Raw genomic sequence first — 57671 nt, 5'->3', positions numbered from 1 at the left:
CTTTTCAAGACTATTTAGGCGAGATTTTTTTGCACTTTGCTGGTTGTCGCATAGACTCTGGGACAACAGCACAAAGAGTTAAATTGCGATGGCTGCCACAGTGCGGGGTTATCGGGCTATTCATTTCGGATAAGGCTCGCTATAACCCTGAGTTGCAGGTCTATGCAGTGCCATTAACGATGACTGAGTGATGATGAAAAATGTTCTGATAAAGCTGACGACGTTCAGCGGGGTGGTTTTACTTTGCGGGTGTTCGAGCGTGATGTCTCACACCGGCGGTAAAGAAGGAACATATCCGGGGACGCGCGCCAGCGCGGCGATGATCTCCGATGACGATACGAACTGGGGCACCAAATCCCTGGTTATCCTGGATATGCCCTTTACAGCAGTGGCGGATACGCTTCTGCTGCCGTGGGATGTATTCCGTAAGGACGATTCCGTGCGCTCACGGGTAGAGAAAAGCGAGCAGGAAAATCTGGCGACAAACGCCGTTATCCCGCCCGCTGAGATGCCGCCGCGCTAGTCCTGCGCGGTTTCCGTTACCCAAAGCTGACGGAAACCGCCCGTCTCTTGCATCCACGCAATAAAGCGCCCGTCCGGGGAAAACACGACCGCATCAGCAGACGGCGGATTGCCGTGATCGGACGTCAAAAACGTCACTTCTCCACTCTTCGCGTCACAGCAGGCGATTCGGTTTTCAAGCACAAATCCCAGCATGTTCCCGGAAGGGTGCCAGTTAAACGCAGACTGAATACCGCTCCCGGTGCGCGTCAACTGGCGCGGCTCGCCGCCCTCAGGAGAGATCAGCCACAGCTGCACAATGCCGTTATCATCCCGCATCAGAAACGCGATTTGCGTCCCCTGGGGGTTACTGCGCACCCAGTGACGCGGCACGTTCACCACACCCGGGTAGGCCCTCTGGTGGGTAAAGGTCAGACGACGCTGCTTCACCCCGGCAGGCGGCGCTGGCAGGGTGTCTGGGGTGCCCTGCAGCGGCGCATCGCCCGCTTGTTTCCAGCCCTGCTCGCCTTCTGGCAGGTTAACAATAAACAGTTCAGGCACTTTTTCGCCCTGCGCGGAGAGGGTGTCGCCGATAAACGCCAGCCTGTTGTTGCCCACCCAGCCCTCTTCGTAGGCGCGGTTGATTTCATCGCTGCCCGGCTGCGGGTTGGGTGTTGTGCGGCTGACCAGCACGCTCCAGAACGTGCCTGAATATTCACGTGGATGATTCCCCTGCGGGTTCACCGGGCCAAACGGTGCCGCCACGCCGACGTTGCGTAAATCGAGCTTCGGATCGCGCTCATGTAAAACATGGTCGTTATAGGTGAAGCTGACGAACCGCCCGTTCGGGCTAAAGACGTGCACGTGGCTGCCGCCGCGCAGCGCGCCTGCGGTATAAGGCGCGGTGATATCCATCGCGTCCAGGTTGCTCACCTGACCGTGATGCACAATCACACCCTGACGATGATGAAAATCGTAGTGCCAGCCAGCATCCGGGTTTTTCGGACCGTGGATAAAGACGTATTTTTCCTGTGCCGGATGAACGGTCACCACGCCGACATGCGCGCCGTCAGTGGCGCGATAGACCACCTCCACCTCACCCGTAACGACGTTGACCTGCTCAATGGTTTCGCCGGTAAATGACGCGCCTGACGGGCGCACGTCGTAGACCAGCCACTGGCTGTCCGGCGTCCAGGTATTGATGTTGGTCAGCTGGTGGTTGCGGGAAGCGAAGGTGATTTGTTTCATGAGGATACCCTGATGCACGGTGAGTGCATCAGGGTAAAACATCCGCAGGGATTAGCCTACTCGTTTCACATCGCCCACCAGCAGGATGTAGGAGAGTGCCCCGATCAGCGCCACGGCAGAGATGTAGACCAGCGCCGGGCCGAAGCCGTAGTCCTGCGCCAGGTAGCCGATGACCAGCGGTACGGTGATCCCGCCCAGTCCGCCGACAAAGTTGAACACACCGCCGGTCAGGCCAATCAGCCGCATCGGCGCAAGGGACGACACCAGCGACCAGGTGATAGAGGCGAAACCGTTACCAAAGAACGCCACCGCCATCAGGGCCATAATCCACACCGGATCGTTGGTGTAGTTGGCACCCATGATGCAGGTTGAGATCAGCAAGCCGCAGATAATCGGCGTTTTACGCGCCACGCCCAGTGAGTATCCTTTTTTCACCAGCTTATCGGCCAGCCAGCCGGAGAGCAGCACGCCGAAAAATGCGGCGAGGAACGGCACGGTAGTCATAAAGCCCGCCTTCAGCGCCGCGATCCCCTTTTCCTGGGTCAGGTAGTTCGGGAACCAGGTGAGGAAGAACCACAGCGTAGAAGTAACCGCGAACTGACCCAGATAAACGCCCACCAGCTTACGGTGGAAGACCAGCTTCCAGTCCGCTTTGGTCAGCGGCTGGCGCGCCTCTTTTTTCACCGGCGCATCACCATCCACCAGACCGCCACCGTCGCGGATGTAGTCCAGCTCGGCCCTGGTGATACTTTTGGTCAGACGCGGCGGCTGGTAGACCTTGAACCAGATGAGCGACCAGATAATGCCAATCCCGCCGGTGACGATGAACACCCAGTGCCAGCTCAGCAGCTCCTGGATCCAGATCAGCAGCGGCGTCAGGAACGCCAGGCCGACAAACTGGCCAGAGGTGTAAAAACCAACGGCGGACGCGCGCTCGTGTTCCGGGAACCAGCTGGTCACCATACGGTTGTTGGTCGGAAACGCGGGCGCTTCGAAAACCCCGGTGATGGCACGCAGGCCAATCAGCGACATCAGCCCGGTGGCGAAGCCCTGGAATAGGGTCGCCACGGACCAGCCTAATATGGCGATAAAGTAGGTCAGACGTGAACCCACGCGGTCAAGAAACCAGCCGCCGGGGATCTGACAGAGCGTATACAGCCAGGCAAACGCCGAGAAGACGTAGCCCATTTCCGCTTTGGTGATGCCAAACTCTTCCTGAATATGGGCCGATGCCACGGCAAGGTTGGCGCGGTCGACATAGCAAATGACCACGGTAATAAAGATCATCATCAGCGTCAGGTAGCGGCGACGCCCGATTTTTGTAGCGGTAACTGGAATATCCATCGCAATCTGTCTCCAGATTTTGGGCATAGCGAAGCCGCTCACCATGCCCTGTAATTTACAGAGGGTTATATTTTTGTATGTATGATTTTTGCCCGGAGGCTTACCGGGTCTACGGGATGGCGATTACCATTCCGCTACGCTGCCGTCCTCATGACGCCACAGCGGGTTTCGCCAGTCCGGCGCATTCTTACTCAGCTCAATGACTTTAGCTTCGTCAATTTCCACGCCAAGGCCCGGCTTCGTAAGCGGTTTAAAGAAACCGCCTTCCATGCAGAAGTCTTCTTTATTTTTCACAAAATCGAGCAGTTCCGCGCCCTTGTTATAGTGAATCCCCATGCTCTGTTCCTGGAACACCGCATTGCGGGAGACGAAGTCGACGTGCAGGCAGGCCGCCAGCGCGATTGGGCCGAGCGGGCAGTGCGGCGCCAGCGCCACATCGTAAGCTTCTGCCATCCCGGCAATTTTGTAGCATTCGGTGATGCCGCCCGCATGAGAAAGGTCCGGCTGTAGGATCGCTATGCCGCCCGCTTCAAGTACGCGTTTAAACTCGAAGCGCGAGAACATACGTTCACCCGCCGCGATAGGAATGTGGGTCTGTTCAGCTAACTTCGGATAGTACTCCGCCTGCTCGGCCAGCACCGGCTCTTCGATAAACAGCGGGCGATACGGCTCAAGCTCTTTAATCAGCACTTTGGCCATCGGTGCGCTGACGCGGCCGTGGAAATCCAGGCCAAACTCAATCTCGTTGCCGAAGGCTTCACGAATTTGCGCCACGGTATTGACCGCCCGGTCTACCGCACGCGAATTGTCGATAACGCCCATCTCTTCGCAGCCGTTGAGCTTGAAGGTGTCAAAGCCGATATTGCGCAACTGCGTGATGCCGTCGATCACTTCCGCAGGGCGGTCGCCGCCCACCCAGCTGTAGGCTTTGATTTTGTCACGCACCAGGCCGCCCATTAATTGCCAGACCGGGGCATTCAGCACTTTGCCCTTGATATCCCACAGCGCCTGGTCGATACCGGCGATGGCGCTCATCAGGATCGGACCGCCACGGTAAAATCCCGCGCGGTACATCACCTGCCACAGGTCGTTAATGCGCGCCGGATCCTGACCAATCAGGTATTCGCCCAGCTCGTGTACTGCCGCTTCAACGGTGCGCGCGCGCCCTTCAATCACCGGTTCGCCCCAGCCTACAACCCCTTCATCGGTTTCGATTTTCAGGAACATCCAGCGCGGGGGTAAACGGTACGTGGTGAGTTTGGTTATTTTCATTTCACTGCCTCTCGATACGCTTTCACAAATGCTGCCGCCTGCTGTGCGGTACGTTCCACGGACTGTCCAGCACGATAAAGATCGCTACCCAACCCTGCGCCCACACAGCCAGCGCTCATCCACTGGCCCAGGTTTTCTGGCGTTACGCCGCCCACGGCAAAGACCGGCACGCTGGCGGGCAATACCGCTTTCAACGCCTTGATGTAGTCCGGTCCAAAAGCCGATGACGGGAAAATTTTGAGCGACTGCGCGCCCGCATCAAGGGCAGTAAAGGCTTCCGTGGCGGTGGCGCAGCCCGGGCAGACCGTCATGCCGTAACCCACCGCGCGGCGGATCACCTCAGGCTGAATATTGGGCGTGACGATAAGCCTGCAGCCCATCTTTGCCAGCCGATCGACCTGCTCAGGCTGTAACACGGTGCCTGCGCCAATCAGCGCCTTATCGCCGAAAACCTCGACCACGGCCGGAATGCTTTTTTCCCAGTCGGGCGAGTTGAGCGGGATTTCTACCGCGTCGAATCCGGCGTCGATAACCGCGCCGACGTGGTCTAACGCCTCATCGGGCGTGATGCCGCGCAAAATCGCGATAAGGGGAAGATCAGTTTGCCACTGCATGAGCGATGCTCCTTATTCCTGCCTGAAATGCCGTGTCGCCGGATACCGTCGAAACATCACGCCCAACGGCGCGAAATGCCTGTTCGTAGCGCGACATTAGCGATGCGCCTGCGACAATCGTAATGGCCTGCTCGTGCGCGATGAACTCACGCATGCTGGCGACCTCTGCGCCAATCAGCAGGCCGGAGAGAAACTCGCTGACCTGCTCGCGCGGGAGAAGTCCCAGCACGTGCGAGGCGCGAACCTCAAAAAGCTGCGGCAACACATCAGGGGAGGCGATCCCACGTTCAAGCCCGGCGGAAAACGCCTCTGACGAGGATTCCTGCTCAGGTAAACCGGCCCCGACCAGCGAATGGTTGAGCAGCAAATGGTGCAGCTCGCCGGTCATTACGGTGCGAAAATCGTGGATTTGCTCAGCGTCAGCCTGGACCCACTTACAGTGCGTGCCGGGCATGACGTAGACAGAAGAAGGAGAGAGAGAGCGCGCGCCAAGCAGCTGCGTCTCTTCGCCGCGCATCACGTTGTGGTTATCGTCGCGAGAGACGCTCAAACCGGGAATAATCCAAATATTGTCGCCAACGGACGTTAACTGCTCGCCAATAGCGGAGAAATGGACGGGAACCGGCAGATAAGGTGCAATTTTCCAGCCTACGTTACTGCCCACCATTCCCGCCATTACCACTGGCGTGGCGCTGTCGCGCCAGTTTTGTGTGACCTCTGCTAACACCGCCTCGGGGGATTTACCGTTCAGGCGCGTCACGCCTGCTTCTGATTGCCTGCTCTCCAGGCACTGCTCGCCCTGATAAAGCCAGGCGCGCAGATTGGTCGATCCCCAGTCAATTGCGATGTAGCGAGATGTCATGTGATTTCCTTCAGCCTTCGTGTCGAGCTGGCAATCATGGTAAGTGCCGCCTGCTCTGCCGCATCGCCGTCCTGATGCCGTATCGCATCGAACAGCGCTTTATGTTCCTGGAGCGTTTTTGGCATGTTGGCCTCATCACCCATCCAGGTACGTTCAAATACCGCTCGCTGTAGCGAGCTGATCGCCACGCTAAGCTGCTGTAATACCGGGTTATGCACCGACTGCAGCACCGCTTCGTGGTAGCGAATGTCCGCCTCGTTGAACGCCTCCCGGTTCTGGTTATTGGCGATCATGTCGTTTAAAGCCGATTCAATCTGGGCCAAATCACCGGAGGTCGCGCGTTCCGCCGCCCAGCGCGCAATTGCCGGCTCCACCAGGTTTCGAACTTCACTCATCGCGCCGATAAGCCGCGGGTCGTAGTCGTTTTCCAGCACCCACTGCAGCACGTCGGTATCGAGGTAGTTCCACTGGTTGCGCGGAGCAACAAACGCGCCGCGATAGCGCTTCATTTCAATCAGCCGCTTCGCCATCAGCGAGCGGAACACTTCCCGGATGATGTTGCGCGAGGTTTCAAACTCCTCGCACAGTTCAGCCTCTGCAGGGAGCGGCGAACCGGGAACGTATTTACCGCCCACAATCTGGGTGCCCAGCGTAATAACGATGCGATCGGTTTTATTGAGAGTCATGGAGAGTCCTTGTGCTCTGTATGTCCATCACTACTTTACCGCGACCGCTGAATTTCGCCTCACTTTTGCAGTACAAACGTGAGGCCATTCGTCTTTTCCGTGGTAACAATGTAGTACAATCAGTTAATGTTGTACTACAATCAAGATCACAAAAAGAACAATTCGATAAATTCAGGGCAAAAAAAAGCCCCGGTTGATAACCGGGGCTGATGATTGTAAATAAGCGTTACTGCAGCACAAACTTCTCGATCGCGTAGGCAACGCCGTCTTCCAGGTTAGATTTGGTGACGAAATCAGCCACCTCTTTCACCGAAGGAATGGCGTTATCCATTGCCACGCCAACGCCCGCGAATTCAATCATCGCGATGTCGTTTTCCTGGTCGCCGAGCGCCATGATTTCTTCCTGCTTAATCCCTAACGCATCAGCAAGTGATTTCACGCCGGTGCCCTTATTGACGCGTTTATCGAGGATTTCGAGGAAGTACGGCGCGCTTTTCAGCACGGTGTACTTCTCTTTTACCTCCGCCGGAATGCGCGCGATGGCTTTATCCAGGATCTCCGGCTCGTCGATCATCATCACCTTCAGGAACTGCGTCGCCGGATCCATTTTCTCGGCTTCACAGAACACCAGCGGAATGGTCGCAACGTAGGATTCATGCACCGTGTAGTAGCTGATATCACGGTTGGCGGTGTAGAGCGTATTGCGATCGAGCGCGTGGAAGTGGGAGCCCACTTCACGGGACAGTTTTTCGAGGAACAGGTAGTCATCATAGCTCAGCGCAGTTTGCGCAACCGTGCTGCCGTCTGCGGCTTTCTGCACCAGCGCGCCGTTATAGGTGATGCAGTAATCGCCCGGCTGATTCATGTGCAGCTCTTTCAGGTAGCTGTGTACGCCCGCATACGGACGCCCCGTGGTCAGAACCACATTCACGCCCTTCGCACGTGCGGCGGCGATCGCGTTTTTAACGGCAGGAGAGATAGTGTGGTCTGGCAGCAGCAGCGTGCCGTCCATATCGATTGCAATGAGTTTGATAGCCATGAGTTCCCCGGGATAAATGAGTGCTACCTCATGCTAACGCGATTAAGCACACAAAAATAGAGCTACATTGCGCAACAGAAACACCCCTTTTACGCTTAACCCGGGGAACGACGACTTACTCGCGGGTGAGAACAATTTTACCGAATGCGCCGCGATCCAGATGTTCAAGGGCCTGTTCAAGCTCGTTAAAACGGTAGCGATGCTCAATCACCGGCTTCAGTCCCGTGACGTCAACAGCACGGACGAAATCCTCCAGCGCCCGGCGGTGTCCCACGCCAATCCCCTGAATGACGGGGGATTTCAGCAGCAGCTCACCAGCAGGCAGCGAAATATCAGTCCCGGCCAGCACGCCAATGACGGAGATACGCCCATGAACGGCAACGGCACGCAGGGAATGCTTCAGGTTTTCCCCACCTACGGTTTCGATAATATGGTCGATGCCGCGATCCTGAGTCAGCGCCAATGCCTCTTCAGCCCAGTCACTCTTCAGGCGGTTAACGCCCTGGCTGGCACCCAGTTTTTTGGCGAGCGCCAGCTTTTCATCGCTCCCGGACGTGACAATAACCTCTGCGCCGTGCGCTTTTGCAATTTGCAGGGCGAAAATCGCCACGCCGCCCGTCCCCTGTACCAGCACCGATTGCCCGGCGCGGATCTGACCCCGCTCCACCAGCGCGAACCAGGCGGTAAGCCCTGCGCAGGGTAACGTGCTGGCCTCTGCGTCATTCAGAGTTTCCGGAGAGGCTACCAGCGCGTTTTCATTTACAACCACATATTCGGCCAGCATGCCCTGGAAATAGCCGCCGGACGTTTTGTAGGGCAAATCACGCGCGTCTGCCTGCGGCTTGCCGTCGATCCACTCCGGGAAGAAGGTTGAAATGACGCGAGCGCCGGGTTTGAAACGCGTGACACCTTCACCTACGCTTTCCACCACGCCCGCCATGTCAGACGCCGGGGTGAACGGGAAGGAAAGCGGAATCGGCATCGTGCCTTCGATAACCATTTTATCCCGGTAGTTGAGCGCAACGGCATTTACCCGCACGCGAACCTCACCGGGGCCTGGCTGTGAAACCGATTCATGAATGAGTTTGAGATTCTCGCGCCCGAGGGCGTTCATTGACCAGCGCTGCATTGTCTCTGTCATTTTTTCCTCCTGCCATCAGATAAGCTTCAGTAATGACAGTCTACCGTTGACTCCTCGTCACCAGTGGCGATAAGTTTTCTCTTCATTGACGCCTGAATGGATACAAACCGTGACCGATACGCTGAAAGATATTCCTGTTTTTGTCGCTGCCGTGGAGGCAGGAAGCTTTGCGCAGGCCGCAGTTCGCCTGCACCTGTCGCGCTCTGCGGTGGGTAAAAGCATTGCTCGACTTGAGGAACGTCTGGGAGTGCGGCTGTTTCAGCGCACCACCCGCAGCCAGCGGCTCACCGATAACGGCGCCCTGTTCTACGAGCGCTGCCTGCGCGCGCTGGAGGAGATCAGGAGCGCGGAATCCCTGCTGGAAACGGGGAAACATCAGATCAACGGTCGGCTTCGTGTTGCCATGCCGGTGCTGTTTGGACGCCAGTGCGTCGCGCCGCTGCTGATTGAACTGGCGCAGGAACACCCTGGGCTTGAGCTTGAAATGTCGTTCAGCGACCGCGTGGTGGATCTGGTCGAGGAAGGCTTCGATATGGCGGTACGTAACGGCACGCTGCAGGACAGCAGCGTGCTGGTAGCCAGAAAGCTGGGAGAACACCGCATGGTCCTGTGCGCCTCGCCCGACTATCTGCAAAAAAGAGGTCATCCAGACGCTGTGGATGATTTATCCCGGCACGCGGCCATTAACTATCTGCGCGCAGGCCGCGTGCTATCCTGGCAGCTTATGGACAGCGACGGAACGCCGCGCACGTTTACGCCGCGGTCATCACTCAATATGGATGATTTGCAGGCCATCTGCGACGCGGCGGTGACCGGGCACGGCATTGCCTGGCTCCCCTGCTGGATGGCCATCAAAGAAATTCATCAGGGAAAGCTTGTCCCGCTCTTTAAGCAGGCGCCGGATGTCCATTTTGACGTCCATGCCGTCTGGCAACAGACGCCGTACCTGCCCCTGAGGGTAAGAATGGCCATAGATGCGCTGGCGAGCCGTTTACCGGCGGCGATGTCGCTGGACATTCCTGCGCCCATAAAAAAGCCGCGCTAAAAGCGCGGCCAGTTTTCATGCGGGATAGCGACTGTTAAATATCGATATTCGCCGCTTTTAGCGCGTTCTCTTCAATGAACGCACGACGTGGTTCTACCGCATCGCCCATCAGGGTGGTGAACAGCTGATCCGCTGCAATCGCGTCTTTAACGGTGACGCGCAGCATGCGACGGCTTTCCGGATCCATGGTGGTTTCCCACAGCTGATCCGGGTTCATTTCGCCCAGACCTTTATAACGCTGGATAGACAGACCACGACGGGATTCTTTCACCAGCCAGTCCAGCGCCTGCTCGAAGCTTGCTACCGGCTGACGACGCTCGCCACGTTCGATGAAGGCATCGTCTTCGATCAGGCCGCGCAGCTTCTCGCCGAGGGTGCAGATGCGGCGGTATTCCGGGCCAGTCACGAATTCGTGCTCCAGCGGGTAGTCGGTGTCGACGCCGTGAGTACGCACGCGAACAATCGGCTCAAACTGCTGTGCCGCATTCTGTTGAACGTCGAACTTCCACTGGCTGCCGTGCTGCTCTTTCTCGTTCAGCTCGCTCACCAGGGTATTCACCCAGCGGGTCACGGCCTGCTCGTTGCTCAGATCGGCTTCGGTCAGGGTTGGCTGATAGACCAGCTCCTTCAGCAGCGCTTTTGGATAGCGGCGTTCCATACGGCCAATCATTTTCTGCGTGGCGTTGAACTCGGAGACCAGACGCTCCAGCGGCTCGCCTGCCAGTGCCGGCGCGCTGGAGTTCGCGTGCAGGGTCGCGCCATCAAGGGCGATCGCGATTTGGTACTGATCCATCGCATCGTCATCTTTAATGTACTGTTCCTGCTTGCCTTTCTTCACCTTGTACAGCGGCGGCTGCGCAATGTAGACGTGGCCGCGCTCAACGATTTCAGGCATCTGACGATAGAAGAAGGTCAACAGCAGCGTACGGATGTGCGAGCCGTCGACGTCCGCATCGGTCATGATGATGATGCTGTGATAGCGCAGCTTGTCCGGGTTGTACTCGTCGCGGCCAATGCCGCAGCCGAGCGCGGTGATGAGCGTCGCCACTTCCTGAGAAGAGAGCATCTTGTCGAAGCGCGCTTTCTCAACGTTGAGGATTTTACCCTTCAGCGGCAGGATCGCCTGGTTCTTACGGTTACGGCCCTGCTTCGCAGAACCGCCCGCGGAGTCCCCTTCCACGAGGTACAGTTCGGACAGCGCCGGGTCACGTTCCTGACAGTCAGCCAGCTTGCCCGGCAGGCCTGCCAGGTCCAGCGCGCCTTTACGACGGGTCATTTCACGGGCTTTACGCGCCGCTTCACGGGCACGTGCCGCATCGATAATTTTGCCCACCACGATTTTCGCGTCGTTCGGGTTTTCCAGCAGGTATTCGCTCAGCAGTTCGTTCATCTGCTGCTCAACCGCCGATTTCACCTCAGAAGAAACCAGCTTGTCTTTGGTCTGTGAGGAGAACTTCGGATCCGGCACCTTCACGGAAACCACGGCAATCAGGCCTTCACGGGCATCGTCACCGGTGGCGCTGACTTTCGCTTTTTTGCTGTAGCCTTCTTTGTCCATGTAGGCGTTCAGGGTACGGGTCATCGCCGCGCGGAAGCCCGCAAGGTGAGTACCGCCGTCGCGCTGCGGAATGTTGTTGGTGAAGCAGTAGATGTTTTCCTGGAAACCGTCGTTCCACTGCAGCGCCACTTCCACGCCGATACCGTCTTTTTCGGTGGAGAAATAGAAGATATTCGGGTGAATTGGCGTTTTGTTCTTGTTCAGATACTCAACAAACGCCTTGATACCGCCTTCGTAGTGGAAGTGGTCTTCTTTATTGTCGCGTTTGTCGCGCAGGCGAATAGAGACGCCGGAGTTCAGGAACGACAGTTCACGCAGGCGCTTCGCCAGGATGTCGTACTCGAACTCGGTGACGTTGGTGAAGGTTTCAAGGCTCGGCCAGAAACGCACCATGGTACCGGTTTTATCGGTATCACCGGTAACGGCCAGCGGGGCTTCAGGCACGCCGTGCTGATAGATCTGACGGTGAATTTTGCCTTCGCGCTGAATAACCAGCTCCAGCTTTTGCGACAGGGCGTTTACTACGGAAACGCCTACGCCGTGCAGGCCGCCGGAAACCTTATAGGAGTTATCGTCGAACTTACCGCCTGCGTGCAGTACGGTCATGATCACTTCCGCAGCCGATACGCCCTCTTCCGGGTGAATACCGGTTGGAATGCCACGGCCGTCATCGGTAACGGAGACGGAGTTGTCCGCATGGATGGTGACCACGATGTCTTTACAGTGACCCGCGAGCGCTTCGTCGATAGCGTTATCTACCACCTCGAATACCATGTGGTGCAGACCGGTGCCGTCATCCGTGTCGCCGATATACATACCCGGGCGCTTACGCACCGCATCCAGCCCTTTCAGGACTTTGATACTGGAGGAGTCATAAGAATTCGACATCAACGTTTCTCGCTCATTTCAACTTGGGTTAATCCGTTATTTTACCCTTTTCCACGGTAAACATCTTCGAATTTTCGTCCGACATGTCCATAACGTGTTCAGCGCTAATGGCGCTGACGAAAACCTGCGACTGCGTGGCTTTTAAGCGGCTGGCAAGCAGCCCGCGCCGCGCGTCGTCAAGTTCCGAGGCAAAATCATCTATCAGGTACAGGCAGCGTCGTCCGCTCTCGCGGGTGAGGAACTCCCCCTGCGCCAGGCGTAGCGCGCACATCAGGAGCTTGAGCTGCCCGCGCGACAGCGTGTCTTCCACCGGCGCACCGTCGGCACGAATGCGGAAATCCGCCTTGTGCGGGCCGTGCGCGGTGTAGGTCAACATCCGATCGCGCTCGAAGCTTCTCTCTAACACCTCGGCATAATCCGTCTCTTTCTCCCAGCCACGCTGGAAGGAGAAGGTGAGAGAGAACTCGGGTAAAAACTGTTTGCAAGTGTCGGCCATATCTTCGGCGATACCCGCGCTGTATTCGGCACGCCAGCGGCTGATCTGTTCCGCAAGAGGGATGAGTTCCATGTCCCACGGACGCAGCTGGGCGTAGCGCGTGACCTGGCGCAACGCGGCGTTACGCTGTTTAAGCAAACGCTTCAGGTTGCTCCAGGCGTTAAAGAAACCGGCTTCATTGTGAAAGCATCCCCAGTCGAGGAACGCTCTTCTGTATTTGGGGCCGCCGTTGAGTAAAGTAAACCCCTCGGGCGTAATCAGCTGCATTGGCATCAGCAACGCCAGCTCCGCCACCTTGTGGCCGTCGGTGCCGTCGATGCGCACCTTGCTGTCGCCCAGCTTGTCTTTGGTCAGGCCGATGGCGGTTTCCCGCTCTGCGCCCTGCAAACGCCCGTGCAGAACAAAGGATTCCTGCTCGTGGCGAATGACGCGACCAATCTGCAAACTGCGAAACGCCCGGCCATGGCCGAGCGTATAGATGGCTTCCAGCACGCTGGTTTTGCCGCTGCCGTTCGCGCCAACCAGGAAGTTAAAGCCGGGGGATAAAGCGAGATCCGCGCTTTCGATATTGCGAAAGTCGCGGATCAACAGACGGGTGAGCGACATTACAGTCTCATTGGCATGACAACATAAGCCGCGCTTTGGCTGGCCGCATCTTCAATCTGTACGCTCGAAACGGAGTCGGTCAGCAGAATGCGCACATTCTCGCATTTCAGTGCATTGAGCACATCCAGCACGTAGCTGACGTTGAAGCCGATTTCCATCTCAGCCCCGGCGTAGGTGACGTCCAGAATCTCTTCTGCCTCTTCCTGCTCCGGGTTGTTGGCGGTGATTTTGATCTGGTTTTCACTCACGTACAGGCGTACGCCGCGGAATTTCTCGTTCGAGAGAATGGCCGCGCGGGCAAACGCCTGCTTGAGGCTATCGCAGCCCGCTTCCAGCGTTTTGTCCGGGTTCTTCGGCAATACGCGGCGATAATCCGGGAAACGGCCATCAACCAGCTTCGAAGTGAAGACAAAATCGCCCACGTGGGCACGGATATTATTGCTGCCAATCTGCACCCGCAGCGGCGTGTCACCGCCGTCGAGCATACGCATCAGTTCAATCACGCCTTTACGCGGCACGATCACCGAATGGTTCGGCAGCGAGTCGCCAATCGGCATGGAACAGACCGCCAGACGGTGGCCGTCTGTGGCCACGGTACGCAGCTCTTCACCTTCGGTTTCGAACAGCATGCCGTTTAAGTAGTAACGAACATCCTGATGCGCCATGGAGAACTGCGTGGCTTCAATCAGACGCTTCATCGTCGCCTGCGGAAGAGTGAATTCAACTTCACTCTGCCAGTCGTCCAGGTTCGGGAAGTCCGCAGCGGGTAGCGTGGAAAGGGAGAAACGGCTGCGGCCAGAGCGCACCAGCATGCGGTCGCCCTCCAGCTGCACGGCGATTTCAGCGCCTTCCGGCAACCCGCGGCAAATATCAAAGAATTTACGTGCCGGAACCGTGGTCGCGCCCGCGTCGTGCGGCTGCGTCAACGTAACGCGCGCGATCATTTCCATTTCCAGATCTGTACCGGTCAGCGACAGCGTACCGTCCGCGACCTGAAGCAGCAGGTTTCCGAGAATAGGCAGCGTTGGGCGGCCGCCTAATGGGCCACTCACCTGTTGCAGCGGTTTTAATAAATGTTCACGTTCAACGGTAAATTTCATAGCGTCACGATGATAATGTTCTGATTAGATTGGAAAAATCTTCTTTTATGTCGTGGCTTTCTTCGCGTAACTGCTCAATCTTGCGACAAGCGTGCAGCACGGTCGTATGGTCACGGCCACCAAACGCATCGCCGATTTCCGGCAGACTGTGGTTGGTTAACTCCTTTGCCAGCGCCATCGCCATCTGACGCGGACGCGCCACCGAGCGGGAACGACGTTTAGACAGTAAATCTGCCACTTTGATCTTGTAGTACTCAGCCACCGTCTTTTGAATATTGTCGATGGTGACCAGTTTTTCCTGCAATGCCAATAAATCGCGCAGTGCTTCACGCACAAAATCGATGGTGATCGCACGACCGGTGAAGTTGGCATTGGCAATAACGCGGTTCAGCGCCCCTTCCAGCTCACGCACGTTGGAGCGCAGGCGCTTGGCGATGAAGAACGCCACTTCACCCGGCAGGCGGATGTCGTTCTCATCGGCTTTCTTCATCAGGATCGCGACGCGGGTTTCCAGCTCCGGTGGCTCGATCGCCACGGTCAGGCCCCAGCCGAAGCGGGATTTCAGACGATCTTCAACGCCATTGATCTCTTTAGGATAACGATCCGAGGTCAAAATGATCTGCTGATTACCTTCCAGCAGGGCGTTGAAGGTGTGGAAAAACTCTTCCTGCGATCGTTCTTTATTGGCAAAGAACTGGATGTCATCGATCAGCAGCGCGTCAACGGAACGGTAGTAGCGTTTAAACTCTTCGATTGCATTGTTTTGCAGGGCTTTTACCATGTCCTGAACGAAGCGCTCGGAGTGCATATACACCACTTTCGCGTTGGGCTTGCGCGCCATAATGCCGTTACCCACCGCATGCAGCAGGTGGGTTTTACCGAGACCCGTGCCGCCATACAGGAACAGCGGGTTGTAAGCACCGCCGGGGTTATCGGCAACCTGACGGGCTGCCGCGCGCGCCAGTTGGTTGGACTTACCTTCAACGAAGTTATCGAACGTGTGTTTCACGTTAACGTTAGAGCGGTAGGTTGGCTCTGCGGGGGCAGGGACGTTATCCCAGCCCTGACGAGCAGGTGCAACGCGAGGCGCCGGAGCCGGAACAGCCTGAGCGGGCGCGGCTACATTTACGGTTTCACGAACGGTTTGGGTGACCGGCTTTGTGCCCACTTCAAAACGCAGCTGTGGGACATCTGACCCGCAAAAATCGTTCAGCAGGCCATTGATGTTATTGAGGTACTTGTCTCTTACCCAATCGAGCACAAAACGGTTTGGCGCATACAAAGCCAGCGTGTTATCGCTCAGCTCCGCCTGCAACGGGCGGATCCACATACTGAATTCTGTGGCTGGTAACTCATCCTGCAATCGGGCAAGACACTGCTGCCAAAGCGAAAGTGACACGGCGGACTCCACTCGAACAATAAAAGAAAACTATTGAATATTCATGATTGTTGGCGCACATCGACATGACCCTGTGTAAAGGGGGACGTGCGAATTGCTATCTGCAATTTATCCTGACCAGGATCCTGGGATCCCGATCGGGACCGCGGATCATAGCGTAAACTGAGCCAGAGATCTTCTGTTTCTCACAGATTCTTCCCGATTTATCCACAGGAAGATCCGAAACGGGGTAAGTGTAAACGATCCTGGCGCGAGTGCCCCGCGATTTAGCCCGCATATTGGAAAATTTAATGAGCAGCGACAATTTATTGCTTAAATGATCTAACGAAGATCCGGGACGATCCTTGCGCTTTGTTGGCGAGGCCGTATAATCCTCGACCCGGCGCGTGATGCTCATCTTCCTGCGTCGTCCGTTGCTCATTTTCCACGCGAAATCGTGCGGAAATACGCGGGAAATAAGGAAAGAGAATTGACTCCGGAGTGTACAATTATTACAATCCGGCCTCTTTAATCACCCACGGCTTCGGCGTCCGTCATTCGAAACTCGGTCGGGCATCCGCAAAAGTCATGAATTTTTTCAAGTTTAGGTAGAAATCGCCATGAAACGCACTTTTCAACCGTCTGTACTGAAGCGCAACCGTTCTCACGGCTTCCGTGCTCGTATGGCTACTAAAAATGGTCGTCAGGTTCTGGCACGTCGTCGTGCTAAAGGCCGCGCTCGTCTGACCGTTTCCAAGTAATAAAGCTAACCCCTGAGTGGTTAAGCTAGCATTTCCCAGGGAGTTACGTTTGTTAACTCCCACTCATTTCACTTTCGTCTTCCAGCAGCCACAACGGGCTGGCACGCCGCAAATCACCATCCTCGGCCGCCAAAATTCGCTGGGGCATCCCCGCATCGGTCTCACAGTCGCTAAGAAAAACGTTAAGCGTGCGCATGAACGCAACCGGATTAAACGTCTGACGCGTGAAAGCTTCCGTTTACGTCAGCACGAACTGCCTTCTATGGATTTCGTGGTGGTGGCTAAAAAGGGGGTTGCCGACCTCGATAACCGTGCTCTCTCGGAAGCGTTGGAAAAATTATGGCGCCGCCACTGTCGCCTGGCTCACGGGTCCTGATAGCCCTCATTCGGGTCTATCAACGCCTGATTAGTCCGCTACTCGGGCCGCACTGCCGTTTCACACCAACATGCTCAAGCTACGGAATTGAGGCATTGCGCAGGTTTGGAGTGATAAAAGGCAGTTGGTTGACGGTGAAACGCGTATTAAAATGCCACCCTTTACACCCCGGTGGAGACGACCCCGTCCCCCCAGGACCTTTTGATACCAGAGAACACTAACGATGGATTCGCAACGCAATCTTCTTATCATCGCTTTGTTGTTCGTGTCTTTCATGATCTGGCAGGCATGGGAGCAGGATAAAAATCCTCAACCCCAGCAGCAGACCACGCAGACCACGACCACCGCAGCGGGTAGCGCCGCCGACCAGGGCGTACCGGCCAGTGGCCAGGGGAAACAGATTACGGTTAAGACCGATGTGCTTGAGCTGACTATCAACACCCGTGGTGGTGATGTTGAGCAGGCGCTGCTGTTGACCTACCCGAAAGAGCTGAAGTCTAACGAACCGTTCCAGTTACTGGAAACCACACCGGAGTTCCTGTATCAGGCGCAGAGCGGCCTGACCGGTCGTGATGGCCCGGACAATCCGGCTAACGGTGCGCGTCCACTGTATAACGTCGAGAACGACACCTTTGTACTGGCCGATGGCCAGAACGAACTCGTTATCCCGATGACCTACACCGACGCGGCAGGCAACACCTTCACCAAAACCTTCACCCTGAAACGCGGTGAGTATGCGGTGAACGTGGGCTACAGCGTACAGAACGCCGGTGCGAAACCGCTGGAACTGTCTACCTTCGGTCAGCTGAAGCAGTCCATCAATCTGCCGTCACACCGTGACACCGGAAGCAGCAACTTTGCGCTGCATACCTTCCGTGGCGCGGCGTACTCCACGCCTGATGCGAAGTACGAGAAATACAAATTCGACACCATTGCCGATAACGAAAACCTGAACGTCAGCTCCAAAGGCGGTTGGGTCGCAATGCTGCAGCAGTATTTCGCGACCGCGTGGATCCCGAATAACGACGGTACGAATAACTTCTACACCGCGAACCTGGGCAACGGTATTGCAGCCATCGGCTACAAATCACAGCCTGTTCTGGTTCAGCCGGGTCAAACCGGTAAGCTGGCAAGCACCCTGTGGGTCGGCCCGGAAATCCAGGACAAAATGGCTGCCGTCGCGCCGCACCTGGATCTGACCGTTGATTACGGCTGGTTGTGGTTCATCTCTCAGCCGCTGTTTAAGCTGCTGAAGTTCATCCACAGCTTCCTGGGTAACTGGGGCTTCTCCATCATCGTTATCACCTTCATCGTTCGTGGCATCATGTACCCGCTGACCAAAGCGCAGTACACCTCCATGGCGAAGATGCGCATGCTGCAGCCGAAGATTCAGGCGATGCGTGAGCGTCTGGGCGATGATAAACAGCGTCAGAGCCAGGAAATGATGGCCCTGTATAAGGCAGAGAAAGTGAACCCACTGGGTGGTTGCTTCCCGCTGCTGATTCAGATGCCAATCTTCCTTGCGCTGTACTACATGCTGATGGGTTCCGTTGAGCTGCGCCACGCGCCGTTCGCTCTTTGGATCCATGACCTGTCCGCACAGGACCCGTACTACATCCTGCCGATCCTGATGGGCGTGACGATGTTCTTCATCCAGAAGATGTCGCCAACCACCGTGACCGACCCGATGCAGCAGAAGATCATGACCTTTATGCCGGTCATCTTCACCGTGTTCTTCCTGTGGTTCCCGTCAGGTCTGGTGCTGTACTATATCGTCAGCAACCTGGTGACCATCATCCAGCAGCAGCTGATTTACCGTGGTCTGGAAAAACGTGGCCTGCATAGCCGCGAAAAGAAAAAGTCCTGATTCGGTAAGATAACGCTAAAATAAGGGCGGTCGATTGACCGCCTTTTTTATTTGTATTGAACGAGACCAACCATGAGCCATAACGACACTATCGTCGCCCAGGCAACCCCACCGGGACGCGGTGGTGTAGGCATTCTGCGCATCTCCGGCCTGAAGGCACGCGAGGTGGCCGAAGCGGTGCTGGGTAAACTGCCAAAGCCGCGCTACGCTGATTACCTGCCGTTTAAAGATGCCGACGGCACGGCGCTGGACCAGGGCATTGCGCTGTGGTTCCCCGGCCCGAACTCCTTTACCGGCGAAGACGTGCTGGAACTTCAAGGCCACGGCGGCCCGGTTATCCTCGACCTGCTGTTAAAACGTATTCTGACCCTGCCGGGCCTGCGCATTGCGAAGCCGGGCGAATTCTCCGAGCGTGCCTTCCTGAACGACAAACTCGACCTGGCACAGGCCGAGGCGATTGCAGACCTGATCGACGCCAGCTCTGAACAGGCGGCCCGCTCCGCCCTGAACTCGCTGCAGGGCGCGTTTTCCGCACGTGTGAATCACCTTGTGGAAGCACTTACTCACCTGCGCATCTACGTGGAAGCGGCTATCGACTTCCCGGACGAGGAGATCGATTTCCTCTCTGACGGTAAAATCGAAGCCCAGCTCAACCAGGTGATGAGCGATCTCGACGCCGTTCGCGCCGAAGCGCGTCAGGGCAGCCTGCTGCGTGAAGGGATGAAGGTCGTCATTGCTGGTCGCCCTAACGCCGGGAAATCGAGCCTGCTGAACGCCCTGGCGGGCCGTGAAGCGGCAATCGTAACCGACATAGCCGGTACCACCCGCGACGTGCTGCGCGAGCACATCCACATCGACGGCATGCCGCTGCACATTATCGATACCGCGGGCCTGCGCGATGCCAGCGATGAAGTCGAGCGTATCGGTATTGAACGCGCCTGGCAGGAGATTGAGCAGGCCGACCGAGTGCTGTTTATGGTAGATGGCACCACGACCGACGCCGTTGACCCGGCGGAGATCTGGCCGGACTTTATCGCCCGTCTGCCGGCCAAGCTGCCTATCACCGTGGTGCGTAACAAAGCGGACGTTACCGGCGAAACGCTGGGCATCAGCGATGTGAATGGTCACTCACTTATTCGCCTTTCGGCACGTACAGGGGAAGGCGTGGAAGCCCTGCGTAACCATCTCAAGCAGAGCATGGGCTTTGACACCAGCATGGAAGGCGGCTTCCTGGCGCGTCGCCGTCACCTGCAGGCGCTGGAAGAGGCGGCACGCCATCTTGACCAGGGTAAAGCGCAGCTGATTGGTGCGTGGGCGGGTGAACTGCTGGCGGAAGAACTGCGTCTGGCGCAGCAGAATCTGAGCGAGATCACCGGGGAGTTCACGTCGGACGATCTGTTGGGCAGGATTTTCTCGAGCTTCTGTATTGGTAAGTAATTCCCGCTAATCCATGGTGATTTCCTCCCAGGAAATCACCATTGTCCAAATGGCAACTCGCTTAATCCCTTTTCACCCCCTATCCTGCATGCCTGCATCTATGGGGGGTTTATGGCGCGTTTTCTGTTTTGTAGTTTCGCATTAGTTCTGCTTTATCCGTCGGGTATTGATATGTATCTGGTGGGATTACCGCACATCGCTCGCGATCTGGGTGCCAGCGAAGCGCAGCTGCATATCGCGTTTTCGGCCTACCTCGCAGGAATGGCGTCGTCGATGGTCTTTGCCGGGAAGATCGCGGATAAGGCTGGCCGTCAGCCCGTCGCAATTACCGGAGCCATCATCTTTGCCCTGGCCTCTCTTCTCTGCTCACAGGCACAGAACAGTACCTTGTTCCTGGCAGGACGGTTCATCCAGGGCATTGGTGCCGGCGGCTGTTACGTGGTGGCGTTTGCCATTTTGCGCGATACCTTAAGCGCCCAGCGCCGTGCTAAAGTGCTCTCCATGCTGAACGGGATAACCTGCATCATTCCGGTGCTGGCACCGGTTGTAGGCTATCTGATCATGCTGAAATTCCCGTGGCAGAGCCTGTTCTGGACCATGGCTGCAATGGGCGCCCTGGTCTTTGTGCTGTCGATCGCCGTACTGAAAGAAACCCACCCGGGCTCGCAGAACACCGGCCATACCGCAACCATTCATCCGGCAGAGAAACTTCTCAATCGCTTTTTCCTCAGCCGTCTGGCCGTAACCACGTTAAGCGTGGCGGTGATCCTGACGTATGTAAACGTTTCCCCGGTGTTGCTGATGGAAACCATGGGTTTCGATCGCGGTGAGTATTCCACGGTGATGGCATTAACCGCTATGGTCAGTATGGCCGTCTCATTTTCTACCCCCTTCGCGCTGAATCTCTTCCGCCAGCGCACGCTGATGCTGACCTCACAGGTTTTATTCCTTGCCGCAGGCGCGATCCTGGCAACCACCAGCTCGCATGCGCTGATGCTGGTGGGCATTACGCTCATCTGTGCCGGGTTCTCGGTTGGCTTTGGCGTGGCGATGAGTCAGGCGCTCGGCCCGTTCTCGCTGCGGGCAGGCGTGGCAAGCTCGGTCCTGGGGATCGCGCAGGTCTGCGGTTCGTCTCTGTGGATATGGCTGGCGGCAGTCATCGGACTTAACGCGCTCAATATGCTGATCGGGATTCTGATTGGCTGTAGCATAGTCTGCATCACCTTACTTATGGTCATCCAGCCCGCGGCACAGTATGAAGAAGCCCATCAGCAGTCTCGATCTTAACCTGTTGCTTTGCCTGCAGCTTTTGCTGCAGGAGCGCAGCGTCACCAAAGCCGCAAAGCGGATGAACGTGACGCCGTCGGCGGTGAGTAAATCGCTGGCCAGGCTGCGCGACTGGTTTGACGACCCTCTGTTTGTCAAAACGCCGTTAGGGCTGCTACCTACGCCGCTGACGGTCAGCCTGGAGCAGGATTTGGCCGACTGGATGCAGATTGGCAACCAGATCCTCGATAAATCTCACCATGATTCGCCTGGCGGGCTGACGTTTGTGCTGGCCGCCGAAACGCCGCTGATGCTCATCCGCTTTAACGCCCTGCTTGAGCAGGTGAACCAGCGTTATCCGCAGGCGACGGTGAAGGTGCGTCACTGGGATTACGACTCGCTGGACGCCATTACGCGCGGGGAAGTGGACGTTGGCTTCACCGGTCGCGAAACCCACCCGCGCTCGCGTGAACTGCTGAAACTGATGCCGTGGTTTATCGACTACGAAATCCTGTTTAGCGACCGTCCATACGTCTATTTGCGTGAGGACCACCCCGCTCTGCAGGAGGAGTGGAATCTGGAGACCTTCCTGCGCTATCCCCATATCAGTATCTTCTGGGAACGGAGCGACACCTGGGCGCTGGATGAGGTGCTAAAAGAGATGGGGCGGGAGAGAAACATTGCCATGTGTTTGCCGGGCTTTGAGCAGTCGATGTTTATGGCGGCGCAGCCCGGCCATAACTATATCGCCACGGCTCCCCACTACTGCCGCCACTACAATGAACTCCACCAGCGGAAGCTGATCGCGCTTCCTATTCCCATTGACGAAGCGCAGGCTGAAAAGCTGACCGTTCCCTTCACGCTGATCTGGCATAAACGGAACAGCCATAATCCGAAAATCCTCTGGCTGCGGGAGACCATCAAGGCGTTGTACGGTGGCAGCGATCCAATTTTTGCCTAAGAAAATGTAAAGTTCGGCCTTCAGGCTTCTCTTACTCCGATTTACTGATTAAAACAGGAGCCAAGTTAAGCGATAATCATGTAACCGTTTAACCGATTACGACCATTATCAAGGAGCGAAAAATGGCAACGCACTTTGCAAGAGGGATACTTACAGAAGGACGTCTCGTATCGGCCAGACTCTCTTCAGCCTGTCACAGTGAGGCGCTCAAACTCCCCGAACACCGCAGGACGCGGTTTTTAGCCTCGAGAGCACTTCTCGCAGAACTGCTGTTTATGCTGTACGGCACCAGCGAACTGCCGGAGATCGTCACACAACCAGAAGGCCGCCCGGTCTTTGCTGACCCGGAACTCCCCCGTTTTTCCATTGCCTATACGGGCAATATCATTGGCGTGGCGCTGACCACCGAAGGGGATTGCGGGCTGGATATGGAGCTTCAGCGTGCTACGCGGAGCTTCCACGGTGCTAACGCGCATAACGACTACCCGCTCTCCAGCAATGAAAAGCTGTGGGTACGCAATCAAAACGATCCTGTTGAAGCCAGAGCCCAACTCATTACCCTGCGTCAGAGCATTCGTAAGCTCTGTGGATGTGCGTCTGACGATGCCAGTCTGTTGCAACTGCTGCCAGGATCAGGACGCCTGCGCGCCACGAGAGCCACGCTGGTTGAAGCGCTCAGCGATGCTGAGGACGTGTTGATCTGGTCCATTGCCGTCACCCCGGCCATCGAACGCATGAAAATCTGGGAATTTGACAGCCAACAGGGATGGCGTAGCCTTCCTGATGTGCCCGAGCGCGCCAACGAGCCCGCCGCGCGTCTGATGCGTTTAACCAGTTTACCGGCAGAAAAAGCATTTACCCATAGCTGATCCAATCAGGGTCATCATGATGAAACAGGAGTAATCATGTCTGATACGTTGAAAGTAGTTACGTTACTGGGAAGCCTGCGCAAAGGTTCATTTAACGGAATGGTTGCCCGCACGCTGCCGCAGCTGGCCCCGGCAGGTATGGAAATTAGCGCCCTGCCATCTATTGGCGATATCCCGCTGTATGATGCAGATGTCCAGCAGGAAGAGGGGTTCCCGCAGAGCGTGGAGGCGATAGCCGAGCAGATCCGCCAGGCCGACGGTGTGGTCATTGTCACGCCGGAGTATAACTACTCGGTTCCGGGTGGCCTGAAGAACGCGATTGACTGGTTATCCCGTTTACCGGAGCAGCCGCTGTCTGGCAAACCGGTGCTGATCCAGACCAGCTCAATGGGCGCGATTGGTGGCGCACGCTGCCAGTATCACCTGCGTCAGATCCTGGTGTTCCTGGATGCGATGGTGATGAACAAGCCGGAATTTATGGGCGGTGTGATTCAAAACAAGGTCGACCCGCAGACGGGTGAAGTGGTGGATCAGAGCACGCGTGACCATCTCTCTGGCCAGCTGACCGCGTTTGGGGATTATATTAAGCGGGTGAAGGCGTAAGATAATTGCGGCCTGATGCCCTCACCCTGACCCGCTCCCACGGGGAGAGGGAACAAACACTAAAGCCCTTTTCGAAGAAAAGGGCTTACTGTTTATTTGGCGTCAATAAATACAATCTTCAACACAAACAGCAGCGCAACGATAATCACGCACGGGCTGAGTTCGCGGAAGCGGCCGGTACCGATCTTCATTACGCAGTAAGAGATAAAGCCCAGCGCGATACCTTCGGTGATCGAGAAGCTGAACGGCATCATCACGGCGGTAATAAAGGCCGGCACCGCTTCGGTTAAATCTTCCCACTTCACGCGCGCCAGGCTCGACGTCATCAGCACGCCCACGTAAATCAGCGCGCCGGCAGCCGCATACGGTGGAACCATACCCGCCAGCGGAGAGAGGAAGATCACCAGCAGGAACAGGATACCCACCACCACCGCCGTCAGGCCGGTACGGCCACCCACGGACACGCCGGAAGAGGATTCAATGTAAGCGGTAACAGACGAGGTGCCGATGAAAGAGCCGGCGACGGACGAGATGCTGTCCACATACAGCGCCTGCTTCATGCGCGGGAATTTGCCTTTCTCGTCAGCCAGACCCGCTTTGTCCGTCACGCCGATCAGCGTACCGGAGGAGTCAAACAGGTTGACCAGCATGAAGGAGAAGATCACGCCCGCCAGGCCCAGGTTCAGGGAACCCGCCAGGTCAACGTGACCAACAACGGTAGAGACGCTCGGTGGCGCCGAGACGATTCCCTTGTAGTGAACGTCGCCAAGCATCCAGCCCAGAAGCGTCGTCACAATGATAGAAACCAGCACCGCAGCGTGGATGTTGCGCGACGCCAGGATCGCGATGATGAAGAAGCCCAGCACGCCCAGCAGCACACTGTGCGAGGTCAGGTTACCGATGCTCACCAGCGTTTCCGGGTTCGCCACGATCACACCGGCGTTTTTCAGACCCATCATGCCGATGAACAGACCGATACCGCTGGTGATACCCACGCGCAGGCTCACCGGGATATTGGCAATCATCCAGTAGCGGACGCGGAAGATGGTCAGCAGCAGCAGGCCGACCGCACCCCAGAAGATAGCGCCCATACCAACCTGCCACGGCAGGCCCATCGCCTGAACCACCACGAACGCGAAGAACGCATTCAGGCCCATAGCGGGTGCCAGCGCCACGGGCAGGTTAGCGAAAACGCCCATCAGGATGCTGCCAAGGGCCGCGATCAGACAGGTGGTAACAAAGACGGCGCTGGTGTCCATGCCAGCCACGCCCAGAATTTGCGGGTTCACAAAAACGATATAGACCATCGTCAGGAAGGTGGTGAAACCGGCGATCACTTCGGTGCGTGCCGTTGTGCCGTGCTCGCGCAGTTTGAATACGCGCTCAAGCAGACCCTGACCAGATGTCTGGGTTGTGTGTTGTTGACTCATCATCAATTTCCGAACAAGGAGGGAAAATTCGTCGCTATCCTATACCAAAATGCGACAATAGTGGCGGTTACGGGATACTTTTTTCATTGATTATGCTTATACGGCAACGATTGCGTCTCGTAAATGTGTCGTACGTAAACGTTAAACTTGTTAAAAGGGAAGGGCATGTCCGGAATTGAAGCGGTATTTTTCGACTGTGACGGTACGCTGGTCGACAGTGAGGTCATTTGTTCCCGCGCGTATGTCGCCATGTTCCAGGAATTTGGCATTACGCTCGATCTCGAAGAGGTGTTCAAACGCTTTAAGGGCGTGAAGCTGTACGAGATCATCGACATCATTAACGAAGAGCACGGGGTGGATCTGGCGAAAGCGGAGCTGGAACCGGTGTACCGCGCCGAGGTCGCACGCCTCTTTGACTCAGAACTGGAAGTTATTGCCGGGGCTAACGCGCTGCTGGATGCGATGACGGTGCCAATCTGCGTAGTTTCCAACGGTCCGGTCAGCAAAATGCAGCATTCACTGGGCAAGCTTGAAATGCTGCACCACTTTCCGGAAAAACTGTTCAGCGGCTACGATATCCAGCGCTGGAAGCCCGATCCGGCGCTGATGTTCCACGCGGCGAAAGCGATGAACGTCAACGTGGAGAACTGCATTCTGGTGGATGACTCGCCTGCGGGCACCCAGTCGGGGATTGATGCGGGGATGGAGGTGTTTTACTTCTGTGCCGATCCGCACAACAAGCCGATCGATCATCCAAAAGTGACGACCTTTACCGATCTGGCGCAATTGCCAGAGTTGTGGAAGGCACGCGGGTGGGATATTACGCGTTAAGCTAACGTAGGGCGGGTAAGCGCCAGCGCCACCCGCCACAACCATCACTCTTTCGGATCTTTACCCGCCAGCAGCTTGTCCAGCTCGTCGCCGCCCACGTGACGGAAGTCCTGACCCTTCACGAAGTAGAAAATATATTCGCAAATGTTCTGGCAGCGGTCGCCGATACGCTCGATAGAGCGCGCGCAGAACAGGGCCGTCAGCACGCTTGGGATGGTACGGGAATCTTCCATCATGTAGGTCATCAGCTGACGCACAATGCCTTCATACTCCTGGTCGACTTTCTTGTCTTCACGGTAGATACGCACCGCTTCGTCCAGATCCATACGCGCAAAGGCATCCAGCACGTCGTGCAGCATCTGCACAGTGTGGCGGCCCAGCGACTCCAGGCTCACCAGCAGCGGCTGATGCTGCTGGGAAAACTTCTCCAGCGCGGTGCGGCAGATTTTATCCGCCACGTCACCAATACGTTCCAGCTCGGCGATGGTTTTAATGATCGCCATTACCAGACGCAGGTCGCTCGCGGTCGGCTGACGCTTGGCGATAATACGCACGCAGGCTTCGTCGATCGCCACTTCCATCATGTTGACGTTATGGTCGCCTTCGATGACGCGCTTCGCCAGCTCGCTGTCCTGGTTATGCATTGCCGTAATCGCATCAGAAAGCTGCTGCTCGACCATGCCACCCATGGTCATCACCTGCGTGCGAATACTTTCCAGCTCTGCGTTGAACTGGCCTGAAATGTGTTTATTAAGATTGAGGTTGTCCATGGTTTCTCCACATGCACTAAGGCAAATCAACCGTAGCGGCCAGTAATATAATCTTCGGTTTGTTTCTTCGCGGGCCGGGTGAACAGCGCGTCCGTATCGCTGAACTCAATCAACTCGCCCAGGTACATAAACGCCGTGTGATCTGAGCAACGCGCAGCCTGCTGCATGTTGTGGGTCACGATAACCACGGTGTAATCCTGCTTCAGCTCGGTGATCAGCTCTTCAATACGGCCGGTTGAGATCGGGTCCAGCGCTGAACATGGTTCATCCAGCAGCAACACTTCCGGGCGAATGGCGATACCGCGCGCAATGCACAGACGCTGCTGTTGACCACCGGAGAGAGAGTACCCGCTCTGATGAAGTTTATCTTTGGTTTCGTTCCATAATGCGGCCTTGGTCAATGCCCACTGCACGCGCTCGTCCATGTCCGCCCGGGAGAGCTTCTCAAACAGGCGAACGCCAAACGCGATGTTGTCATAGATGGACATCGGGAACGGCGTCGGTTTCTGGAACACCATGCCCACTTTGGCACGCAGCAGGGCGATATCCTGGGCTTGGGTCAGAATGTTTTCGCCATCCAGGATAATTTCACCTTCAGCGCGCTGCTCCGGATAGAGCGAATACATTTTGTTAAAGGTACGCAGCAGCGTGGACTTGCCACAGCCAGACGGACCGATGAATGCCGTGACCTGGTTCTTCGCGATATCCAGGTTGATGTTCTTCAGGGCATGGAATTTGCCGTAGTAGAAGTTCAAATCACGAACCTGAATCTTACCCGGGGCAGTATCAACCATACTCATTGACTCATTTCCTCATTCGACGCCGCGAGCTGCCGCGCCGTAAAAAATTAACCGTGTTTCTTCTTCGCGAAAATGACGCGCGCCAGAATGTTCAGCAACAGTACGCAAAGGGTGATGATCAGCACCCCGGCCCAGGCCAGCTGCTGCCATTCCGCGAATGGGCTCATCGCAAATTTAAAGATCGTCACCGGCAGGTTGGCGATCGGCTGCATCATGTCCGTGCTCCAGAACTGGTTGGAGAGGGCAGTAAACAGCAGCGGTGCCGTTTCACCAGCAATACGGGCGATAGCCAGCAGGATACCGGTCATGATCCCGGAGACCGACGCTTTGAGGGTGATCGCAGAAATCATTTTCCATTTCGGCGTACCCAGCGCGTAAGCTGCTTCACGCAGGCTATCCGGCACCAGTTTCAGCATGTTTTCGGTGGTACGAATGACGATAGGCACCTGCAGCAGCGCCAGCGCAATTACGCCTGCCCAGCCGGAGAAGTGTTCCATTTGCGCGACTACAATGGTGTAAACAAACAGGCCCACGACAATCGACGGAGCGGAAAGCAGGATGTCGTTAATGAAGCGAATCACCTCTGCCAGCCAGGATTTACGCCCGTACTCGGCCAGGTAGATGCCGGCCATGATGCCCAGCGGCGTACCGAAAACGGTCGCCCACAGGATCAGCAGGCCGCTGCCCGCCAGGGCGTTCGCCAGACCACCACCTGCCGTATTTGGCGGCGGCGTCATCTCGGTGAACAGCGCCAGAGACATTCCATCAATACCACGGGTGATGGTGGACATCAGGATCCAGATCAGCCAGAACAGGCCGAATGCCATCGTTGCCATGGAAAGCGTCAGCGCAATGCGGTTTTTAAAACGACGCTTCGCCTGCATTTTGCGGCGGGATTCGGCAAGCTGAGCGGTGCTTTGCATTTCGAGAGTTGCCATCAGCGTGCCCCCTCATTTTTCGCGAGACGCAGGATCATCAGCTTGGAAATCGCCAGAACAATGAAGGTGATAACGAACAGAATCAGACCTAGTTCCATCAGCGCTGCGACGTGAAGCCCGGATTCCGCTTCGGCAAATTCGTTTGCCAGCGCGGAGGTAATACTGTTACCCGGCATATAGAGCGAGACGCTGTCGAGCTGGTAGGTGTTACCGATGATAAAGGTGACCGCCATAGTTTCACCCAGCGCGCGACCTAAGCCCAGCATTACGCCGCCGATCACCCCATTTTTGGTGAACGGAAGGACAATGCGCCAGATAACTTCCCAGGTGGTACAGCCGATGCCGTAGGCCGACTCTTTCATCATCACCGGGGTTTGTTCGAAGACATCGCGCATTACCGCCGCAATGTACGGAATAATCATGATGGCGAGGATCACACCTGCCGCCAGAATACCGATACCGAATGCCGGGCCAGAGAACAGGGCTCCCACAAACGGAACAGCGGAGAGAACATTACCTACCGGCTCCTGGAAGTACGTGGCAAACAGCGGCGCAAAGATAAACAGGCCCCACATGCCGTATACGATACTTGGGATGGCCGCCAGCAGTTCGATGGCAATACCCAGCGGGCGACGCAGCCAGCCCGGCGCCAGCTCCGTCAGGAACAGCGCAATACCGAAGCTTACCGGAACCGCAATCAGCAGGGCGATGAACGAGGTCACCAGCGTACCGTAAATCGGCACCAGCGCACCGTAGATATCGTTCGGCGCGTCCCACTCTTTGGTCCACAGGAAGGAGAAACCGAATTTCTGAATGCTCGGCCAGGAGGAGAAAATCAGAGACACGATAATGCCGCCCAGCAGCAATAGCACAATCAGCGCAGCCAGTTTGACCAGCGCGCCGAAAATCATGTCACCTTTTTTACCCGGAGGGTTAAATGCAGGCTTGGTTGCAGCCATAAATCACTCTTCTGTTAAACGCGTTTACGAAATCGGCGGGTAAGCGCAAGCGCCACCCGCCATTTTCGTCAGAATGCTAAATTAATACAATGCCTTACCGCTGCTGTCTTTCACGTTGGTTTTCCATGCAGCACGAATCTGCTCAACCACGCTGTCTGGCAGGCTGGCGTAATCCAGGTCGTTAGCCTGTTTGCCGCCGTTTTTGTATGCCCAGTCAAAGAACTTCAGCACTTCAGTACCTTGCTCTGGTTTCTTCTGATCTTTGTGAATCAGAATGAACGTTGTAGAAGTGATTGGCCACGCGTTGTCGCCTTTCTGGTTAGTCAGATCCTGTGCGAAGGATTTGCTCCAGTCAGCGCCTTTCGCTGCGTTAGCGAAGTTCTCTTCAGTTGGGCTAACCGGTTTGCCGTCAGCAGAAACCAGTTTGGTGTAAGCCAGGTTGTTCTGCTTAGCGTAAGCGTATTCTACGTAACCGATAGAGCCAGGCAGACGCTGTACGAAGGCAGCGATGCCGTCGTTACCTTTACCGCCCAGACCGGTTGGCCAGTTAACGGTAGAGCCGGAGCCGACTTTCGATTTCCACTCTTCGTTCACTTTTGCCAGGTAGCTGGTGAACACGAAGGAGGTACCAGAGCCGTCAGCGCGGCGAACCACAGCGATGTTCTGCGAAGGCAGCTTAACGCCAGGGTTCAGCTTAGTGATGGCTTCGTCATCCCATTTTTTGATTTTGCCCAGGTAGATGTCGCCCAGGGTTTTGCCGTCCAGCACCAGCTCGCCTGATTTCAGGCCAGGGATGTTAACGGCCAGCACAACGCCGCCGATCACGGTCGGGAACTGGAACAGGCCTTCCTGATTCAGTTTTTCATCAGACAGCGGAGCGTCGGATGCGCCGAAATCAACGGTATTCGCGGTAATTTGTTTTACGCCACCGGAGGAGCCGATACCCTGATAGTTAACCTTGTTACCGGTTTCTTTCTGGTAGGTATCCGCCCATTTGGCATACACCGGCGCAGGGAAGGTTGCACCAGCGCCAGTCAGGCTTGCTGCTGCAAAAGCAGAGAAAGCGCTCAGAGATAAGGTCGCGGCGACAACAGTTGCGACAGTGGTACGCATAACTTTCATAATGTCTCCTGCAAGGATTTCGTAAATCATTGTTTAAGTGGCTACGATGAGCAAAATAGGACAAACAGGTGACAGATAAATGTACGAATTATGACAGTTTTATGACAATGCATGCATGCACGTTAACCTCATGAATAAAAACATGATTTTATTTTGCGCAATGCAGCGTTATGAAAGGAAGTGTGGTTCAGAATGGAAAAAATGACAATGACTGTAATATGTAACAGGGGCGGAAACATTTCGCCCCTGTGTTTACTCAGTTGGCGATCTCCAGCGTGATGGTGGCGTAGGCGTCAAAGGTCCCCGGCCTGGGCTGAGCGCCTGTCGCACTGGCTGGCGCCGCGGAAAACGTCAGCGAGTTGGTTTCTGCCCCCTGATTGTTCGGCCCCCTGTCCATACTCATGCTGCCGCCGTTCACAGTCACCACGCGGTCGGCCTTGTCATAAATGACAATCCCGACATCATCATTACCGTTCACTTTCATTATTGTGGCGCTGGAGTCAACCGGATCGGCATGAAATGAGGAGTAGACGATATTTTCATCCCTTATTCCGGTGCACTGGACGAGGATGGTTTTTGTCACCTTGTGGCTGGAAACGGGCGTGCCCTGCACCGCAGAAAACGCCGTGGCAGGGATTTTACCAAAATCGATTTCCAGCGACTGCCCCGCCGCAATCTCACAGTTTTGCGGCGCGACGATATCACCCGAAATACGAATTTCGGCCAGCTTGTCGGTACTTGCTAAAGAGGATTGCTCGTCTATTCCGCCGTACAGATCCGCGACGATGGTGCCCGGTACCGTCACTTTGCCGATAAAAGGTTTGTTAACCAGAAACGACAGCTTGATCTCCGATCCGGTATCCAGCGTCGCCTGGTCGCCTTCTACTCCGTTCGCTGCGCAATACATGCCTGAGATTACGCGGTTTTGCTCCGCAGAAAAGGGAACCGGGAGAAAGTTACGTCCCAATACATGAATCGAGGTGGCAATACTCAAGTTGTCATTCAGTCTATAGTAGGTATAACCGTTACTCGTCGTATCTGCGTTCAGAGGCGAAGTGGCCGTATAGTAAATCTCCCGAAAGGTGGTGCTATAGCGCGTCAGGCAATTACATTCAACTTTATAGGTCGTGGGGGACGTTAAGGTCTCCAGATCTCTTATCTCCATACCTGCTTTATTTTTGTCAGCCGGTATTTGCTGATTATTCACATTCAGATTGTAGAGATAGGTTCCACCTACTGCATGGCAGATCCCATCCCCCGCAAGCGCAGCCTTGCTCCATGTACTGAATAAAAGCGTCATTACAACAAACAGCCTTTTCGAACCGAATTTCATTGCGCTATCCCTGTTGGCAAACTGCCGTTGTCTGAACCAGCTCGACACCTGTCGGCTTGTTGATGTGGTAATTCACCGTGCAGCGACTGGCATTTCCCTTTCCCCAGTTCAGTAAAAACGTACCTTCTTCCGGCATGCCGGAAAGGTAGACATCGCCGTTATCCCCGACAATGCCGGTCACGCTGCCGGACTCAAGCTCCGCGGACGCCATCGTGCCAAAGGGGACGGGTTGTCCATTCGCCTGACGAACGTTAAACAAGATGCGATAGCCAACGTGCGTAACAAATTCAGCCTTCACCACGGCGCCACGAGTGGGCACCAGGGTAAGGACGCTGTTATCAAGTTCGACGTTGGCTTTGGCGAAGTAATCGCTGTCGAAAGCGACACGGTTTTCATCGTAGGGGTTGAGCTGCGTCTGGACAGTAAAGCCCCGCCAGTCAGTGGCGATGCCACCAGCGTTTTCCAGCTCAAGACCGGCGGCTCCGGGGGCTTTAATCAGCGCGACGGTCTCACCCAGCTCCTGGGAAAAAGTGATCCCTTCGCTGTGTGCCAGAATGCCGCCTTTCACACCATAGTTAAGGCGCTCTGATTCCCGGCTATAGTCATAGCTGGCATTCACCGATCCGTATGTTCCGTCATACCCAAGTCCTGCACTGCCGTTGCTCTCTCGTTCATCAGCATCCCAGGATTGCTGAATGTTATAAGAGAGGTTATGTCCTTCAAGCGCCGTACCGTTTACGCCTATCTGATGCATCCCTTTACCGTGGTTATTTTGCGTCGCGCTATACGAGACGTAGCTGTTGCTGAGCCAGCCCGATAGCGGAACCGATACGGAAAACATGAAGATCTGCTCGCTTTCTGATGAGGTGCTATCGGCATCCTGGCGGCCGCTGGAAGTGGTGGCAGAATCCGAATAGTTCCAGGAGAGGTTCCAGGAGATAGAATGCCAGCTGTTGCTGTAGCCGAATTGCACCAGTCGTTCGACAACGTCCGTCTTCCAGTACTGCTGGCGGCTCAACGTCAGATAGAGGTTGCCCATACCTTCGCCGAAGGTTTGGGTCCACGTACCTTCCAGCCTGCTGCGCCGGTTACCGGTTACCCAGAAATCGCTTTGGTTATTCTGGCGTGAAGCCCACTCATTCAGCGTGTAGTACCCTTCCGTCGAGTACCGATAACCCACCAGCCGGAGCGTCGTGTCGGTATCATCAAAGCGTTTTGAATAGAGGAAACGATAAGACTGCCCCTGTTCATTGTCGTTCTCGTCGAACCAGGCGGCTGCGTGAGTGGCGTCAAAGGAGAGCGCGCCCAGCGACCCCATATCCTTGCCGACTCCGAGCGCAGCGGCGCGATAATCCTGCGCCAGCTGCATGCCGCCGTACAGCGTTAATCCCCACGGCATACCGCGCAGCAGCTGAGCCTGAAACACCTCCGGTGTGAAAGATTGTTGGTCGCGCAACTCACCAGCGCTGATATCCACATCGGTCTGTCCCTCGCGCTTCAGTATGGCTAACGACGCATAGGGCTGCGTGAAGCGTTGTTCGCTGCCGTCCTCTTCTTTGATGGTGACATCCAGATCACCGCCTGAGTGGGTAGTATTGAGATCGGTCAGCGAAAAGGCGCCCGGCGGAACTGCGGACTGATAAATGACATACCCATTCTGCCTGACGATGACGGTGGCGTTACTTTTTGCCACGCCGCGAACCACCGGAGCAAACCCGTTCTGGCTGGCGGGAAGCATGTCGTTATCAGTATAGAGCCGCACGCCGCGAAGCTGCGTGCTGTCAAACACATCGCTGGCGGTAAACGTATCTCCAATCATCACCTGGCTACGAAGCGCGGCAATATTCCGCTCGGCGTAGGTGCTTATAGTGTCATAGGCTGACTGCCCGTTGCTGATATTGAGGATGCTGTAGTTGCGAAGGCGCCATGCCCCCACGTTTATCCCGTTGCGCAGGTTGAGGTAGTAAAACGCCTCGTCATCACCGTCATCGTCGCGAAGCGTTTCAGAGCCTGAAAAATCATAATTCACCATCAATGCGTTAATGCCTTCATCCCAGCGGGAAGGGCTTATCGCATCATGGGCAGCGGCATCAATATAAATCTGCGGGATGGTCAGATTGAGGGCCAGCTCATCCGTATTAAACGTCGAGGTCGCCCCCTCTATCACCGCCGCAGGACGGATACACTGCTTCTCGTCGATCTCTGCCAGCGCCTTTACCGCTTCAACTTTTACGCCAAAGGAGGCCAGGACGCTTTTCGCATCCACAAAACAGGGGGTGATTTCCGCCTCTGCATTATCCTGAACAAACGTCACGACGCGTTGTTCAATACGCTTACCGTTAACAAAAATATCGACCTTGTAATCCCCGGCAGGCAGGCTGTTTGCCCGGTTGAACTGGCTGATGTCCACATCAACGGGACGATCGATCTCCAGCAAGGCGGGATTAAACAGATCCTTTGCCGCAGACATTTTCGCAGCAGAAAAGAATATCCCTGAGATCATCAGGAATTTTATGAGCGGTGAGGAGGCCATTTGCCAGGATATCCCGATGATCAGAGGGTAAGCGCAATAGCGTTACTGATGCCGCCGTAGTCATTGACGTAGCGCCAGACCATGTTATGACCGGACGTTCCCGCAGGCAGCGGAAGACGCAGGGTTTCAAACGGGCGGATAATATTCAAAGGCACATCCTTCCCGTCGACCGTCACATTCATCACGTTGACGTGAATGGCGTTGGGATTATGCACAACCAAAAAACCGCCTTCGGTATGCCAGGTGACTTTCGGCGCGGCGGCTTCCGGGGTGACCTTGAGCGCAGCCGGACGCCAGAAGAGTTTGATGCGCGTTTTGATGGCGATTTCCAGCTGGTTTGGGCTGTTGCCCGAAGGCGGAATATTTTTTACGTTCAGCCAAAAGACGGATTCGCGATCGTCAGGCAGTGCCCCTTTAACTTTCATAATCCGCAGAATTTTTTCCTGCTGCGGCTCAAGCCGGGAAACCGGAGGAATAACGGTAAAAGGTGGTGTAGCGCGATCGCGACTTTCGAAGGGATCAACCCATGTCTGAATCAAATAGGGCAGCGTATTATCATTGTTACGAACCGAAATGGTCGCATCGGATTTATCACTGGAATATATAATACGCGTTCCACCAATAATGATGCCCGCGGTTGAAAAACATGAAAAAAAGACCAGCCACAGCGTCATGAGTACGCCGAATAACACTCTTATCACGAAATAATCCTTTATATAAAGAGCCTGGCAGAAAAAGGGCAACCATCAGGCTCAACAGAGTGTGCGGGGTGATATTATTTCAAATATTCAATAGTAAATTGAGAATCAGCGTTAGCCGTACCCGGCGTGACCGTAGCCAGGGTCTGCACATATTTCGCTTTAAACCCTAAATCGGCTTTGCCTGCGGTGATGGGGCTATAAGCAGAATTGCCGTACAGCGGGACGGCGGTATCGTCTTTCAGGTTGTACAATTTAATCGCCACACCCGTTGCTGCGACAGCGGTATCCCCGCCGGTGAAGGTACCGTCGGTCCCCGTTTCACCCGCGACAGGCGTACCGATGGCAAGATAGCCCTTGCCGATAGTGTCCTTATCTTCCGTACCATCAAAGCGAACGGCAGCCTGAGTGTATGTGGTTGGGCATTTATCCAGTCGGATATGAAAATCTTTTACCGATGCCGTAGAGTCAATACCCGTGAAAGCGGTTTTACCCACCTTACCGATATTCACCGTCTGTCCAGCCGTATCTGAAGTGACTTCACATGTGGTATCCACCACTTCGCCACGGAAGTGTACAATACCGTCAGATGCGATAACCTGATTAGCTAAAAACAGTGAAGAAAGCGCCAAAATCCCTGTAAAAATATTACGTTTCATAGTACTCCGCCATTAAATTAATAAATCCATCCATTACATTCATGATTTAAATAAATCATGGAACTTGCGTTCAGGCGACATAATACAAATAAAATTAAATTCAGCAAGAAATAAAATTATATTATTAAAGGAGTTATTATTTAAGGAGGAATAATAGAATAAACAAATAAAACACTCGGCCTGATTTAATATTATTTCGTATGTATTTAAACTTTACAACAAATGTGTACGAGAAGAAAAAGCAGGTTTTATTTTTCAGATTATATTTATGAGGAAATAAAAAAGCCTTAGCATAGTGCTAAGGCTTTAAGGAAAATAAGCGGACTATTATTCCACCGTTACCGATTTCGCCAGGTTACGCGGCTGGTCAACGTCGGTGCCTTTGATCAGCGCCACGTGATAAGCCAGCAGCTGCAGCGGAACGGTGTAGAAGATCGGCGCAATCACCTCTTCTACATGCGGCATCTCGATGATGTGCATATTGTCATTGCTGACAAAACCAGCATCCTTGTCGGCAAAGACGTACAGTACACCGCCGCGGGCGCGTACTTCTTCGATGTTGGATTTCAGTTTTTCCAGCAGTTCGTTGTTAGGTGCCACAACGATAACCGGCATATCCGCATCAATCAGCGCCAGCGGGCCGTGTTTCAGCTCGCCTGCCGCGTAGGCTTCAGCGTGGATGTAGGAGATCTCTTTCAGCTTCAGCGCGCCTTCCAGCGCAATAGGGTACTGATCGCCACGCCCCAGGAACAGCGCGTGATGTTTGTCAGAGAAATCTTCCGCCAGGGCTTCAATGCGTTTGTCCTGAGACAGCATCTGCTCAATACGGCTCGGCAGCGCCTGGAGACCGTGAACGATGTCGTGCTCAACGGAAGCATCTTCGCCTTTCAGACGCGCCAGCTTCGCCACCAGCATCAGCAAAACGGTCAGCTGAGTGGTAAAGGCTTTCGTGGAGGCCACGCCGATTTCGGTACCCGCGTTGGTCATCAGCGCCAGATCGGATTCACGCACCAGCGAGGAGCCGGGGACGTTACAGATGGCCAGCGAGCCCAGGTAACCCAGCTCTTTAGAGAGACGCAGCGCGGCCAGCGTGTCCGCCGTTTCGCCAGACTGGGAAAGGGTGATCATCAGGCTGTTACGACGCACCGCGGATTTGCGATAGCGGAATTCAGACGCGATTTCCACATCGCACGGCACGCCCGCCAGGGATTCAAACCAGTAGCGAGAGACCATACCGGAGTTGTAGGAGGTGCCGCAGGCCACGATCTGAATATGCTCAACCTTGCCGAGCAGTTCGTTAGCGTTTGCGCCCAGCTCGCTCAGATCCACTTCACCGTGGCTGATGCGCCCGGTCAGGGTGTTTTTGATGGCGTTTGGCTGCTCGTAAATCTCTTTCTGCATGTAGTGACGGTACGCGCCTTTGTCGCCCGCGTCGTACTGCAGATTAGATTCGATCTCCTGACGTTTCACCTGCTCGCCCTTGGTATCGAATACGGTCACGCTGCGGCGAGTCACTTCCGCGATATCACCCTCTTCGAGGAAGATAAAGCGACGGGTAACCGGCAGGAGCGCCAGCTGATCGGAGGCGATAAAGTTTTCACCCATGCCCAGACCGATAACCATCGGGCTACCGGAACGCGCAGCCAGCAGCGTGGACGGATCGCGGGAATCCATGATCACCGTACCGTACGCACCGCGCAGCTGAGGAATGGCGCGCAGTACCGCTTCACGCAGCGTGCCGCCCTGCTCCAGCTCCCAGTGCACCAGGTGAGCAATCACTTCGGTGTCAGTTTCAGAGACGAAGGTGTAGCCGCGCGCTTTCAGTTCTTCGCGCAGCGGTTCGTGGTTTTCGATAATGCCGTTGTGCACGACCACGATGTGTTCAGACACATGCGGGTGAGCGTTGCCTTCTGAAGGTTCGCCGTGCGTCGCCCAGCGGGTATGCGCAATACCGGTACCACCGTGCAGCGGATGCTCTTCCGCGGCCTGAGCCAGCATTTGCACTTTACCGAGACGACGCAGACGGGTCATATGACCTTCTGCATCCACCACTGCCAGACCGGCAGAGTCGTAGCCACGGTATTCCAGACGACGTAAACCTTCGAGAAGGATTTCAGCAATATCACGCTGCGCAACTGCGCCAACAATTCCACACATAATTTTAGATTCCGAATTTAGGCATGATGCCTGCGTTGTCGCTGACCTGTATTTGCCCTTTTCGGGCGCCCCGAGCCTTGTAGAGAGTGGGGTTATTTTTATGGGTACTGCTTGTGGGGGGAGGATTATATTATCCCCTCACCCCGGCCCTCTCCCCAAAGGGGCGAGGGAGAAAAACACCGCCCCCAATAATCCCCTCTCCCCTGTGGGGAGAGGGTTAGGGTGAGGGGTAAATCCGTTAATTTTTCTTCACCGGGCGTTTCCACCCCTGCTTGCTGACCTGCGGTACGCGGCTTAACACCAGCTCGTTCTCAGCCACATCGCGTGTAACGGTTGTTCCGGCAGCAATGGTCACGCCATTGCCCACGGTAACAGGTGCCACCAGCTGCGTATCGGAGCCAACGAACACATCATCACCGATGATGGTTTTAAACTTATTCGCGCCGTCGTAGTTACAGGTAATGGTTCCTGCACCAATATTCACGTTATTACCAATTTCCGCGTCGCCCAGATAGGTCAGATGACCGGCTTTCGAGCCTTTACCCAGACGCGCTTTTTTCATTTCCACGAAGTTACCCACGTGAGCGCCTTCCAGCAGTTCGGCACCCGGACGCAGGCGTGCAAACGGGCCGATGGTACAGGCCGCGTCCAGACGAGCATCTTCCACCACGCTGTACGGGCTAATTTCGCAGTCGTCACCGATAACGCTGTTTTTAATCACGCAGCCAGCACCAATTTTGACGCGGTTGCCCAGCGTGACGTTGCCTTCAATGATAACGTTAGTATCAATCTCAACGTCGCGCCCGTGTGACAAGGTACCGCGCAGATCGAAACGCGCCGGATCGCGCAGCATTACGCCTGCCAGCAGCAGTTTTTCGGCCTGCTCGGACTGATAAATACGCTCAAGACGGGAAAGCTGCAGGCGGTTGTTCACGCCGTCCGTTTCGCTGATACGCGCCGGATGAACGGCAGCAATTTCACGCCCTTCGTGATACGCCATCGCAATGATATCGGTGATGTAGTATTCACCCTGCGCATTGTTGTTGTTGAGCTGAGACAGCCAGCGCTTCATGTCCGCGCCGTTGGCAATCAGGATACCGGTGTTAATTTCCGGGATCTGGCGCTGTTCTTCGCTGGCATCTTTGTGTTCTACGATGCCGGTCACCTTGCCGTTTTCGCGGGTGATGCGGCCATAGCCGCTCGGGTCATCCAGTACGACGGTGAGAAGGCCAATACCGCCCTGGGGTTTGGCTTCACGCAGGCGGGTCAGGGTTTCAACGGAGATCAGCGGAACATCGCCGTACAGCATCAGAATGTCTTCGTCATCGGCAAAGAACGGAGCCGCCTGCTGCATCGCATGGCCAGTTCCCAGCTGTTCAGCCTGAAGCACCCAGTTGAGCTTGTCGTCACACAGCGTCTTTTTCAGTAAATCGCCGCCGTGGCCGTAGACCAGGTGAACCTGACGGGCACCCAGTTCATTCGCTGCATCAATGACATGCTGCACCATTGGCTTTCCTGCCAGCGTGTGGAGCACTTTAGGCAGATCGGAATACATGCGGGTACCTTTGCCAGCGGCAAGGATCACCACGCTCATCGCACTGTTTGACATACGCATCCTGACGGTAGTTTGAGTGAGAAGTAAAAACGTTTGATGCCTAAAATTCTACATCTTTTTCATCATGAATTAAGGATGAAAAAAAAAGCCAGTCTGGTATCCAGACTGGCTTTTGTGCTTTTCAAGCCGGTGTTACATCGCTTTTTTGGTCAACTCGATAACGCGCAGTTTCGCGATCGCTTTGGCCAGCTCCGCAGACGCCTGAGCGTAATCCACGTCACCATGAGAGCTGCTAATGTGCTCTTCAGCCTTACGCTTCGATTCCAGGGCTCGCGCTTCGTCGAGATCCTGGCCACGAATAGCGGTATCGGCCAGAACGGTCACACTGCCAGGCTGCACTTCAAGAATGCCGCCGGACAGATAGATAAACTCTTCGTGACCGAACTGTTTAACGATGCGGATCATACCAGGCTTAATGGCGGTGAGCAGCGGTGCGTGACCCGGGAAAATACCCAGTTCACCTTCACTGCCCGTTACCTGGATTTTCTCGACCAGACCAGAGAACATTTGTTGCTCTGCGCTGACGACGTCCAGGTGGTAAGTCATTGCCATATCACCCTCCGATTAAGGCGTTAAAGTTTTTTGGCTTTTTCCACGGCTTCTTCGATGGAACCAACCATGTAGAACGCCTGCTCTGGCAGGTGATCGTATTCGCCTTCCATGATGCCTTTAAAGCCACGGATGGTGTCTTTCAGGGAAACGTATTTACCCGGAGAACCGGTGAATACTTCCGCAACGAAGAACGGCTGGGACAGGAAGCGCTGGATCTTACGCGCACGTGCTACCACCAGTTTGTCTTCTTCAGACAGTTCATCCATACCCAGGATGGCGATGATGTCTTTCAGTTCCTGGTAACGCTGCAGCAGGGACTGTACGCCACGCGCGGTGTCGTAGTGTTCCTGACCCACAACCAGTGGATCCAGCTGACGGCTGGTGGAGTCCAGCGGGTCAACGGCCGGGTAGATACCCAGAGACGCGATCTGACGGCTCAGTACCACGGTTGCATCTAAGTGCGCAAAGGTGGTTGCTGGAGATGGGTCAGTCAAGTCATCCGCAGGTACGTATACCGCCTGAACGGAGGTGATAGAACCGGTTTTGGTAGAGGTGATACGTTCCTGAAGAACACCCATCTCTTCCGCAAGCGTAGGCTGATAACCTACCGCTGAAGGCATACGACCCAGCAGTGCAGATACTTCGGTACCGGCCAGGGTGTAACGATAGATGTTATCAACGAACAGCAGAACGTCACGGCCTTCGTCACGGAATTTCTCAGCCATCGTCAGACCAGTCAGCGCAACGCGCAGACGGTTTCCTGGTGGCTCGTTCATCTGGCCGTAAACCAGGGATACTTTGTCCAGAACGTTGGAGTCGGTCATTTCGTGGTAGAAGTCGTTACCCTCACGAGTACGTTCACCTACGCCCGCAAACACGGAGTAACCGGAGTGCTCGATCGCGATGTTACGGATCAGCTCCATCATGTTTACGGTTTTACCTACACCCGCACCACCGAACAGACCAACTTTACCGCCCTTCGCAAACGGACACATCAGGTCGATAACTTTGATGCCGGTTTCCAGCAGTTCCTGAGAGCTGGACAGCTCTTCGTAGGAAGGTGCCGCGCGGTGGATAGCCCAACGCTCTTCTTCACCGATGTCGCCTTTCATGTCGATTGGCTGACCCAATACGTTCATGATACGACCCAGTGTTGCTTTACCTACCGGGACTTCGATCGGGTGCTCAAGGTCTTTAACTTCCAGACCACGACGCAGACCGTCGGAAGAACCCATGGCGATGGTACGCACGATACCGCCGCCGAGCTGCTGCTGAACTTCCAGCACCAGGCTCTCGTTACCATTCTGTACCTCAAGCGCGTCGTACACGCGTGGTACGGCGTCCTGAGGGAACTCGACGTCCACCACGGCGCCGATTACCTGGACAATCTTTCCAGTAGCCATCTTGAATCCTCTACGTAATTCGTAAACCTGGTTAAACCGCGGCGGCCCCCGAGACGATCTCGGTGAGTTCCTGAGTAATGCTGGCCTGACGAGCTTTGTTGTAAACCAACTGCAGCTCTTTAATCAGGCTGCCGCCATTATCGGTCGCGGCTTTCATCGCCACCATTCGTGCGGCCTGCTCGCTGGCCAGGTTTTCTACAACGCCCTGATAAACCTGAGATTCAACGTAACGACGCAGCAGGGTATCCAGCAGCGGTTTCGGATCGGGTTCATACAGGTAATCCCAGGCTTTCTGCTTCAGCTCGTCATCTTCTGATGCCGGTAACGGCAGCATCTGAGTGAGCGTTGGAACCTGAGACATGGTGTTAATGAATTTGTTGCTGACAACGTACAGTCTGTCCAGACGGCCTTCATCGTAGGCCTGCAACATCACTTTAACCGGGCCGATCAGTTCGGACAGGGACGGGTTATCACCCATACCGGTCACCTGAGCGACAATGTTGCCACCAACGGAGTTAAAGAAAGAGACGCCTTTAGAGCCAATCAGTGCCAGATCGCACTGAACGCCTTTATCAGACCAGCCTTTCATATCCGCCAGCAGTTTTTTGAACAGGTTAATGTTCAAGCCGCCACACAGACCACGGTCAGTCGACACCACCAGGTAGCCCACGCGCTTAACGTCGCGTTCTTCCAGGTAAGGGTGCTTATATTCCAGATTACCGTTTGCAAGGTGACCAATCACTTTGCGCATGGTCTCTGCATAAGGACGGCTGGCCGCCATGCGATCCTGCGATTTACGCATTTTGGAAGCGGCGACCATCTCCATCGCTTTAGTGATCTTTTGCGTGTTCTGGACGCTTGCGATCTTACTACGTATCTCTTTTGCGCCGGCCATGAGCTTCTCCTCAATGCCAGGCGGCTTGCCCTGAGACAAGCCGCCGGACGATTACCAGGATTGGGTTGCTTTGAAGGAATCGAGGATAGCTTTCAGCTTGCCTTCGATTTCGTCGTTATAGCCACCGGTCTGGTTGATCTCTTGCATCAGCGGAGCGTGATCACGGTCGACGTAAGCCAGCAGAGCGGCTTCAAAGCTACCGATTTTCGCCAGTTCCACATCTTCGAGGTAACCGCGTTCAGCCGCGAACAGTACCAGGCCCTGCTGAGCAACAGACATTGGAGCGTACTGTTTCTGCTTCAGCAGCTCGGTCACTTTCTGACCGTGGCTCAGCTGTTTACGGGTTGCTTCGTCCAGATCGGATGCGAACTGAGAGAACGCAGCCAGTTCACGATACTGTGCCAGCGCGGTACGGATACCACCGGACAGTTTCTTGATGATCTTGGTCTGAGCAGCACCACCCACACGGGATACAGAGATACCCGGGTTAACCGCCGGACGAATACCGGAGTTGAACAGGTTGGTTTCCAGGAAGATCTGACCATCGGTAATGGAGATTACGTTGGTCGGAACGAACGCAGAAACGTCACCCGCCTGGGTTTCAATGATCGGCAGCGCGGTCAGAGAACCTGTTTTGCCCTTCACTTCACCTTTGGTGAAGTTCTCGACGTATTCCGCGTTAACGCGGGAAGCACGCTCCAGCAGACGAGAGTGGAGGTAGAATACGTCGCCCGGGAATGCTTCACGTCCTGGTGGACGACGGAGCAGCAGGGAAACCTGACGATAAGCAACAGCCTGTTTAGACAGGTCATCGTATACGATCAGCGCATCTTCACCGCGGTCACGGAAGTATTCGCCCATTGCGCAACCGGCGTATGGCGCCAGGTATTGCAGTGCAGCAGATTCAGACGCGGTTGCTACCACAACGATGGTGTTAGACAGTGCGCCGTGCTCTTCCAGTTTACGAACCACGTTAGAAATGGTGGACGCTTTCTGGCCGATAGCCACGTACACACATTTGATGCCGGAGTCACGCTGGTTGATGATGGCGTCGATTGCCATCGCGGTTTTACCGGTCTGACGGTCACCGATGATCAGTTCACGCTGACCACGACCGATTGGGATCATGGCGTCAACGGACTTATAACCAGTCTGCACTGGCTGATCAACGGACTGACGGTCGATAACGCCTGGTGCGATAACTTCGATTGGGGAGAAGCCATCGTGCTCAACCGGACCTTTACCGTCGATTGGCGCACCCAGGGTGTTAACAACGCGACCCAGCAGGCCACGGCCAACCGGCACTTCCAGAATACGGCCAGTACACTTAACCTTCATGCCTTCGGCGAGGTCAGCGTATGGACCCATCACAACTGCACCTACGGAGTCGCGCTCCAGGTTCAGTGCGATAGCGTAACGGTTACCCGGCAGGGAAATCATCTCACCCTGCATACAATCGGCCAGGCCGTGGATGCGGATAACACCGTCACTTACAGAAACAATAGTACCTTCGTTGTGAGCTTCACTCACAACATTGAACTGAGCAATGCGCTGCTTGATCAGTTCGCTGATTTCGGTGGAATTCAGTTGCATGCTCCAGTCCCCTTAAGACTGCAAGACGTCTGCAAGGCGCTCAAGACGGCCGCGTACGCTGCCATCAATGACCATATCACCCGAGCGGATGATTACGCCTGCCATTACAGACTTATCGATTTTGCAATTCAGCTTAACTTTGCGTGACAGACGTTTTTCCATCGCGGCGGTGATTTTCGCAAGCTGTTCGTCACTCAGTTCAGTCGCGGAAGTCACTTCGACTTCTGCAGTTGCTTCACTAAGGGCACGTAAGTGCTCAAACTGCTCGAGAACATCCGGGAGCACACGGAGACGACCATTTTCTGCCATGACCTTAATCAGGTTCTGGCCGTTGGCATCCAGTTGCTCTCCGCACACGGCGATAAACGACGCGGCGAGGGTTTCAGGCGCTAACGCACCGGAAAGCAACTCGGCCATTTGTTCGTTTTTCGTCACCTCAGCGGCAAACGCCAGCATATTCTGCCAGCGATCGACATTTTGGTGTTCGACAGCAAAGTCAAAAGCTGCTTTGGCGTAGGGGCGAGCTACCGTAACAAATTCAGACATCAGCCCCTCCCTCCTTACAGTTCAGCGACAAGTTTGTCCACGATGTCGCTGTTAGCAGCTTCATCCACGGAACGTTCGATGATCTTCTCGGCGCCAGCAACAGCCAGAATCGCAACCTGCTTACGCAGTTCTTCACGAGCACGTTTACGCTCAGCTTCAATTTCAGCCTGAGCCTGTGTCACGATCTTAGTACGTTCCTGTTCTGCTTCAGCTTTGGCTTCGTCCAGGATCTGAGAACGGCGCTTGTTAGCCTGTTCAATGATTACCTGAGCTTCAGCTTTCGCTTTTTTCAGCTGGTCTGTCGCGTTGGCCTGTGCAAGGTCCAAATCTTTCTTAGCGCGTTCTGCGGAAGCCAGACCGTCAGCAATTTCTTTCTGACGTTTTTCGATGGCAGCCATTAAAGGCGGCCATACATACTTCATGCAGAACCAGACAAAGAGAATAAACGCGATGGCCTGGCCGAGGATTGTTGCGTTCATGTTCACAGCACAATACCTCTTAAATTTCTGTGGCTTGGGGTTTTAAAACAACTACTACGCGACAGCAAACATCACGTACAGACCCAGACCTACAGCGATCATTGGGATAGCATCCACCAGACCCATAACGATAAAGAACTGAGTACGCAGCAGAGGAATCAGATCAGGTTGACGCGCTGCGCCTTCCAGGAATTTACCTCCGAGGATGCCGATACCGATCGCAGCACCGATAGCCGCCAGACCCATCATCACAGCGGCAGCCATGTACAGCAGATCCATATTCAGGTTTTCCATGACAGTCTCCAGTTTGTTTCAATTAAAACGTAGTAGTGTTGGTAAAAAATCAGTGCTCTTCAGACGCCATCGACAGATAGACGATCGTCAGAACCATGAAGATAAAGGCTTGCAGCGTAATGATCAGGATGTGGAAAATGGCCCATGGCACATTCAGAACCCACTGTGACCACCACGGCAGAAGACCCGCGATCAGAATGAAAATCAGCTCACCCGCATACATGTTGCCGAACAGTCGCAGACCCAGTGAAACAGGTTTGGACAGCAGGCTAACGCCTTCCAGGATCAGGTTGACCGGAATAAACGCCCAGTGGTTGAACGGCTGCAAGGTAAGCTCTTTCACAAAGCCGCTTACGCCTTTCATTTTGATGCTGTAGAAAAGAATCAGGATAAACACGCCCAGCGCCATAGACAGGGTGATGTTCACGTCCGCAGACGGTACAACACGCAGCGCAGGCAGGCCGAAGATGTGCTCGCCGATGAACGGCAGCAGGTCAATTGGCAGCAGGTCCATCAGGTTCATCAGGAAGACCCAAACGAACACGGTCAGGGCCAGCGGAGCAATCAGCTTGCTCTTACCATGGTACATGTCTTTCACGCTGCCATGGACGAAGCCGATGATCATCTCAACGAACGTCTGGAATTTCCCTGGAACACCGCTGGTCGCTTTTTTAGCAACGCTGCGGAACATGGCCAGGAACAGAAGACCCAAAACCACCGAGAAGAACATGGAGTCGATGTTGATCGTCCAGAAGGTGGCCGGGGGGTTATGTGGATCCACCAGCGAGAATGTACGCAGGTCCAGCTGAAGGTTATTCAGATGGTGACCTATGTAATCCTGCGGCGTCATATTTTCTGAAGCCATGATGCCTTTTACCCTTTGTTATTGATTACAGCTGGAGCCAGAACTTGTACCACCAGCACCAAAACCCACGTTGCTATCAGCGGCATGAATACCACTTTCAAAACCGCCAGCGCCATCACCAGTAGAGCAAAGGTCAGCAACACCTTACACACTTCGCCGAGGGCGAAGGACCAGGCCACGCGGCCTTTGGCGGGTGTATGCGCCTGATGACGCCAGGCAAAAATCATAAACAACACGTTTGGCAGCACGACCGCCAAACCCCCGCACACGGCGGAGATGCCCCAGAAGGGGTCTTTGAGGCTAAACAGCAGTCCACTTGCTATCACAGCCAGAAACTGAATGAACAGAAGCTTACGAGCAACGTTTCTACTCAAGAGCGACACAGACATCACGTTTTTACTCCTGCTCCCTTCGAGGTATGCCGCGTGTCGTATAAAACGTCCTTTAAGGCTCAGAGTCAAGCATCAAAAAGCGGACAAATTATACGGTGCGTACCCGTGATTTCAAACATTAAGTAGCGAAAAGGTGAATAAATGTTTAAATATTTTTCCCCAGCGCTATTTTTTAACTTTCGTAGAAAGCACCGACCTTCGAGCAAAACTGCAAACAGCGCGAAAACGTTGACTACAAAGCGTGCACGAGATCACAAAACACACATTTGCGATAAGGTTGTATTTATCAAAGCCGTAAATCGCCCAGGATTATCCTTCTGAAATTAAACACAAAATATCGCAACTATTTTCAAAACAGCCCCGTACACAATAAAAACCTTTTATTGACATTCTTAATAAATAATTAACATTGCGTTCTGGTTACAGCCTTCCACTTTTAGCAGGCTGATATTTTCATAGTTGACTATCTTCGCGATGAATAATCGACTTGAGGTTAACCGCAAGAAAATCCCTGGTAAAAAAGCGGTTAAACGCTCTCTGGTTAATCCCGGTTAGTTGTGCTGTTTTTTAACATACTCAGAACAGCACAAATTCCACATTTTTTATTATTTTTTTAAAAATTGTTTGGCTTAATTATCACCAGATGACGTTCACCGTCGAGCTGCGGAACGTTTAATTTCTCGATGGTTTCAACGCTAAAACCGTCCGGAAGCTGTTCAATTTCATCACCGGGCAGCTGTCCTTTCAGCGCATAAAAACGGCCATCTTCTGCCGGCAGATGCTTACACCAGCTCACCATGTCATTGAGCGAAGCAAACGCACGGCTGATAACGCCGTCAAACGGCGGCTCTGCCGGAAACTCTTCTACCCTGCTCTGTACGGGCGTGATGTTATCGAGCTTCAGTTCATGCTGAACCTGGCGTAAAAAGCGCACGCGCTTGCCCAGGCTGTCCAGCAGCGTGAAATGGCTCTCGGGTCGGACAATCGACAGCGGAACGCCCGGCAAACCCGGCCCCGTCCCCACGTCGATAAAACGTCCACCTTTCAGGTACGGCGCCACCACGATACTATCGAGAATATGGCGAACCAGCATCTCGTTGGGATCGCGCACAGACGTCAGGTTGTACGCTTTATTCCATTTGTTCAGCATATCGACATACGCCACCAGCTGGTTTTTCTGGTGATCGGTGAGCGAAATACCTGCCTGATCCAGCAGACGAGAGAGTTTGTTGAGCACGGTGAATACCTGTTGAGAGTTTTTTTGCCCGGTGGCGCTGCCGCTTACCGGGCCTACGAATAAGTAGGGCGGGCCAGCGAAGCGCCACCCGCCAAAAGCAATGTCAATTACGCGCTACGGCGCAGCATGCCCTGCTTTTTCAGCCACACCAGCAGGATCGAAATCGCCGCCGGCGTAACGCCCGAGATACGGGAGGCCTGGCCAATCGATACCGGTTTGTGATCGTTCAGCTTAGCGATCACTTCGTTGGAAAGGCCCGTCACCTGACGGTAGTCCAGCATTTCCGGCAGCAGCGTGTTTTCGTTGCGCTGCTGTTTTTCGATCTCATCCTGCTGACGCGCGATGTAGCCTTCGTACTTCACCTGAATTTCGACCTGCTCGGCAGCTTCAGCGTCTTCAAGGCCCGGTGCGAACGCGGTCAGTTTGACCAGATTCTCGTAGGTGACTTCAGGACGACGCAGCAGATCTTCGCCGCTGGCTTCACGCGACAGCGGCGCTGTTAAGTGAGCGTTCACTTCGGCAGCGGTTTCCGCCTGTGGGTTTACCCACGTAGTTTTCAGGCGCTGACGTTCCTGTTCAATACGTTCCAGCTTCTCGTTGAAGCGCGCCCAGCGTTCGTCATCCACCAGACCCAGCTCGCGGCCTATCTCGGTCAGACGCAGGTCGGCGTTGTCCTCGCGCAGCATCAGACGATATTCCGCGCGAGAGGTAAACATACGGTACGGTTCTTTGGTGCCCAGCGTGCAGAGATCGTCGACCAAAACGCCCAGATAGGCCTGAGAACGCGCCGGCGCCCAGCCCTCTTTCTCCGCAGAGAAGCGGGCAGCGTTCAGACCGGCAAGCAAACCCTGCGCTGCGGCTTCTTCGTAGCCGGTGGTGCCGTTAATCTGCCCCGCGAAGAACAGGCCGTGGATGAATTTGCTCTCCAGCGTCGGCTTCAGGTCACGTGGGTCGAAGAAATCGTACTCAATTGCGTAGCCAGGGCGAACGATTTTCGCATTCTCCATCCCCTGCATTGAGCGAACAATTTGCATTTGCACGTCGAACGGCAGGCTGGTGGAGATGCCGTTCGGGTAAATTTCGTTCGAGGTCAGCCCTTCCGGCTCCAGGAAGATCTGGTGCTGGTTACGATCGGCAAAGCGCATCACTTTGTCTTCGATCGACGGGCAGTAACGTGGGCCGATCCCTTCGATCACGCCAGCGTACATTGGGCTGCGATCGAGGTTATTGCGGATCACGTCATGGGTTTTTTCGTTGGTATGCGTGATGTAGCACGGCACCTGCTGCGGGTGTTGCGCCGCGTTGCCCATGAACGAGAAGACCGGCATCGGGTTATCGCCGTGCTGTTGGGCCAGTACGCTGAAATCAATGGTGCGCGCATCGATACGCGGCGGCGTGCCGGTTTTCAGACGGCTGACGCGCAGCGGCAGTTCACGCAGACGACGAGACAGCGGAATGGACGGCGGATCGCCAGCACGGCCACCGCTGTAGTTGTCCAGACCAATATGGATTTTGCCGTCCAGGAATGTCCCAACCGTCAGCACCACGGCTTTGGCGCGGAACTTGAGGCCCATCTGGGTCACGGCGCCCACGACGCGATCGTTCTCAACGATAAGATCTTCTACCGCCTGCTGGAAGATCATCAGGTTCGGCTGGTTCTCCAGCGCGGTGCGCACGGCCTGGCGGTAAAGCACGCGGTCTGCCTGCGCACGAGTGGCGCGAACAGCAGGGCCTTTACTCGCGTTTAGTATCCTAAACTGAATGCCCGCATGATCGATCGCTTTCGCCATCAGGCCGCCAAGTGCATCCACTTCTTTTACCAGGTGTCCTTTCCCAATGCCGCCAATCGCCGGATTACAGGACATTTGTCCCAGCGTGTCGATATTGTGTGTCAAAAGCAGGGTCTGCTGACCCATTCGCGCTGCGGCCATTGCGGCCTCAGTGCCTGCATGACCCCCGCCAATGATGATGACGTCAAAAGGATCCTGATAAAACATGGTGGTCTGCCTCGCGTAAAGCGGTATGAAAATGGATTGAAGCCCGGGCCGTGGATTCTACTCAACTTTAGTCTTTCGAGAAAGCATTGGGATCCTGGGCTATTAAAAAGAAGATCTTTTTATTTAGAGATCTGTTCTATTGTGATCTCTTATTAGGATAGCGGACACGTGTGGATAAGTCCGATCCTGCAAATAAGATCATGCAGTTAGGAAGGATCGTTTGCTGTGAATGATCGGTGATCCAGGACCGTATAAGCTGGGATCAGATCGCGACTTTATACACAGGCCAAAAACGACGCTAGGGTTGTTCTTTGGATAACTACGGGTTAATACGAGCTTTTAACCAGAGTTATCCACATCTGTTCGCGCGATCTTTAATCGTTTTTGAGTAAATTTTTCCATTCCGCGAGCCAGATCTCGGCTGGATCTTCCGGAATGTCATGATCGAGGATGTTGATCTTGAGCGTTTCACCCAGCTGTTTTGCTCCGCAAGCGGTAACAGCGGCTTCGACCTTCTCTATTGCCCCGCAAAAGGTGTCATATTCACGACTGCCGATCCCCACTGCGCCAAAACGGACGTTTGACAGGTCGGGCTGCTGTTCCAGCAGTTCGTCATATAAAGGTTGCAGGTTATCCGGCAGATCGCCCGCGCCGTGCGTGGAGGTGATCAGCAGCCAGACCCCGTCAGCCGGGAGATCTTCAAGCAGCGGCCCGTGCAGCGTTTGTGTAGAAAAGCCTGCATCTTCCAGCTTCTCAGCCAGATGTTCCGCTACGTATTCCGCACCGCCAAGAGTGCTGCCGCTGATAAGGGTAATGTCCGCCATTGATCGCTCGCTCAGATAAAGAGGGGATCATTGTACGCTGTGAACGAGCTGGGATCTACCTGTGGAAAATGTGGGAATGAATTTGCCCGATCACGGGCGGATGGTACGCATGATCGGGTTTTGCAGGGAGATCAGTGTCTCGGTGGACTGAATTTCATCGATTGTTTGGATCTTGTTGATAAGTACCTGCTGGAGGGCATCGATGGAGCGGCACATCACCTTAATAAAGATGCTGTAGTGCCCGGTGGTGTAGTACGCCTCGGTGACTTCATCGAGCGCGTTCAGCTTTGCCAGCGCGGAGGGGTAATCTTTTGCGCTTTTAAGAATAATGCCGATGAAGCAGCAGACGTCGTAACCCAGCTGCTTCGGGCTGACGTCGATGCGCGCACCGGTAATGATCCCTGCCTGCTTCATCTTCTCTACGCGAACGTGAATGGTTCCCGGGCTGACGCCAAACTGTTTCGCCAGTTCGGCGTAGGCTGTACGGGCATTGGCCATTAAGGCCTCAAGGATGCCGCGGTCCAGATTGTCGATCTGATAATTTTCCATAGCTTTTTCTTATGAAGATTAATGAATACGGCTATTCTAGCGTCTTATTTTAACGAATCAAAAGTGAAGGTGGCTTTTTGTTGATGGGTTATTGAATTAAGTGTCGGTTCTGTTGCTTAATCATTATCAACAGGACGCAGGAGTATAAATAATGAAAACCGCTTACATCGCAAAACAACGCCAGATCAGTTTCGTAAAATCCCATTTTTCCCGCCAGCTTGAAGAGAAGCTTGGTCTTATTGAAGTTCAGGCGCCGATTCTTAGCCGCGTGGGTGACGGGACGCAGGATAACCTGTCTGGTTGCGAAAAAGCGGTACAGGTAAAAGTGAAAACACTGCCAGACGTCCAGTTCGAAGTGGTGCATTCCCTGGCGAAATGGAAGCGTCAAACCCTGGGACAACACGACTTCAGCGCGGGCGAAGGGCTCTACACGCACATGAAAGCCCTTCGCCCCGATGAAGACCGCCTCTCCCCGATTCACTCTGTCTACGTTGACCAGTGGGACTGGGAGCGCGTAATGGGTGACGGCGAGCGTCATGTCGGTACGCTGAAATCCACCGTTGAGGCGATCTACGCGGGGATCAAAGCGACCGAAGCTGCCGTGAGCAAAGAGTTTGGTCTGGTACCGTTCCTGCCGGATACGATGCACTTTGTCCACAGCCAGGAACTGCTGAGCCGCTTCCCGGATCTGGATGCCAAAGGCCGCGAGCGGGCGATCGCCAAAGAGCTGGGCGCGGTATTTCTGATTGGCATCGGCGGCAAACTGTCTGATGGCAAACGTCACGACGTTCGTGCGCCGGATTATGATGACTGGAGCACCGCGGGCGAAAGCGAATATGCCGGTCTGAACGGCGATATTCTGGTCTGGAACCCGGTTCTGGAAGATGCGTTTGAGCTCTCTTCGATGGGGATCCGCGTGGATGCAGAGGCGCTGAAGCGCCAGCTGGCGGTGACCGGTGATGAAGATCGCCTTAAATTAGAGTGGCATCAGGCGCTGCTGCGCGGTGAAATGCCGCAGACCATCGGCGGCGGTATCGGGCAGTCCCGTCTGACCATGCTGCTGCTGCAACTGTCTCACATTGGTCAGGTGCAGTGTGGGGTCTGGCCGCAGCAGGTACGTGAAAGCGTCGGTTCTCTTCTTTAATTAACGCCGCCAGCGTCTGAGCAGGCGGCTACGCAACCCGGTATCAAAGCGCCAGATATGATCGAAGATGCGCATGATGCCGGGTTTTCCATGTGCGGACATCGCCACGGCATGAAAACGGTGCTGGTGCACGCGCTTCAGCTCCTTCACTTTATTTACCACATCTTCCGGCAGCCGCTGGGCAATGAAATCGGAAATCACCACCGCGTCAGCGTCGTACCAGTCGCCGCCCTGCATCCGTTCTACAATGCTGCGAAAACAGCTGGCCAGATCGGTGCCGCCGCGAAAACGCTGGCTTAAAAAGCGGATGGCCTGCTCAATGCCCTGCTGGTTCGTCAGCTCGTAGCCCACGACTTCGCTGGAGAAGAGCATGATAAAGCAGCGACGGCGGTCAGCGAGCGCCACGCGCATCAGCGCCAGACAGAACGCCTTCGCACACTGCTCGTTAAAGCCGCCCATTGAGCCAGACGTATCCACGCAGACAATAAACGGCCCGCGCGGCTGCTCATCAAAGTCCTGATGCACGACCGGGCGCTGGCTGAGCTTCTCTCGCCAGGCTTCGCCGTGCAGCCGATAGGTGAGAAGCTGTTTTTCCACCAGCCGACGGTAAAACTCATACTCCAGTTCGGTCATTCCCAGCGTGCTTAGCTCGGTCGGCAGCAGGCGCAGGATGTCATCGCTTTGCTGGAGTCCGTCGACCTGCTCCGGCACGGTAGCCGGTTCGCGTACAAGGGTGCGGAAGGTTTCCATCGGGGCATCTTTCTTTGGGACCGATTTGGCCTCTCGCGAGCGGCCGAGCTGTTCCGCGAGCTTCATCAGCTCCGGCTGCTGGGTAAGAAAGTCGCCGTACTTCACGATCAGCTGATAATCCCCGCGCCGCAGCTGCCCGGCGCTCATATCCCAGAGGCGACCAGCGGCGTTTTCATTTTCTACCAGCACCTCTTCGAGCTGACCACTCAGCGTCATGCGTTCCTGGACTTCGCTGAGCAGCTGTTCCCGCTCTTCATCCAGAAGCTGTTGGTTCAGCGTGGTAGCCTGGACGACCAGGCTCAGGCGCCAGCGCTGTAAAAAGAGCGTGTGCAGCGCCGGGGTAAAGGTGGCGTTTTCTGTGACCAGCGTTCTGGCCTGGCTGGCAAACGGAGAGTGGACTTTATCGAGCAGGGTAAGGGTTTGCGGGATCTGGACGATAAACTGTGGCGTCGATAGCCGCTGACACTGCTGATAGGCCGCGACTTCCTCCGTCAGTTCGGGCGGGACTTCTGTCTCCTTAAACCGCTGCCGCAGATTGTCGCGCCAGCGCGGGAGATCGTCCGTCATCGCTTTTTTGAGTTTCGGGAATTTTTCAAAGAAGGCCGCCAGCTGCGGGGATGCCAGAAGGGTAATCACCACCTCCTCGATCAACCCTTCCTCGCTGACGGCCAGCATCATATTGAGCGTGTCCAGCGTTAGCATTGACGCGCCTGTTTGATCTGCGCGCTGACGTCCTGCAGGCTGGCTTCAATGCGACCTAGCCAGTCGCTATGAATAAAGAGGCATTTTTGCTGCTCGCTGAAGCGGGTGTGCTGCTGATGCCATTCGGTATCCAGCGCTTCCAGCTGCTGTTTTATCTCTTCCGGCACGCTGTCCGAGGCGGTGCCGGGAAGCGCAAGACGCGATCCCTGAAGGCTCACGTCGCGGATCACCAGGTGCTGACTGCTGTCCACTTCCATATTCAGCGGCTGCGCGAAACCGATGCCGTTGAGCTTTCCGCGGATCTCCCCGCCCTTATCCAGCCACTGCGCCAGCGGCTCGCGCTCAATCGTAATGTGCACCACCTGCATATCATGCAGCTTGAGGGGCTGCTGGAGCAGCAGTGTCAGCGTCGTGCCGGTCAGATCTGCGGGTAGCTCGTAATGCGGTTTGCGGGCGAACATGCCGCCCAGTCGGTTCACTTTTAGCGCGGTTTTATCGCTTTGCTGCTGCTGGAGCTGAATGCGCCGTTGGGCAATCGCCCCCAGCTGGTTGAGCATCGCCTGCTGCCCCCAGGCGTGCCCGGTCATCAAAACGTCCAGCTGCTGCTGCATCAGGTTCATGCCTTCTGCGTCGTGCCAGAGGCAGTCTTTTAGCAGGATCAGATCGATAGGGGCGACCGCGTCGCGACCGCTGAACAACGCGCTGGCCTGGAGCAGACGGATCGCTTTTTTCCAGCGACGATCCGAGACGTACGGGGCGGAAGGCAGGGAATCAAGCTGCTGGCGCAGCATGAAGATCAGCTCAAAGACGGCGTCGGGCAGCTTAATTTTGCCGATCTCGTCCTGCCACTGATGGTACTCCTCGTCCGTCACCTGCAGTGAAGGTGCCACCGGGTTTTCGTTTTCGTCCTGCTGGCTCACCAGCATTGAACGGAAGTTTGATTTATCCTGGACTTTATCCAGCCACAGGCGGATCAGCATACGGTCATACAGCGCTTCCAGGCTGCTGTCGGCTTCGGGCAGTTCGTTTGACGCAGCCACCAGCAGGCGCATGGGGATCTTCTCTTCGCTCGCGCCGTTACGGAAGCGGCGTTCGTTGATTGCCGTCAGCAGGGTATTCAGAATGGCCGGGCCGGCTTTCCAGATCTCATCAAGAAAGACGATTTCCGCTTCCGGGAGATAGCCCGCCGTCAGACGCTCATAGCGCCCTTCATCTTTCAGGGCCTGAATAGAAAGCGGGCCGAAAACTTCTTCTGGCGTGGAGAAGCGCGTCATCAAATATTCAAATGCGCGAGCGTTCTGGAAAGCGAACTTTAGGCGGCGTGCAATCAAACTTTTGGCAATGCCCGGCGGTCCCAGCAGAAATACGCTTTCACCGCTCAATGCCGCCAGCAGGCAAAGGCGAATGGCGTGGCTACGCTCGTAAAGGCCTTTCTCCAGCGCGCTGCTGAGGCGGGAAATTCTTTCTGCTAATAAATGTGAGTGAGCCATAATAGTTTTGCATCCTTTCGCCGTTGTGGCGGCCAATTGAAGCGAGTATAGACGTTTCAGTCAGGGCTGGTAATAGGCTGAAGTGCGGCGCAATTTTCTTTGCGCTACATTAATGCGGTTGCATTTAGGGGTACGATTTTGCAATGAATCGTGCATACTGTGCGCTTTTTGTGGACCAAGGGACAGGAACACATTTGTTATTTAAACGAAAAGACTAGTCTATGAGCACTGATAATAAGCAATCATTACCCGCAATAACGCTTGCGGCGATCGGGGTTGTCTACGGTGATATCGGCACCAGCCCACTTTATACGCTTCGTGAATGTTTGTCCGGCCAGTTTGGCTTTGGTGTTGAGCGCGATGCCGTGTTTGGCTTCCTGTCCCTCATCTTCTGGCTGCTGATCCTGGTCGTTTCCGTTAAATATCTCTCCTTCGTTATGCGTGCAGATAATGCGGGCGAAGGCGGGATCCTGACCCTGATGTCCCTTGCCGGTCGCAATACCTCGGCCAGAATGACGTCTGTGCTGGTGATTATCGGCCTGATAGGTGGCAGCTTCTTCTACGGGGAAGTGGTGATAACACCGGCTATCTCGGTGCTCTCGGCGATTGAAGGGCTGGAGATTATTGCCCCGCAGCTTGATGCCTGGGTTGTCCCGCTGGCAATCATCGTGTTGACGCTGCTGTTCATGATCCAGAAACACGGTACCGGGCTGGTGGGCAAACTGTTTGCGCCGATTATGCTGGCCTGGTTCCTGATCCTGGCGGCGCTCGGTTTGCGCAGCATTATTGCGAACCCGGACGTGCTGCATGCGCTGAACCCTTACTGGGCGGTGCATTTCTTCCTTGAATACAAAGTGGTTTCCTTCGTGGCGCTGGGTGCGGTCGTGCTCTCCATCACCGGTGTGGAGGCGCTCTATGCTGACATGGGGCATTTCGGGAAGCTGCCTATCCGCGTGGCATGGTTTATTGTGGTGCTCCCGTCGCTGGTGCTGAACTACTTCGGTCAGGGCGCGCTGTTGCTCAAGAACCCGGAAGCGATTAAGAACCCATTCTTCCTGCTGGCACCTGACTGGGCGCTGGTGCCTATGCTGATCCTCGCAACGCTGGCGACCGTGATTGCCTCTCAGGCGGTGATTTCCGGGGTGTTCTCTCTGACCCGTCAGGCCGTTCGTCTGGGATATCTCTCGCCAATGCGCATCATCCATACCTCAGAGATGGAGTCGGGCCAGATCTACATCCCGTTCGTTAACTGGCTGCTCTATTTTGCTGTTGTGATCGTGATTGTTAGCTTCGAACACTCCAGTAATCTGGCGGCGGCCTACGGTATTGCCGTGACCGGTACGATGGTGCTGACGTCACTTCTCTCCACCACGGTGGCGTACCGCAACTGGCACTGGAATAAGTTCCTCGTGGGGATGATTCTGGTGGGCTTCCTGTGCATTGACGTGCCGCTGTTCTCTGCGAACCTCGACAAAATAGTCTCCGGTGGCTGGCTGCCGCTGACGCTGGGCCTGTTGATGTTCATTGTCATGACCACATGGAAAAGCGAGCGCTTCCGCCTGCTGCGCCGCATGCATGAGCACGGTAATTCTCTGGAGGCGATGATCGCGTCGCTTGAGAAATCCCCGCCGGTGCGCGTGCCGGGTACCGCGGTTTACATGTCTCGTGCCCTGAATGTAATCCCGTTTGCGCTGATGCATAACCTTAAGCACAACAAAGTGCTGCACGAGCGCGTTATCCTGCTGACGCTGCGCACCGAAGATGCGCCGTACGTTCACAACGTGCGCCGCGTACAGATTGAGCAGCTGTCCCCGACCTTCTGGCGCGTGGTGGCGAGCTACGGCTGGCGCGAAACGCCGAACGTGGAAGAGGTGTTCCACCGCTGCGGTCTGGAAGGGTTAAGCTGCCGGATGATGGAGACGTCGTTCTTTATGTCGCACGAGTCGCTGATCATCGGCAAGCGCCCTTGGTACCTGCGTCTGCGCGGTAAGCTGTATCTGATCCTGCAGCGTAACGCCCTGCGCGCGCCTGACCAGTTTGAGATCCCGCCTAACCGCGTCATTGAGCTGGGGACGCAGGTCGAGATTTAAGTCTCCGTGCGGCCTGATGCCCTCACCCCGTCCCTCTCCCACAGGGCTGAGGAATCCCCACAAAATAATACCTGCACGGACAACCCCCTCTCCCTTGAGGGAGAGG

General features: G+C 55.2%; 53 protein-coding genes. 14 read left to right on the top strand and 39 right to left on the bottom strand.

Annotation, left to right across the window (positions count from 1 at the left end):
* Nucleotides 1-190 precede the first annotated feature (190 nt).
* Nucleotides 191-523 carry a YceK/YidQ family lipoprotein gene (locus IM299_RS17095; RefSeq protein ID WP_014881914.1) on the top strand — a complete coding sequence of 111 codons (333 nt, stop codon included), beginning with the start codon at nucleotides 191-193 and terminating at the stop codon, nucleotides 521-523.
* On the opposite strand, the gene IM299_RS17090 is transcribed toward IM299_RS17095, so the two are convergent.
* The 8 genes from IM299_RS17090 to IM299_RS17055 all read right to left on the bottom strand — a co-directional run bounded on the left by IM299_RS17090 (nucleotide 520) and on the right by IM299_RS17055 (nucleotide 8707).
* Complete coding sequence (locus IM299_RS17090; RefSeq protein ID WP_193357846.1) at nucleotides 520-1749, bottom strand: DUF3748 domain-containing protein; 1230 nt, start codon at nucleotides 1747-1749, stop codon at nucleotides 520-522. The genes IM299_RS17095 and IM299_RS17090 overlap by 4 nt on opposite strands.
* A 51-nt stretch (nucleotides 1750-1800) precedes the next feature.
* A complete protein-coding gene (locus tag IM299_RS17085; protein ID WP_080350606.1) occupies nucleotides 1801-3138 on the bottom strand; it encodes an MFS transporter in 1338 nt (445 codons plus the stop codon).
* 78 nt (nucleotides 3139-3216) lie between these two features.
* Complete coding sequence (gene dgoD / locus IM299_RS17080; protein WP_028014940.1) at nucleotides 3217-4365, bottom strand: galactonate dehydratase; 1149 nt, start codon at nucleotides 4363-4365, stop codon at nucleotides 3217-3219.
* A complete protein-coding gene (locus IM299_RS17075) occupies nucleotides 4362-4979 on the bottom strand; it encodes a 2-dehydro-3-deoxy-6-phosphogalactonate aldolase (RefSeq protein WP_041911729.1) in 618 nt (205 codons plus the stop codon). Before IM299_RS17075 ends, dgoD begins: the two co-directional genes overlap by 4 nt.
* Entirely contained in the window at nucleotides 4963-5841 is an 879-nt protein-coding gene (locus IM299_RS17070) for a 2-dehydro-3-deoxygalactonokinase (protein ID WP_193357845.1), read from the bottom strand. Before IM299_RS17070 ends, IM299_RS17075 begins: the two co-directional genes overlap by 17 nt.
* Nucleotides 5838-6527: a D-galactonate utilization transcriptional regulator DgoR gene (gene dgoR / locus IM299_RS17065; RefSeq protein ID WP_003861109.1), complete on the bottom strand. Its 690-nt coding sequence runs from the start codon at nucleotides 6525-6527 to the stop codon at nucleotides 5838-5840. The genes IM299_RS17070 and dgoR overlap by 4 nt, the downstream gene beginning before the upstream one ends.
* A 226-nt stretch (nucleotides 6528-6753) precedes the next feature.
* Nucleotides 6754-7566, bottom strand: a complete 813-nt coding sequence (gene yidA, locus IM299_RS17060; protein ID WP_047363227.1) for a sugar-phosphatase — start codon at nucleotides 7564-7566, stop codon at nucleotides 6754-6756.
* 115 nt (nucleotides 7567-7681) lie between these two features.
* Nucleotides 7682-8707 (bottom strand): NAD(P)-dependent alcohol dehydrogenase, encoded by a 1026-nt coding sequence (locus tag IM299_RS17055; RefSeq protein WP_193357844.1) that lies wholly within the window; start codon nucleotides 8705-8707, stop codon nucleotides 7682-7684.
* 109 nt (nucleotides 8708-8816) lie between these two features.
* Here IM299_RS17055 and IM299_RS17050 point away from each other — a divergent pair, with 109 nt between their 5' ends.
* Nucleotides 8817-9752 carry a LysR family transcriptional regulator gene (locus IM299_RS17050; RefSeq protein ID WP_045630889.1) on the top strand — a complete coding sequence of 312 codons (936 nt, stop codon included), beginning with the start codon at nucleotides 8817-8819 and terminating at the stop codon, nucleotides 9750-9752.
* Between the two features lie 34 nt (nucleotides 9753-9786).
* Here IM299_RS17050 and gyrB read toward each other — a convergent pair whose 3' ends face one another.
* From gyrB to dnaA, 4 genes are read right to left on the bottom strand one after another with little or no spacing between them, the layout of a single operon-like run.
* A complete protein-coding gene (gene gyrB / locus IM299_RS17045; RefSeq protein ID WP_028014934.1) occupies nucleotides 9787-12198 on the bottom strand; it encodes a DNA topoisomerase (ATP-hydrolyzing) subunit B in 2412 nt (803 codons plus the stop codon).
* 28 nt (nucleotides 12199-12226) lie between these two features.
* Nucleotides 12227-13300 carry a DNA replication/repair protein RecF gene (gene recF, locus IM299_RS17040; protein WP_041911734.1) on the bottom strand — a complete coding sequence of 358 codons (1074 nt, stop codon included), beginning with the start codon at nucleotides 13298-13300 and terminating at the stop codon, nucleotides 12227-12229.
* On the bottom strand, nucleotides 13300-14400 hold the full coding sequence (gene dnaN / locus IM299_RS17035) for a DNA polymerase III subunit beta (RefSeq protein WP_008500170.1): 1101 nt from the start codon (nucleotides 14398-14400) through the stop codon (nucleotides 13300-13302). The genes recF and dnaN overlap by 1 nt, the downstream gene beginning before the upstream one ends.
* A gap of 4 nt (nucleotides 14401-14404) precedes the next feature.
* Nucleotides 14405-15799, bottom strand: coding sequence for a chromosomal replication initiator protein DnaA (gene dnaA, locus IM299_RS17030; protein WP_032644944.1), 1395 nt, complete (start codon nucleotides 15797-15799; stop codon nucleotides 14405-14407).
* 599 nt (nucleotides 15800-16398) lie between these two features.
* Here dnaA and rpmH point away from each other — a divergent pair.
* The 9 genes from rpmH (at nucleotide 16399) to IM299_RS16985 (ending at nucleotide 23918) form a co-directional block, all read left to right on the top strand.
* Nucleotides 16399-16539 carry a 50S ribosomal protein L34 gene (gene rpmH, locus IM299_RS17025; RefSeq protein WP_000831330.1) on the top strand — a complete coding sequence of 47 codons (141 nt, stop codon included), beginning with the start codon at nucleotides 16399-16401 and terminating at the stop codon, nucleotides 16537-16539.
* Between the two features lie 16 nt (nucleotides 16540-16555).
* Complete coding sequence (gene rnpA, locus IM299_RS17020) at nucleotides 16556-16915, top strand: ribonuclease P protein component (RefSeq protein WP_014072458.1); 360 nt, start codon at nucleotides 16556-16558, stop codon at nucleotides 16913-16915.
* Nucleotides 16879-17136, top strand: a complete 258-nt coding sequence (yidD, locus tag IM299_RS17015) for a membrane protein insertion efficiency factor YidD (protein ID WP_001307474.1) — start codon at nucleotides 16879-16881, stop codon at nucleotides 17134-17136. Before rnpA ends, yidD begins: the two co-directional genes overlap by 37 nt.
* Nucleotides 17137-17138: 2 nt before the next feature.
* Nucleotides 17139-18782, top strand: a complete 1644-nt coding sequence (yidC, locus tag IM299_RS17010; protein WP_028014931.1) for a membrane protein insertase YidC — start codon at nucleotides 17139-17141, stop codon at nucleotides 18780-18782.
* Between the two features lie 72 nt (nucleotides 18783-18854).
* Entirely contained in the window at nucleotides 18855-20219 is a 1365-nt protein-coding gene (mnmE, locus tag IM299_RS17005) for a tRNA uridine-5-carboxymethylaminomethyl(34) synthesis GTPase MnmE (RefSeq protein ID WP_047363221.1), read from the top strand.
* Nucleotides 20220-20330: 111 nt separating this feature from the next.
* The gene (locus IM299_RS17000; protein ID WP_193357843.1) at nucleotides 20331-21506 is read left to right on the top strand and encodes an MFS transporter; all 1176 of its coding nucleotides are present in this window, start codon (nucleotides 20331-20333) and stop codon (nucleotides 21504-21506) included.
* Nucleotides 21475-22446, top strand: a complete 972-nt coding sequence (gene yidZ, locus IM299_RS16995) for an HTH-type transcriptional regulator YidZ (RefSeq protein WP_061096720.1) — start codon at nucleotides 21475-21477, stop codon at nucleotides 22444-22446. The genes IM299_RS17000 and yidZ overlap by 32 nt, the downstream gene beginning before the upstream one ends.
* Nucleotides 22447-22568: 122 nt before the next feature.
* A complete protein-coding gene (locus IM299_RS16990) occupies nucleotides 22569-23315 on the top strand; it encodes a 4'-phosphopantetheinyl transferase superfamily protein (protein WP_041911737.1) in 747 nt (248 codons plus the stop codon).
* Nucleotides 23316-23351: 36 nt separating this feature from the next.
* Entirely contained in the window at nucleotides 23352-23918 is a 567-nt protein-coding gene (locus tag IM299_RS16985; RefSeq protein ID WP_003861147.1) for an NADPH-dependent FMN reductase, read from the top strand.
* Nucleotides 23919-24010: 92 nt separating this feature from the next.
* Here the strand turns inward: IM299_RS16985 and adeP are convergent, their stop codons facing one another.
* Nucleotides 24011-25348: an adenine permease AdeP gene (adeP, locus tag IM299_RS16980; RefSeq protein WP_157846186.1), complete on the bottom strand. Its 1338-nt coding sequence runs from the start codon at nucleotides 25346-25348 to the stop codon at nucleotides 24011-24013.
* A 165-nt stretch (nucleotides 25349-25513) separates the two neighbouring features.
* On the opposite strand from adeP, the gene yieH reads away from it, so the two are divergent.
* The gene (yieH, locus tag IM299_RS16975) at nucleotides 25514-26179 is read left to right on the top strand and encodes a 6-phosphogluconate phosphatase (RefSeq protein ID WP_193357842.1); all 666 of its coding nucleotides are present in this window, start codon (nucleotides 25514-25516) and stop codon (nucleotides 26177-26179) included.
* A 44-nt stretch (nucleotides 26180-26223) separates the two neighbouring features.
* Here yieH and phoU read toward each other — a convergent pair whose 3' ends face one another.
* The 24 genes from phoU to asnC form a co-directional block, all read right to left on the bottom strand.
* Complete coding sequence (phoU, locus tag IM299_RS16970) at nucleotides 26224-26949, bottom strand: phosphate signaling complex protein PhoU (RefSeq protein ID WP_003861153.1); 726 nt, start codon at nucleotides 26947-26949, stop codon at nucleotides 26224-26226.
* A 26-nt stretch (nucleotides 26950-26975) separates the two neighbouring features.
* Nucleotides 26976-27749, bottom strand: a complete 774-nt coding sequence (gene pstB, locus IM299_RS16965) for a phosphate ABC transporter ATP-binding protein PstB (RefSeq protein ID WP_010426574.1) — start codon at nucleotides 27747-27749, stop codon at nucleotides 26976-26978.
* 47 nt (nucleotides 27750-27796) lie between these two features.
* Nucleotides 27797-28687: a phosphate ABC transporter permease PstA gene (gene pstA / locus IM299_RS16960; protein WP_014881893.1), complete on the bottom strand. Its 891-nt coding sequence runs from the start codon at nucleotides 28685-28687 to the stop codon at nucleotides 27797-27799.
* Nucleotides 28687-29646: a phosphate ABC transporter permease PstC gene (gene pstC, locus IM299_RS16955; RefSeq protein WP_193050934.1), complete on the bottom strand. Its 960-nt coding sequence runs from the start codon at nucleotides 29644-29646 to the stop codon at nucleotides 28687-28689. The genes pstA and pstC overlap by 1 nt, the downstream gene beginning before the upstream one ends.
* Before the next feature lie 81 nt (nucleotides 29647-29727).
* A complete protein-coding gene (gene pstS / locus IM299_RS16950) occupies nucleotides 29728-30768 on the bottom strand; it encodes a phosphate ABC transporter substrate-binding protein PstS (protein ID WP_028014923.1) in 1041 nt (346 codons plus the stop codon).
* A gap of 256 nt (nucleotides 30769-31024) precedes the next feature.
* Nucleotides 31025-32101, bottom strand: coding sequence for a fimbrial protein StgD (gene stgD, locus IM299_RS16945; protein WP_227013153.1), 1077 nt, complete (start codon nucleotides 32099-32101; stop codon nucleotides 31025-31027).
* A gap of 4 nt (nucleotides 32102-32105) precedes the next feature.
* Nucleotides 32106-34634 carry a fimbria/pilus outer membrane usher protein gene (locus IM299_RS16940; RefSeq protein ID WP_193357841.1) on the bottom strand — a complete coding sequence of 843 codons (2529 nt, stop codon included), beginning with the start codon at nucleotides 34632-34634 and terminating at the stop codon, nucleotides 32106-32108.
* 20 nt (nucleotides 34635-34654) lie between these two features.
* A complete protein-coding gene (locus tag IM299_RS16935; protein ID WP_193357868.1) occupies nucleotides 34655-35308 on the bottom strand; it encodes a fimbrial chaperone in 654 nt (217 codons plus the stop codon).
* Between the two features lie 101 nt (nucleotides 35309-35409).
* Nucleotides 35410-35991 (bottom strand): chaperone-usher fimbrial major subunit, encoded by a 582-nt coding sequence (locus tag IM299_RS16930; protein WP_047363214.1) that lies wholly within the window; start codon nucleotides 35989-35991, stop codon nucleotides 35410-35412.
* 327 nt (nucleotides 35992-36318) lie between these two features.
* Nucleotides 36319-38148, bottom strand: a complete 1830-nt coding sequence (glmS, locus tag IM299_RS16925) for a glutamine--fructose-6-phosphate transaminase (isomerizing) (protein WP_193357840.1) — start codon at nucleotides 38146-38148, stop codon at nucleotides 36319-36321.
* A 238-nt stretch (nucleotides 38149-38386) separates the two neighbouring features.
* A complete protein-coding gene (gene glmU, locus IM299_RS16920; protein WP_193357839.1) occupies nucleotides 38387-39757 on the bottom strand; it encodes a bifunctional UDP-N-acetylglucosamine diphosphorylase/glucosamine-1-phosphate N-acetyltransferase GlmU in 1371 nt (456 codons plus the stop codon).
* Nucleotides 39758-39895: 138 nt separating this feature from the next.
* On the bottom strand, nucleotides 39896-40315 hold the full coding sequence (locus tag IM299_RS16915) for a F0F1 ATP synthase subunit epsilon (RefSeq protein WP_006177560.1): 420 nt from the start codon (nucleotides 40313-40315) through the stop codon (nucleotides 39896-39898).
* 20 nt (nucleotides 40316-40335) lie between these two features.
* A complete protein-coding gene (gene atpD, locus IM299_RS16910) occupies nucleotides 40336-41718 on the bottom strand; it encodes a F0F1 ATP synthase subunit beta (RefSeq protein ID WP_003862362.1) in 1383 nt (460 codons plus the stop codon).
* Between the two features lie 31 nt (nucleotides 41719-41749).
* The gene (gene atpG / locus IM299_RS16905) at nucleotides 41750-42613 is read right to left on the bottom strand and encodes a F0F1 ATP synthase subunit gamma (protein ID WP_003862364.1); all 864 of its coding nucleotides are present in this window, start codon (nucleotides 42611-42613) and stop codon (nucleotides 41750-41752) included.
* Nucleotides 42614-42664: 51 nt separating this feature from the next.
* Nucleotides 42665-44206, bottom strand: a complete 1542-nt coding sequence (atpA, locus tag IM299_RS16900; protein WP_003862367.1) for a F0F1 ATP synthase subunit alpha — start codon at nucleotides 44204-44206, stop codon at nucleotides 42665-42667.
* A 12-nt stretch (nucleotides 44207-44218) separates the two neighbouring features.
* Nucleotides 44219-44752, bottom strand: a complete 534-nt coding sequence (gene atpH / locus IM299_RS16895; RefSeq protein WP_003862369.1) for a F0F1 ATP synthase subunit delta — start codon at nucleotides 44750-44752, stop codon at nucleotides 44219-44221.
* A gap of 14 nt (nucleotides 44753-44766) precedes the next feature.
* Nucleotides 44767-45237: a F0F1 ATP synthase subunit B gene (gene atpF / locus IM299_RS16890; RefSeq protein ID WP_003862370.1), complete on the bottom strand. Its 471-nt coding sequence runs from the start codon at nucleotides 45235-45237 to the stop codon at nucleotides 44767-44769.
* A 48-nt stretch (nucleotides 45238-45285) separates the two neighbouring features.
* Complete coding sequence (gene atpE, locus IM299_RS16885) at nucleotides 45286-45525, bottom strand: F0F1 ATP synthase subunit C (protein ID WP_000429386.1); 240 nt, start codon at nucleotides 45523-45525, stop codon at nucleotides 45286-45288.
* Between the two features lie 49 nt (nucleotides 45526-45574).
* Nucleotides 45575-46390: a F0F1 ATP synthase subunit A gene (atpB, locus tag IM299_RS16880; RefSeq protein WP_028014916.1), complete on the bottom strand. Its 816-nt coding sequence runs from the start codon at nucleotides 46388-46390 to the stop codon at nucleotides 45575-45577.
* 8 nt (nucleotides 46391-46398) lie between these two features.
* A complete protein-coding gene (gene atpI, locus IM299_RS16875) occupies nucleotides 46399-46779 on the bottom strand; it encodes a F0F1 ATP synthase subunit I (RefSeq protein ID WP_008500194.1) in 381 nt (126 codons plus the stop codon).
* Nucleotides 46780-47395: 616 nt separating this feature from the next.
* Nucleotides 47396-48019, bottom strand: a complete 624-nt coding sequence (gene rsmG / locus IM299_RS16870) for a 16S rRNA (guanine(527)-N(7))-methyltransferase RsmG (protein ID WP_028014915.1) — start codon at nucleotides 48017-48019, stop codon at nucleotides 47396-47398.
* Nucleotides 48020-48126: 107 nt separating this feature from the next.
* On the bottom strand, nucleotides 48127-50016 hold the full coding sequence (mnmG, locus tag IM299_RS16865) for a tRNA uridine-5-carboxymethylaminomethyl(34) synthesis enzyme MnmG (RefSeq protein ID WP_045261176.1): 1890 nt from the start codon (nucleotides 50014-50016) through the stop codon (nucleotides 48127-48129).
* A gap of 374 nt (nucleotides 50017-50390) precedes the next feature.
* Nucleotides 50391-50840, bottom strand: coding sequence for an FMN-binding protein MioC (gene mioC / locus IM299_RS16860; protein ID WP_041911749.1), 450 nt, complete (start codon nucleotides 50838-50840; stop codon nucleotides 50391-50393).
* 90 nt (nucleotides 50841-50930) lie between these two features.
* Complete coding sequence (asnC, locus tag IM299_RS16855) at nucleotides 50931-51389, bottom strand: transcriptional regulator AsnC (RefSeq protein ID WP_008500198.1); 459 nt, start codon at nucleotides 51387-51389, stop codon at nucleotides 50931-50933.
* 151 nt (nucleotides 51390-51540) lie between these two features.
* On the opposite strand from asnC, the gene asnA reads away from it, so the two are divergent.
* On the top strand, nucleotides 51541-52533 hold the full coding sequence (gene asnA / locus IM299_RS16850) for an aspartate--ammonia ligase (RefSeq protein WP_193357838.1): 993 nt from the start codon (nucleotides 51541-51543) through the stop codon (nucleotides 52531-52533).
* Here the strand turns inward: asnA and viaA are convergent, their stop codons facing one another.
* Together viaA and ravA are read right to left on the bottom strand one after the other, a co-directional pair.
* Nucleotides 52534-53985 carry an ATPase RavA stimulator ViaA gene (gene viaA, locus IM299_RS16845; protein WP_193357837.1) on the bottom strand — a complete coding sequence of 484 codons (1452 nt, stop codon included), beginning with the start codon at nucleotides 53983-53985 and terminating at the stop codon, nucleotides 52534-52536.
* Nucleotides 53979-55475, bottom strand: coding sequence for an ATPase RavA (gene ravA, locus IM299_RS16840; RefSeq protein ID WP_045631286.1), 1497 nt, complete (start codon nucleotides 55473-55475; stop codon nucleotides 53979-53981). Before ravA ends, viaA begins: the two co-directional genes overlap by 7 nt.
* Nucleotides 55476-55696: 221 nt before the next feature.
* On the opposite strand from ravA, the gene kup reads away from it, so the two are divergent.
* On the top strand, nucleotides 55697-57565 hold the full coding sequence (gene kup, locus IM299_RS16835) for a low affinity potassium transporter Kup (protein ID WP_041911753.1): 1869 nt from the start codon (nucleotides 55697-55699) through the stop codon (nucleotides 57563-57565).
* The last annotated feature ends 106 nt before the right edge of the window (nucleotides 57566-57671 follow it).

The sequence above is a fragment of the Enterobacter cloacae complex sp. P47BA genome (genome assembly GCF_014930485.1).
Taxonomy (GTDB): Bacteria; Pseudomonadota; Gammaproteobacteria; order Enterobacterales; family Enterobacteriaceae; genus Enterobacter; species Enterobacter bugandensis.
Note: the sequence above shows the minus strand (reverse complement) of the source record. Positions and strands in the feature narration are given on the sequence as shown.

Excerpts from the sequence above, each read along its gene's own strand:
- IM299_RS17095 (WP_014881914.1), top strand. The coding sequence starts at position 191 with ATGATGAAAAATGTTCTGATAAAGCTGACGACGTTCAGCGGGGTGGTT.
- IM299_RS17090 (WP_193357846.1), bottom strand. The coding sequence starts at position 1,749 with ATGAAACAAATCACCTTCGCTTCCCGCAACCACCAGCTGACCAACATC.
- IM299_RS17085 (WP_080350606.1), bottom strand. The coding sequence starts at position 3,138 with ATGGTGAGCGGCTTCGCTATGCCCAAAATCTGGAGACAGATTGCGATG.
- dgoD (WP_028014940.1), bottom strand. The coding sequence starts at position 4,365 with ATGAAAATAACCAAACTCACCACGTACCGTTTACCCCCGCGCTGGATG.
- IM299_RS17075 (WP_041911729.1), bottom strand. The coding sequence starts at position 4,979 with ATGCAGTGGCAAACTGATCTTCCCCTTATCGCGATTTTGCGCGGCATC.
- IM299_RS17070 (WP_193357845.1), bottom strand. The coding sequence starts at position 5,841 with ATGACATCTCGCTACATCGCAATTGACTGGGGATCGACCAATCTGCGC.
- dgoR (WP_003861109.1), bottom strand. The coding sequence starts at position 6,527 with ATGACTCTCAATAAAACCGATCGCATCGTTATTACGCTGGGCACCCAG.
- yidA (WP_047363227.1), bottom strand. The coding sequence starts at position 7,566 with ATGGCTATCAAACTCATTGCAATCGATATGGACGGCACGCTGCTGCTG.
- IM299_RS17055 (WP_193357844.1), bottom strand. The coding sequence starts at position 8,707 with ATGACAGAGACAATGCAGCGCTGGTCAATGAACGCCCTCGGGCGCGAG.
- gyrB (WP_028014934.1), bottom strand. The coding sequence starts at position 12,198 with ATGTCGAATTCTTATGACTCCTCCAGTATCAAAGTCCTGAAAGGGCTG.
- recF (WP_041911734.1), bottom strand. The coding sequence starts at position 13,300 with ATGTCGCTCACCCGTCTGTTGATCCGCGACTTTCGCAATATCGAAAGC.
- dnaN (WP_008500170.1), bottom strand. The coding sequence starts at position 14,400 with ATGAAATTTACCGTTGAACGTGAACATTTATTAAAACCGCTGCAACAG.
- rpmH (WP_000831330.1), top strand. The coding sequence starts at position 16,399 with ATGAAACGCACTTTTCAACCGTCTGTACTGAAGCGCAACCGTTCTCAC.
- yidD (WP_001307474.1), top strand. The coding sequence starts at position 16,879 with ATGGCGCCGCCACTGTCGCCTGGCTCACGGGTCCTGATAGCCCTCATT.
- yidC (WP_028014931.1), top strand. The coding sequence starts at position 17,139 with ATGGATTCGCAACGCAATCTTCTTATCATCGCTTTGTTGTTCGTGTCT.
- mnmE (WP_047363221.1), top strand. The coding sequence starts at position 18,855 with ATGAGCCATAACGACACTATCGTCGCCCAGGCAACCCCACCGGGACGC.
- IM299_RS17000 (WP_193357843.1), top strand. The coding sequence starts at position 20,331 with ATGGCGCGTTTTCTGTTTTGTAGTTTCGCATTAGTTCTGCTTTATCCG.
- yidZ (WP_061096720.1), top strand. The coding sequence starts at position 21,475 with ATGAAGAAGCCCATCAGCAGTCTCGATCTTAACCTGTTGCTTTGCCTG.
- IM299_RS16990 (WP_041911737.1), top strand. The coding sequence starts at position 22,569 with ATGGCAACGCACTTTGCAAGAGGGATACTTACAGAAGGACGTCTCGTA.
- IM299_RS16985 (WP_003861147.1), top strand. The coding sequence starts at position 23,352 with ATGTCTGATACGTTGAAAGTAGTTACGTTACTGGGAAGCCTGCGCAAA.
- adeP (WP_157846186.1), bottom strand. The coding sequence starts at position 25,348 with ATGAGTCAACAACACACAACCCAGACATCTGGTCAGGGTCTGCTTGAG.
- yieH (WP_193357842.1), top strand. The coding sequence starts at position 25,514 with ATGTCCGGAATTGAAGCGGTATTTTTCGACTGTGACGGTACGCTGGTC.
- phoU (WP_003861153.1), bottom strand. The coding sequence starts at position 26,949 with ATGGACAACCTCAATCTTAATAAACACATTTCAGGCCAGTTCAACGCA.
- pstB (WP_010426574.1), bottom strand. The coding sequence starts at position 27,749 with ATGAGTATGGTTGATACTGCCCCGGGTAAGATTCAGGTTCGTGATTTG.
- pstA (WP_014881893.1), bottom strand. The coding sequence starts at position 28,687 with ATGGCAACTCTCGAAATGCAAAGCACCGCTCAGCTTGCCGAATCCCGC.
- pstC (WP_193050934.1), bottom strand. The coding sequence starts at position 29,646 with ATGGCTGCAACCAAGCCTGCATTTAACCCTCCGGGTAAAAAAGGTGAC.
- pstS (WP_028014923.1), bottom strand. The coding sequence starts at position 30,768 with ATGAAAGTTATGCGTACCACTGTCGCAACTGTTGTCGCCGCGACCTTA.
- stgD (WP_227013153.1), bottom strand. The coding sequence starts at position 32,101 with ATGAAATTCGGTTCGAAAAGGCTGTTTGTTGTAATGACGCTTTTATTC.
- IM299_RS16940 (WP_193357841.1), bottom strand. The coding sequence starts at position 34,634 with ATGGCCTCCTCACCGCTCATAAAATTCCTGATGATCTCAGGGATATTC.
- IM299_RS16935 (WP_193357868.1), bottom strand. The coding sequence starts at position 35,308 with ATGACGCTGTGGCTGGTCTTTTTTTCATGTTTTTCAACCGCGGGCATC.
- IM299_RS16930 (WP_047363214.1), bottom strand. The coding sequence starts at position 35,991 with ATGAAACGTAATATTTTTACAGGGATTTTGGCGCTTTCTTCACTGTTT.
- glmS (WP_193357840.1), bottom strand. The coding sequence starts at position 38,148 with ATGTGTGGAATTGTTGGCGCAGTTGCGCAGCGTGATATTGCTGAAATC.
- glmU (WP_193357839.1), bottom strand. The coding sequence starts at position 39,757 with ATGTCAAACAGTGCGATGAGCGTGGTGATCCTTGCCGCTGGCAAAGGT.
- IM299_RS16915 (WP_006177560.1), bottom strand. The coding sequence starts at position 40,315 with ATGGCAATGACTTACCACCTGGACGTCGTCAGCGCAGAGCAACAAATG.
- atpD (WP_003862362.1), bottom strand. The coding sequence starts at position 41,718 with ATGGCTACTGGAAAGATTGTCCAGGTAATCGGCGCCGTGGTGGACGTC.
- atpG (WP_003862364.1), bottom strand. The coding sequence starts at position 42,613 with ATGGCCGGCGCAAAAGAGATACGTAGTAAGATCGCAAGCGTCCAGAAC.
- atpA (WP_003862367.1), bottom strand. The coding sequence starts at position 44,206 with ATGCAACTGAATTCCACCGAAATCAGCGAACTGATCAAGCAGCGCATT.
- atpH (WP_003862369.1), bottom strand. The coding sequence starts at position 44,752 with ATGTCTGAATTTGTTACGGTAGCTCGCCCCTACGCCAAAGCAGCTTTT.
- atpE (WP_000429386.1), bottom strand. The coding sequence starts at position 45,525 with ATGGAAAACCTGAATATGGATCTGCTGTACATGGCTGCCGCTGTGATG.
- atpB (WP_028014916.1), bottom strand. The coding sequence starts at position 46,390 with ATGGCTTCAGAAAATATGACGCCGCAGGATTACATAGGTCACCATCTG.
- atpI (WP_008500194.1), bottom strand. The coding sequence starts at position 46,779 with ATGTCTGTGTCGCTCTTGAGTAGAAACGTTGCTCGTAAGCTTCTGTTC.
- mnmG (WP_045261176.1), bottom strand. The coding sequence starts at position 50,016 with ATGTTTTATCAGGATCCTTTTGACGTCATCATCATTGGCGGGGGTCAT.
- mioC (WP_041911749.1), bottom strand. The coding sequence starts at position 50,840 with ATGGCGGACATTACCCTTATCAGCGGCAGCACTCTTGGCGGTGCGGAA.
- asnC (WP_008500198.1), bottom strand. The coding sequence starts at position 51,389 with ATGGAAAATTATCAGATCGACAATCTGGACCGCGGCATCCTTGAGGCC.
- asnA (WP_193357838.1), top strand. The coding sequence starts at position 51,541 with ATGAAAACCGCTTACATCGCAAAACAACGCCAGATCAGTTTCGTAAAA.
- viaA (WP_193357837.1), bottom strand. The coding sequence starts at position 53,985 with ATGCTAACGCTGGACACGCTCAATATGATGCTGGCCGTCAGCGAGGAA.
- ravA (WP_045631286.1), bottom strand. The coding sequence starts at position 55,475 with ATGGCTCACTCACATTTATTAGCAGAAAGAATTTCCCGCCTCAGCAGC.
- kup (WP_041911753.1), top strand. The coding sequence starts at position 55,697 with ATGAGCACTGATAATAAGCAATCATTACCCGCAATAACGCTTGCGGCG.